This is a genomic window from Streptococcus mitis (assembly GCF_946190065.1).
GTDB classification, from domain to species: Bacteria; Bacillota; Bacilli; order Lactobacillales; family Streptococcaceae; genus Streptococcus; species Streptococcus mitis_DE.
Genome location: NZ_CAMHZD010000016.1, coordinates 1 through 54067, shown reverse-complemented (window position 1 = coordinate 54067; position 54067 = coordinate 1). Strand labels below are relative to the sequence as shown.

Sequence of the window (54067 nt, the reverse complement as noted above, 5' to 3'; positions counted from 1 at the left end):
GAACTCGCTCAAATTAACGAGAGATTCCTCGGTTTTCATTTCATTAAAAGTAAGAGACCTATTTTTTCAGTGGCCTCCTCCACCTCTGGTATTTCTTTTTGTCCAGTTACATTAGAACTAAACTCAGGTTATATTTTTTTGTCGCGCTTATCTAACCACTTTCTGACTATCCACTCAGAAATGACATCACCGATAATAGTAATCAGTAACGGTGCTAGAATAGTTGTAACGAAGATTATCAAAACCTCAATACTCGTCGAAAATCTCATGATACGTTGTCATCTTCGGCTTACCTAACTTTAGTTATGCTTTCACCTCGATTCCTAGTCTCATGAGATTTTCATTGAGTATTCTAAAAACATAGTGTTGTAATGGATTTAAATTAGCACACTTCAATTTGTTATGCTAGCGTTATTCTATCATGTATTTTTGCGGTCGGGGGGCTTTTGTAGTATAATAGAGATACGTTTTGAAAGTAGGAGGTATCTATGGACTTAACTAAGCGCTTTAATAAACAGTTAGATAAGATTCAAGTTTCGTTGATTCGTCAGTTTGACCAGGCTATTTCGGAGATTCCTGGGGTCTTGCGTTTGACCTTGGGGGAACCTGATTTTACAACGCCAGACCATGTCAAGGAGGCGGCCAAGCGGGCGATTGACCAGAACCAATCCTACTATACAGGGATGAGTGGTCTGCTGACCTTACGTCAGGCAGCTAGTGATTTTGTTAAGGAAAAGTACCAACTGGACTATGCTCCTGAAAATGAAATCTTGGTTACAATTGGGGCGACAGAGGCTTTATCTGCTACTTTGACAGCTATTTTAGAAGAGGGAGACAAGGTGCTCTTGCCAGCTCCTGCCTATCCAGGTTATGAACCGATTGTTAATCTAGTTGGGGCAGAGATTGTCGAGATTGACACGACTGAAAATGGGTTTGTCTTGACTCCTGAGATGTTGGAGAAGGCTATTTTGGAGCAAGGTGACAAGCTCAAGGCGGTTATTCTCAACTATCCAGCCAACCCGACAGGAATTACCTATAGTCGGGAGCAGTTGGAAGCCTTAGCAGCTGTTTTACGCAAGTATGAGATTTTCGTTGTCTGTGATGAGGTTTACTCAGAATTGACCTATACAGGGGAAGCCCATGTGTCTCTAGGAACTATGTTGAGAGACCAGGCTATCATTATCAATGGTTTGTCTAAATCGCATGCTATGACAGGTTGGCGTTTGGGGCTGATTTTCGCTCCTGCGGCCTTCACAGCCCAGTTAATTAAGAGTCACCAGTACTTGGTGACTGCTGCAAATACTATGGCTCAACATGCTGCGGTGGAGGCCTTGACGGCTGGTAAAAATGATGCGGAGCCTATGAAAAAGGAATACATCCAGCGTCGGGACTATATTATCGAGAAAATGACTGCTCTTGGTTTTGAGATTATTAAACCAGACGGTGCCTTCTATATCTTTGCTAAGATTCCAGCGGGCTACAATCAAGACTCCTTTGCCTTTCTAAAGGATTTTGCTCAGAAGAAGGCCGTTGCCTTTATCCCTGGTGCTGCCTTTGGGCGTTACGGAGAAGGCTATGTGCGTCTGTCTTATGCAGCGAGTATGGAGACTATCAAAGAAGCCATGAAACGACTTGAGGAGTATATGAGAGAAGCATGATTCAGTCTATCACGAGTCAAGGCTTGGTGCTCTACAATCGTAACTTTCGTGAGGATGACAAGCTAGTCAAGATTTTTACAGAACAGGCTGGCAAGCGGATGTTTTTCGTCAAACATGCTGGCCAGTCTAAGCTGGCACCTGTTATTCAGCCCTTAGTGCTGGCACGATTTCTCTTGCGAATTAATGATGATGGGCTTAGTTACATCGAGGACTATCATGAGGTGATGACCTTTCCCAAGATTAATAGTGACCTCTTTGTCATGGCCTATGCGACCTATGTAGCGGCTCTTGCAGATGCTAGTTTGCAGGACAATCAGCAGGATGCTCCCTTGTTTGCTTTTTTGCAAAAGACTTTGGAGTTGATGGAAGCTGACTTGGATTATCAGGTTTTGACCAATATTTTTGAAATTCAAATCTTGACTCGATTTGGGATCAGCCTCAATTTTAATGAGTGTGTCTTTTGCCATCGGGTTGGTCAGGCTTTTGACTTTTCTTTCAAATATGGCGCCTGCCTCTGTCCAGAACATTATCATGAGGATGAGAGACGTTGCCATCTCAATCCCAATATCCCTTATCTGCTCAATCAATTTCAAGCCATTGATTTTGAGACTTTGGAGACCATTTCGCTCAAGCCTGAAATCAAGCAAGAGCTACGCCAATTTATGGATCAACTCTATGAAGAGTACGTTGGGATTCACCTAAAATCAAAGAAATTTATTGATTCCCTAGCAGACTGGGGACAATTACTAAAAGAGGAAAAGAAATGAAAAAAATCGCAGTAGATGCCATGGGAGGCGATTACGCACCTCAGGCCATCGTTGAGGGTGTCAATCAAGCCCTAGCTGACTTTTCAGATATCGAGGTTCAACTCTACGGAGATGAAGCTAAAATCAAGCAATATCTGACAGCGACAGAGCGCGTCAGCATTATCCATACGGATGAGAAGATTGATTCAGACGATGAACCTACGAGAGCTATTCGGAAGAAGAAAAATGCCAGTATGGTCTTGGCGGCCAAGGCTGTCAAAGAGGGAGAAGCAGACGCTGTTCTCTCAGCTGGGAATACAGGTGCTTTACTAGCAGCAGGATTTTTCATCGTGGGTCGTATCAAGAACATCGATCGTCCTGGGCTTATGTCGACTTTGCCGACTGTAGATGGGAAGGGGTTTGACATGCTGGACCTCGGTGCCAATGCGGAAAATACAGCACATCACCTCCATCAATACGCTGTCCTCGGTTCCTTCTATGCCAAAAATGTCCGTGGCATTGCGCAACCACGTGTTGGCTTGCTCAATAATGGAACAGAGAGTAGTAAGGGAGACCCGCTTCGTAAGGAAACTTATGAATTACTGGCGGCTGATGAAAGTTTGAACTTTATCGGAAACGTGGAAGCGCGGGATTTGATGAATGGCGTTGCGGATGTTGTTGTGGCAGATGGTTTCACGGGAAACGCTGTGCTCAAATCTATTGAAGGGACAGCCATGGGAATCATGGGCTTGCTCAAGACAGCTATTACAGGTGGAGGTTTTCGAGCGAAACTAGGTGCTCTTCTTCTCAAGGATAGCCTTAAAGGTTTGAAAAAACAGCTCAACTATTCAGATGTTGGTGGAGCGGTCTTGTTTGGTGTCAAGGCACCGGTTGTCAAGACTCATGGCTCAAGCGATGCCAAGGCTGTCTATAGTACGATTCGCCAGATTCGTACCATGCTAGAAACAGACGTAGTTGCCCAGACTGCGCGTGAATTTTCAGGAGAATAAAAGAGATGACAGAAAAAGAAATTTTTGACCGTATTGTGACCATTATCCAAGAGCGACAGGGAGAGGACTTTGTCGTGACAGAATCCTTGAGTCTGAAAGACGACTTGGATGCTGACTCAGTTGACTTGATGGAGTTTATCTTGACACTGGAAGATGAATTTAGCATCGAAATCAGTGATGAGGAAATTGACCAACTGCAAAGTGTAGGAGATGTTGTAGAAGTCGTCAAAAGTAAAGAATAGTAAGAAGCAAGATAAGAAGAGTTGCATATTGCTAAGAATGTAAATCAACATTCTATTTGACAATTATTTACATTTTAATCTTTTTAAATATATATTTTAGGCATGACATTTGTTCTGCCTATTTTTTATCCCAAAAGTGTAGTTGAGGTGTTTATTTGGAGTTTTACATGTATTTTTTGATAAAACGTGATAGAATGGGTATAGAAATTAGGAAAGTTGAAGAAAAGGAATGAAGAAGGTTTTAAAATATTTTTTAGTATTTGTTTTTCTATTTTTGATGAATATTTTCATCTTTAAGATACTAGCAACTCTGGGATTTCAGCTGACAATGAGTGAAAAGAGTTATATTGTACCACCGCTGTTTTCGATTATCGTTTTGTACATGATTGACAAAAGAATTAGGAAGAAAAAGAAATAAATATATATTTTAGGCATGACGTTTGTTCTGCCTATTTTTTATCCAAAAAGTGCATTTGGGAGGTAGATAGGCGCATTTGGGAAGGAAGTCCAGTTTTTGTTTGGGGATTGGGGTAAGATAGTTGTTATCAGATGAGTTTATACTCTTCGAAAATCAAATTCAAACCACGTCAACGTCGCCTTGCCGTATATATGTGATTGACTTCGTCAGTCTTATATACAACCTCAAAACAGTGTTTTGAGCAGCCTGCGGCTAGTTTTCTAGTTTGCTCTTTGATTTTCATTGAGTATTAGGAAAAAGGAGATGAATATGAAATTTGGGAAACGTCACTATCGTCCGCAAGTGGATCAGATGGACTGCGGTGTAGCTTCATTAGCCATGGTTTTTGGTTACTATGGTAGTTATTATTCTTTGGCACACTTACGAGAATTGGCCAAGACGACCATGGATGGGACGACGGCTTTGGGCTTGGTCAAGGTGGCAGAGGAGATTGGTTTTGAGACGCGAGCAATTAAGGCGGATATGACGCTTTTTGACTTGCCAGATTTGACTTTTCCTTTTGTTGCTCATGTGCTTAAGGAAGGGAAATTGCTCCACTACTATGTGGTGACTGGGCAGGACAAGGATAGCATTCATATTGCCGATCCAGATCCTGGGGTGAAATTGACCAAACTGCCACGTGAGCGTTTTGCGGAAGAATGGACAGGAGTGACTCTTTTTATGGCACCTAGTCCAGACTACAAGCCTCATAAGGATCAAAAGAATGGTCTGCTCTCTTTTATCCCTATATTAGTGAAGCAGCGTGGCTTGATTGCCAATATCGTTTTGGCAACACTCTTGGTAACCTTGATTAATATTGTGGGTTCTTATTATCTGCAGTCTATCATTGATACCTATGTGCCAGATCAGATGCGTTCGACACTGGGGATTATTTCTATTGGGTTGGTTATCGTCTATATCCTCCAGCAGATCTTGTCTTACGCTCAGGAGTATCTCTTACTTGTTTTGGGGCAACGCTTGTCGATTGATGTGATTTTGTCCTATATCAAGCATGTTTTTCACCTGCCTATGTCCTTCTTTGCGACACGCAGGACAGGGGAGATCGTGTCTCGTTTTACAGATGCTAATAGTATCATTGATGCGCTGGCTTCGACCATTCTTTCGATTTTCCTAGATGTGTCAACGGTTGTCATTATTTCCCTTGTTTTATTTTCACAAAATACCAATCTCTTTTTCATAACCTTATTGGCACTTCCTATCTATACAGTGATTATCTTTGCCTTTATGAAGCCGTTTGAAAAGATGAATCGGGATACCATGGAAACCAATGCGGTTCTGTCTTCTTCTATCATTGAGGACATCAACGGTATTGAGACTATCAAGTCTTTGACCAGTGAAAGTCAGCGTTACCAAAAGATTGACAAGGAATTTGTGGATTATCTGAAAAAATCCTTTACCTATAGTCGGGCAGAGAGTCAGCAAAAGGCTCTGAAAAAAGTTGCCCATCTCTTACTCAATGTCGGCATTCTCTGGATGGGAGCTGTTCTGGTCATGGATGGCAAGATGAGTTTGGGGCAGTTGATTACCTATAATACCTTGCTGGTTTACTTTACAAATCCTTTGGAAAATATCATCAATCTGCAAACCAAGCTTCAGACAGCACAGGTTGCCAATAACCGTCTAAATGAAGTATATCTGGTAGCTTCGGAGTTTGAGGAGAAGAAAACGGTTGAGGATTTGAGCTTGATGAAGGGAGATATGACCTTCAAGCAGGTTTCTTACAAGTATGGCTATGGTCGAGACGTCTTGTTGGATATCAATTTGACCATTCCCCAAGGTTCTAAGGTGGCTTTTGTGGGGATTTCAGGGTCAGGTAAGACGACCTTGGCCAAGATGATGGTTAATTTTTACGACCCAAGTCAAGGGGAGATTAGTCTGGGTGGTGTCAATCTCAATCAGATTGATAAAAAGGCCTTGCGCCAGTATATCAACTATCTGCCTCAACAGCCCTATGTCTTTAACGGAACGATTTTGGACAATCTTCTTTTGGGAGCCAAGGAGGGGACGACACAGGAAGATATCTTACGGGCGGTCGAATTGGCAGAGATTCGGGAGGACATTGAGCGCATGCCACTGAATTACCAGACAGAATTGACTTCGGATGGGGCAGGGATCTCAGGTGGTCAACGTCAGAGAATTGCTCTGGCACGTGCTCTCTTGACAGATGCGCCGGTCTTGATCTTGGATGAGGCGACCAGCAGTTTGGATATTCTGACAGAGAAGCGAATTGTCGATAATCTTATGGCTTTAGATAAGACCTTGATTTTCATCGCTCACCGCTTGACCATTGCTGAGCGGACAGAGAAGGTTGTTGTCTTGGATCAGGGCAAGATTGTTGAAGAAGGAAATCATGCTGATTTGCTTGCACAGGGTGGTTTTTACGCCCATTTGGTCAATAGCTAGAAAGAGGAGAGGATGAAACCAGAATTTTTAGAAAGTGCGGAGTTTTATAATCGTCGTTACCATAATTTTTCCAGTCGGGTGATTGTCCCCATGTTCCTTCTGCTCGTGTTTTTACTTGGCTTTGCAACTTTGGCAGAGAAGGAGATGAGTTTGTCTACTAGAGCTACTGTTGAGCCTAGTCGAATCCTTGCAAATATCCAGTCAACTAGCAATAATCGGATTCTTGTCAATCATTTGGAAGAAAATAAGCTGGTTAAAAAGGGAGAACTGTTGGTTCAATATCAAGAAGGGGCAGAGGGTGTCCAAGCGGAGGCCTATGCTAGTCAGTTGGACATGCTTAAGGATCAAAAAAAGCAATTGGAGTATTTGCAAAAGAGTCTGCAAGAAGGGGAGAACCACTTTCCAGAGGAGGATAAATTTGGCTACCAAGCCACCTTTCGTGACTACCTCAGCCAAGCGGCTAGTCTTAGGGCTAGTACATCGCAACAAAATGAGACCATCGCGTCCCAGAATGCAGCAGCTAGCCAAACCCAAGACGAAATCGGCAATCTCATCAGCCAAACAGAGGCTAAAATTCGCGATTACCAGACAGCTAAGTCAGCTATTGAAACAGGTGCTTCCTTGGCCAGTCAGAATCTAGCCTACTCTCTCTACCAGTCCTACAAGTCTCAGGGCGAGGAAAATCCGCAATCTAAGGCACAAGCAGTTGTGCAGCTAGAAGCACAGCTTTCTCAGTTAGAATCTAGTCTTGCTACTTACCGTGTCCAGTATGCAGGTTCAGGTACCCAGCAAGCCTATGCGTCAGGTTTAAGCAGTCAATTGGAGTCTCTCAAATCACAACACTTGGCTAAGGTTGGTCAGGAATTGACCCTTCTAGACCAGAAAATTTTGGAGGCAGAATCGGGTAGGAAGGTACAGGGAAATCTTTTAGACAAGGGGAAAATTACGGCGAGTGAGGATGGGGTGCTTCATCTTAATCCTGAGACCAGTGATTCTACCATGGTAGCAGAAGGCGCCTTACTAGCCCAACTCTATCCGTCCTTGGAAAAAGAAGGGAAAGTCAAACTCACAGCTTATCTAAGTTCAAAAGATGTAGCAAGGATCAAGGTCGGTGATTCTGTTCGCTATACTACGACTCATGATGCTAAGAATCAACTTTTCCTAGATTCTACTATTACAAGTATTGATGCGACAGCTACTAAGACTGAAACTGGGAATTTCTTTAAAATCGAGGCGGAGACTAATCTAACTTCTAAGCAGGCTGCAAAACTTCGATATGGGGTGGAAGGTCGCCTGCAGATGATTACGGGCAGGAAAAGTTACCTACGTTATTATTTGGATCAATTTTTGAACAAAGAGTAATGTTCGTGTTTTTAGAGTTAAATAATTTTTAAACTGTGAGAAAGATTTTTCTTGCAGTTTTTTCTTTATGATTTTTGAAGTTAATACGTTATTTATTCGGTTAAATTCTTGTAATTTTAGGTTTTTTGTGGTAAAATGTGCTCAAGTAATACGAAAGGCGAACTTTAAAATGTCAAAACAATTGATCTATTCGGGAAAAGCTAAAGATATCTATACAACTGAGGATGAAAATCTTATTATTTCAACTTACAAGGACCAGGCGACTGCTTTCAATGGTGTTAAGAAGGAGCAGATTGCGGGCAAAGGAGTGTTGAATAATCAGATTTCATCTTTTATTTTTGAGAAATTAAATGCGGCTGGTGTGGCGACTCACTTTGTGGAGAAACTTTCAGATACAGAACAACTCAATAAAAAGGTTGAGATTATTCCTCTCGAGGTTGTGCTTCGCAACTACACGGCTGGTTCCTTTTCAAAACGTTTTGGTGTAGACGAAGGAATCGCATTTGAGACTCCGATTGTCGAATTTTACTACAAAAATGATGATTTGGATGATCCATTCATCAATGATGAGCATGTGAAATTCCTACAGATTGCGGATGACCAGCAGATTGCCTACTTGAAGGAAGAAACGCGTCGTATCAATGAACTTTTGAAAGGCTGGTTTGCTGAGATTGGGCTTAAGTTGATTGACTTTAAGCTAGAGTTCGGTTTTGACAAGGATGGCAAGATTATCTTGGCAGATGAATTTTCACCAGATAATTGCCGTTTGTGGGATGCAGATGGCAACCACATGGATAAGGATGTTTTCCGTAGGGGACTAGGTGAATTAACCGATGTTTATGAAGTTGTTTGGGAGAAGCTGCAAGGTTTGAAATAATCTGTTTGCAACGGAAAACCTTCGTCTCTCAACTAAAAGGACTCAGGCTGAAAAGGTCCCCCAGACCTTTTCACTCCGTAGGGGATTGGGAGAACTAACAGATGTTTACGAGATTGTCTGGGAAAAGTTGCAGGGTTTGAAATAACAACCTCAAGGTCGTTGGAACATTGTAAAAGCTGAAATAAAGGAATAAGGATTGATGGATAAACGTATTTTTGTTGAAAAAAAGGCTGATTTTCAGGTCAAGTCAGAGAGTTTGGTGAGAGAACTCCAGCACAACTTGGGACTTTCAAGCTTGAAAAGTATTCGCATCGTGCAAGTGTATGATGTATTTGACTTGGCAGAGGACCTGTTTGCACCTGCAGAGAAACACATCTTCTCTGAGCAGGTGACAGACCATGTCTTGGATGAAGCTGCTGTACAGGCGGATCTTGCTAACTATGCTTTCTTTGCCATTGAAAGCCTGCCAGGTCAATTTGACCAGCGTGCAGCATCTTCACAGGAAGCCTTGCTTTTACTAGGAAGTTCGAGTGATGTAACGGTTAATACTGCTCAACTTTATTTGGTCAATAAAGATATTGATGCGACGGAGTTAGAGGCGGTCAAGAACTATCTGCTCAACCCAGTTGATTCTCGTTTCAAGGACATCACGACAGGGATTGCCAAGCAGGAATTTTCTGAGTCAGACAAGACCATTCCTAAATTGACTTTCTTTGAAAGCTATACAGCAGAAGACTTTGCCCTCTACAAGACCGAGCAGGGCATGGCAATGGAAGTGGATGATTTGCTCTTTATCCAAGACTATTTCAAGTCAATCGGGCGCGTGCCAACTGAGACGGAACTCAAGGTTTTGGATACTTACTGGTCTGACCACTGCCGTCATACGACTTTTGAGACAGAGTTGAAACACATTGATTTCTCAGCTTCTAAATTCCAAAAACAATTGCAGGCAACCTATGACAAGTATATTGCCATGCGTGAGGAACTGGGTCGCTCTGAAAAACCACAAACCTTGATGGATATGGCGACTATTTTCGGTCGTTATGAGCGTGCCAATGGACGTTTGGACGACATGGAAGTGTCAGACGAAATCAATGCTTGCTCAGTCGAAATCGAAGTGGATGTTGATGGGGTCAAAGAGCCATGGCTCCTCATGTTCAAAAACGAAACCCACAACCATCCAACAGAAATTGAGCCATTTGGTGGGGCTGCTACCTGTATCGGTGGGGCCATTCGTGATCCGTTGTCAGGTCGTTCATACGTTTACCAAGCCATGCGTATCTCAGGTGCTGGTGATATTACAACACCGATTGCTGAAACTCGTGCTGGTAAATTGCCACAACAAGTCATTTCTAAAACAGCGGCTCATGGTTATTCTTCATATGGTAACCAGATTGGTCTGGCAACAACTTATGTTCGTGAGTATTTTCATCCAGGCTTTGTGGCTAAACGTATGGAGCTAGGTGCAGTTGTAGGTGCTGCTCCCAAGGGCAATGTCGTCCGAGAAAAAACGGAAGCAGGTGATGTCATTATCCTCCTTGGAGGTAAGACTGGACGTGATGGTGTCGGTGGTGCGACAGGTTCTTCTAAGGTTCAAACAGTTGAGTCCGTGGAAACTGCTGGAGCTGAAGTTCAAAAAGGGAATGCTATCGAAGAACGCAAGATTCAACGACTTTTCCGTAATAGTGATGTGACCCGTCTTATCAAAAAATCAAATGACTTTGGTGCTGGTGGAGTCTGTGTGGCTATCGGTGAATTGGCAGACGGTCTTGAAATCGACCTCAACAAGGTTCCTCTTAAATACCAAGGCTTGAATGGTACAGAAATTGCCATCTCTGAATCACAAGAACGTATGGCGGTCGTGGTTTGTCCAGAAGACGTAGATGCCTTCGTTGTAGAATGTAACAAAGAGAATATTGATGCTGTTGTGGTTGCGACAGTGACGGAAAAACCAAATCTAGTCATGCACTGGAATGGTGAAACAATTGTCGACTTGGAACGTCGTTTCCTTGATACCAATGGTGTGCGTGTGGTCGTCGATGCTAAGGTTGTGGACAAGGATGTCAATCTTCCAGAAGAACGTCAAACATCTGCTAACACACTTGAAGCAGATACTCTTACGGTTCTATCTGACCTCAACCATGCGAGTCAAAAAGGTTTGCAGACCATCTTTGACTGCTCGGTCGGTCGTTCTACAGTTAATCACCCACTTGGTGGTCGCTACCAACTTACACCAACTGAGGCTTCTGTGCAGAAATTGCCAGTTCAGCACGGTGTGACTTACACTGCGTCTATCATGGCCCAAGGTTTCAACCCTTATGTAGCAGAATGGTCTCCATACCACGGTGCTGCTTATGCGGTTATCGAAGCAACTGCTCGTTTGGTGGCTGCTGGTGCAAACTGGTCTAAGGCTCGTTTCTCTTACCAAGAGTACTTCGAGCGTATGGACAAACAAGCAGAGCGTTTTGGTCAACCAGTAGCAGCTCTTCTAGGCTCTATCGAAGCACAAATCCAACTTGGCTTGCCATCTATCGGTGGTAAGGACTCCATGTCTGGTACCTTTGAAGAATTGACGGTGCCACCAACCTTGGTTGCCTTTGGTATGACAACAGCAGATAGCCGTAAGGTGCTTTCTCCTGAGTTCAAAACTACTGGGGAAAACATCTACTACATCCCAGGACAGGCCCTCTCAGCAGAGATTGATTTTGACTTGATTAAGAAAAATTTTGCTCGGTTTGAAGCACTTCAAAAGGCTCACAAAGTGACGGCAGCTTCAGCTGTCAAATATGGTGGTGTGCTTGAAAGCTTGGCTCTTGCTACTTTTGGAAATCATATCGGTGCAGAGGTAATCCTGTCTGAACTTGAAAGTTCTTTAACGGCTCAATTGGGCGGATTTGTTTTCACATCACCTGAAGAAATTGCTGGAGTAGAGAAGATTGGACAAACAAGTGCAGACTTTACACTCCTTGTCAACGGTGTGAAGCTAGATGGAAACAAACTTGACAGTGCCTTCCAAGGAAAACTGGAAGAAGTTTACCCAACAGAATTTGCTCAAGCGAAAGAACTGGAAGAAGTTCCAGCTGTCGTTTCCGACGCAATCATCAAAGCTAAAGAAAAGGTTGAAAAACCGGTGGTTTACATCCCAGTCTTCCCAGGAACTAACTCAGAATATGACTCAGCCAAGGCCTTTGAAAAAGAAGGTGCAGAGGTTAACTTGGTACCATTCGTGACCTTGAATGAAGAAGCAATTGTTAAGTCGGTTGAAACCATGGTTGACAATATCGGAAAGGCTAACATCCTCTTCTTTGCAGGTGGCTTCTCAGCTGCGGACGAACCAGATGGTTCAGCCAAGTTTATTGTCAATATCCTGCTCAATGAAAAAGTGCGTGCAGCCATTGATAGCTTTATTGCTCGTGGTGGCTTGATTATCGGTATCTGTAATGGATTCCAAGCCCTCGTCAAATCAGGTCTTCTTCCATACGGAAACTTTGAAGATGCCAGCAGTACTAGCCCAACTCTCTTCTACAATGATGCCAACCAACACGTGGCCAAGATGGTGGAAACTCGCATTGCCAATACTAACTCACCATGGCTTGCTGGAGTGGAAGTTGGTGAGATTCATGCCATTCCTGTTTCACACGGTGAAGGGAAGTTTGTCGTGACAGCTGAGGAATTTGCAGAGCTCCGTGACAATGGACAAATTTTCAGCCAATACGTTGACTTCGAAGGCAAACCTAGCATGGACTCTAAGTACAATCCGAATGGTTCTGTCCATGCCATTGAAGGAATTACCAGCAAGAACGGCCAAATCATCGGTAAGATGGGACACTCAGAACGTTATGAGGAAGGTCTTTTCCAAAACATCCCAGGAAATAAAGATCAACACCTGTTCGCGTCAGCGGTTAAATACTTTACTGGAAAATAAGACTTGCAAAATTTCTAATAGATAGTATCAGTAATGTAAAAGTCATGTAGATTTAGCTCTTGGTGCTACACAAATAAAAATTAGGTATATAAAATGACATACGAAGTAAAATCTCTTAATGAAGAATGTGGTGTTTTCGGTATCTGGGGACATCCAGATGCTGCTAAATTAACCTATTTTGGGCTCCACAGTCTTCAGCACCGTGGTCAGGAGGGGGCAGGAATCCTCTCCAATGATCAGGGACAATTGAAGCGCCATCGTGACATGGGACTTTTATCAGAAGTCTTCAGAAATCCTGCTAACTTAGATAAATTGACAGGAACTGGTGCGATTGGGCATGTGCGTTACGCGACTGCTGGTGAAGCTTCTGTAGATAATATCCAGCCTTTCCTCTTCCGTTTTCACGATATGCAGTTTGGCTTGGCTCATAATGGGAATCTGACCAATGCAGCCTCTCTCAAGAAAGAGTTGGAACAAAGAGGCGCGATTTTCAGCGCGACTTCGGACTCTGAAATCTTGGCTCACCTCATTCGTCGCAGTCACAATCCTAGTCTGATGGGCAAAATCAAGGAGGCGCTCAGCCTTGTCAAAGGTGGCTTTGCCTATATCCTGCTGTTTGAGGACAAGTTGATTGCTGCTCTTGACCCAAATGGTTTCCGTCCGCTTTCTATCGGGAAAATGGCCAACGGAGCGGTGGTGGTTTCCTCTGAAACCTGTGCTTTTGAGGTTATTGGTGCTGAATGGATTCGTGATTTGAAGCCAGGTGAGATTGTGATCATTGATGACAAGGGCATCCAGTATGATAGCTATACAGACGATACTCAGTTAGCAATCTGTTCTATGGAATATATTTACTTCGCTCGTCCAGACTCTAACATTCATGGAGTCAATGTTCATACAGCTCGTAAACGTATGGGTGCCCAATTGGCCCGTGAATTTAAGCATGAGGCGGATATTGTGGTCGGTGTGCCCAATTCCTCGCTTAGCGCAGCCATGGGATTTGCGGAAGAATCTGGTCTGCCAAACGAAATGGGACTTATCAAGAACCAATACACCCAACGTACCTTTATCCAACCGACTCAAGAATTGCGGGAGCAAGGGGTGCGGATGAAACTCTCTGCTGTTTCTGGTGTTGTTAAAGGCAAGCGTGTGGTTATGATTGATGACTCTATTGTACGTGGGACGACCTCTCGTCGTATCGTTCAGCTCTTGAAAGAAGCGGGTGCGACTGAAGTTCACGTTGCTATTGGCAGTCCAGCGCTAGCTTATCCATGCTTCTATGGAATTGATATCCAGACACGTCAAGAACTGATTGCGGCCAATCATACGGTTGAAGAAACTCGTCAAATCATTGGAGCAGACAGTCTGACTTATCTTTCTGTTGAGGGGTTGATTGATTCAATTGGTATTGAAACAGATGCACCAAATGGTGGTCTCTGTGTCGCTTATTTTGATGGTAATTACCCAACGCCTCTCTACGACTATGAAGAAGACTATCGTAGAAGTTTAGAAGAAAAGACCAGTTTTTACAAGTGAGTTACTGAAGATTCTCCATTAAAGAAAAGGAAAAATAAAATGGCAAATAAAAATGCTTATGCCCAGTCTGGCGTGGATGTTGAAGCGGGTTATGAAGTTGTTGAACGGATTAAAAAGCACGTGGCTCGTACGGAGCGTGCAGGTGTCATGGGAGCTCTGGGTGGCTTTGGTGGTATGTTTGACCTTTCAAAGACTGGGGTTAAAGAACCCGTCTTGATTTCAGGAACTGATGGTGTCGGAACCAAGCTCATGCTGGCTATCAAGTACGACAAGCACGATACCATCGGTCAGGACTGTGTGGCCATGTGTGTCAATGATATCATCGCTGCGGGTGCGGAACCCCTCTATTTTCTCGACTACGTAGCGACAGGGAAGAATGAACCAGCTAAGCTAGAACAAGTGGTTGCTGGTGTGGCAGAAGGTTGTGTGCAGGCAGGCGCTGCCCTCATCGGTGGGGAAACAGCTGAAATGCCTGGTATGTACGGCGAAGATGACTATGATTTGGCTGGTTTTGCGGTCGGTGTGGCTGAAAAATCTCAAATCATAGACGGTTCAAAAGTAGCTGAAGGTGATGTCCTTCTCGGGCTTGCTTCAAGTGGGATTCATTCTAATGGTTACTCTCTCGTCCGTCGTGTCTTTACGGATTACACAGGTGATGAAGTCCTGCCAGAATTGGAAGGCAAGAAACTCAAGGAAGTTCTTCTTGAGCCGACTCGTATCTATGTCAAGGCTGTTTTGCCCCTCATTAAGGAAGGGTTGGTCAACGGCATTGCCCACATCACAGGTGGTGGCTTTATCGAAAATGTCCCTCGTATGTTTGCAGCTGACTTGGCTGCTGAGATTGAGGAAGACAAGATTCCAGTTTTACCGATTTTCAAAGCTCTTGAGAAATACGGTGAAATCAAACATAAAGAAATGTTTGAAATTTTCAATATGGGTGTGGGACTTATGTTGGCAGTTAGCCCTGAAAATGTAATTTGTGTCAAGGAATTGTTGGATGAACCAGTCTATGAAATTGGTCGTATCGTCAAGAAAGAAAACGAAAGTGTCATCATCAAATGAAAAAAATAGCGGTTTTTGCCTCTGGTAATGGCTCAAATTTTCAGGTGATAGCGGAACGATTTCCAGTGGAGTTTGTCTTTTCAGACCATCGTGACGCCTATGTGCTCGAGCGGGCAGACAAGCTCGGTGTTTTGTCCTATGCTTTTGAACTCAAGGAGTTTGAGAGCAAGGCAGACTACGAAGCAGCCCTTGTCGAACTCTTGGAAGAACACCAGATTGACTTAGTTTGCCTAGCAGGCTACATGAAAATCGTTGGGCCAACCTTATTGGCGGCTTATGAAGGTCGGATTATCAACATTCACCCAGCTTATTTGCCAGAATTTCCAGGAGCTCATGGGATTGAGGATGCTTGGAATGCAGGTGTTAACCAGTCTGGTGTGACCATTCATTGGGTGGATTCAGGTGTGGATACAGGGAAGATTATCCAACAAGTCCGTGTGCCACGACTAGCTGATGATACCATTGACAGTTTTGAAGCTCGCATTCATGAGGCAGAGTACAAGTTGTATCCGGAAGTAGTGAAGGCTCTATTTACAGATTGACTTTTTGATGATTCATATGATATCTTTGATTTTAAATTGGAGTCAGTGATTGTCGAAGACGGCTTCAAACGGAGGGTATTGTAATGTTAGAATCTAAAAAAACAACTCGATATGTATTTTATGTCTATCTGATGTTATTAACTTGGGGAATCTTATTTAAGTTTGAGACCAATCCTGAATTTATAGCATTTTTCTTAGCTCCAAGGTACATCAATTGGATTCCATTTTCAGAACCACTAATAGTAGATGGAAAAATTGTTTTTGCTGAAATGTTATTTAATCTGATTTCCTTTATTCCATTAGGTGTTTGTTTCCCTCTGATAAAAACTAATTTATCTAGTTTAAGAATAGTCGGGACAGGTTTCTTGATTAGTTTATTGTTTGAGTGCTTACAGTATATTTTAGCAATAGGCATAACAGATATAACGGATTTGACTTTAAATACGCTAGGTGTTTGTGTAGGCTTACTGATTTATCAAATTTTTATAAGAGTGTTCAAATCACAAACTAGAAAATGGGTCAATATCTTAGGTATTCTTAGCCTTGGTTTTGCTTATCTTATTTTACTGTTACTGCATTTAATTGGTGTTTAACTAATGATTAAAAAGGATAATATAATGACTAAACGCGCCTTAATCAGCGTCTCAGACAAAGCGGGCATTGTTGAATTTGCTCAAGAACTTAAAAAACTTGGTTGGGAGATTATCTCGACAGGTGGGACCAAGGTTGCCCTTGATAATGCTGGGGTGAATCAGTCTGGTGTGACCATGCACTGGGTGGACTCAGGTGTGGATACAGGAAAGGTCATCAAACAAGTACGTGTACCACGATTAGCTGATGATACCGTCGAAAGCTTTGAAGCTCGCATTCATGAAGCGGAGTACGAGTTGTATCCGGAGGTGCTGGATAGTTTGGGAGTAGGGAGAAGGTAAGAAGTAAATCAAGTTTTGATTGTGCAATATTGCTAGGAGAAAAAATGATTGAGATGAAATTAGTAGATGAGAGCAGTTTTCAGGCAGTGTTGGATTTGAAAATATCTGAAGCTGATGAACGAGCACGTTTCGTGGCTCCAAATGTACGCTCTTTAGCTGACGCATGGCTCTACCGTAAAAATGAAGATGTGTTTCCGAGGGCAATCTATTGGGATAAGCAAGTGGTTGGCTTTCTCCTGCTGGAAATAGACGAGGATGAAGCGGAATACTTTATCTGGCGGATAATGATTGGTCAGCAGTACCAAGGAAGAGGTTATGGTCGAAAAGCCTTGGAAGTTCTAATCAAAGAGGCTCAGATGGATAGAGCTTGCAGTCATATTGTTGCAGATTATGTGGTTGGAAATGAAAAAATGAAGTACCTACTGACTAGTCTGGGTTTTCAGGAAACAGGATTTATAGAAGAAAATAACGAAGTCGCTATGCGCTTAGACCTAAAGAAAGAGGAATAGAATGACGAAAAAAGCCTTAATCAGCGTCTCAGACAAAGCGGGCATTGTTGAATTTGCCCAAGAACTTAAAAAACTTGGATGGGATATCATCTCGACAGGTGGGACCAAGGTTGCCCTTGACAATGCTGGGGTGAAGACCATTGCCATCGATGATGTGACTGGTTTTCCTGAAATGATGGACGGTCGTGTCAAGACCCTTCATCCAAATATCCACGGTGGCCTTCTCGCTCGTCGTGATTTGGATAGCCACTTGGAAGCAGCTAAGGATAATCAAATTGAGCTCATCGACCTTGCTGTGGTCAACCTTTACCCATTCAAGGAAACCATTCTCAAACCAGCCGTGACTTATGCTGATGCTGTGGAGAATATCGACATCGGTGGTCCTTCTATGCTTCGTTCAGCAGCCAAAAACCATGCCAGTGTAACAGTTGTGGTAGACACAGTAGATTACGCTGTGGTTCTTGATGAATTGTCAGCAAACGGCGAAACAAGTTATGAAACTCGCCAACGGTTGGCAGCCAAGGTTTTCCGTCACACAGCAGCTTATGATGCCTTGATCGCAGAATACTTCACAACTCAAGTGGGCGAAAGTAAACCTGAAAAACTCACTTTAACCTATGACCTAAAGCAAGCCATGCGCTATGGAGAAAATCCTCAGCAGGATGCAGACTTCTACCAAAAAGCCTTGTCGACAGATTACTCCATCGCTTCAGCCAAACAGCTCAACGGGAAGGAATTATCTTTTAACAATATCCGCGATGCGGATGCGGCCATTCGTATCATCCGTGATTTCAAAGATCGTCCAACCGTTGTGGCACTCAAACACATGAACCCATGTGGAATTGGTCAGGCAGATGACATCGAGACTGCTTGGGACTACGCTTATGAGTCTGACCCAGTGTCTATCTTTGGTGGGATCGTCGTTCTCAACCGTGAGGTGGATGCTGCGACAGCTGAGAAGATGCATGGTGTCTTCCTTGAAATCATCATCGCACCAAGCTATACGGATGAGGCGCTAGCCATTTTGACCAATAAAAAGAAAAACTTGCGTATCCTTGCCTTGCCATTTGACGCTCAAGAAGCGAGTGAAGCGGAAGCTGAATATACTGGTGTGGTCGGTGGACTTCTCGTGCAAAATCAAGATGTGGTGAAAGAAAGCCCAGCTGACTGGCAAGTGGTGACCAAACGCCAGCCAACTGAGACAGAAGCTACTGCTCTTGAGTTCGCTTGGAAGGCTATCAAGTACGTCAAATCAAATGGTATCATCGTGACCAATGACCACATGACACTTGGCGTTGGCCCAGGTCAAACCAACCGTGTGGGCTCCGTTCGTATTGCCATCGACCAAGCTAAAGACCGTCTTGACGGCGCTGTGCTTGCTTCGGATGCCTTCTTCCCATTTGCGGATAACGTGGAAGAGATCGCCAAAGCAGGTATCAAGGCCATCATCCAACCAGGTGGGTCCGTCCGTGACGAAGAATCTATCGAAGCTGCGGATAAATACGGCTTGACCATGGTCTTCACAGGCGTGAGACATTTTAGACATTAAGAACACTAAAGGGAAGAAAACAGTTTCTTTCCTTTTTTGCTTAAAAATGCTTAATAAAACAAGATTAAAACGAACGTTTGTGTTATAATGTTAATAAATAATTCGTAAAAGAGGTTGAGAAATGAAACTGCTTGTTGTCGGTTCGGGTGGTCGTGAGCATGCGATTGCTCAGAAGTTGCTTGAGTCAAAAGACGTTGAAAAAGTATTTGTAGCTCCTGGAAATGACGGAATGACTCTGGATGGTTTGGAATTGATAAATATCTCTATTTCCGAACATTCTAAATTGATTGAGTTTGCAAAAGCCAACGATATCGCTTGGTCCTTTATCGGGCCAGATGACGCCCTTGCGGCTGGGATTGTGGATGATTTTAATAAAGCTGGGCTCAAGGCTTTTGGTCCGACAAGATTGGCAGCGGAGTTGGAGTGGTCCAAGGATTTTGCCAAGGAAATCATGGTCAAATATGGCGTTCCGACAGCAGCCTATGGCACATTCTCAGATTTTGAGGAAGCCAAGGCCTATATCGAAAAGCATGGTGCTCCAATCGTAGTCAAGGCGGATGGTTTGGCCCTTGGGAAGGGTGTTGTCGTTGCTGAGACGGTTGAGCAAGCGGTCGAAACGGCTCACGAGATGCTCTTGGACAATAAATTCGGTGACTCAGGTGCGCGCGTGGTCATCGAGGAATTCCTTGAAGGGGAGGAATTTTCACTCTTTGCCTTTGTCAATGGGGACAAGTTCTACATCATGCCAACGGCTCAGGATCACAAACGTGCCTACGACGGGGACAAGGGTCCTAACACTGGTGGAATGGGTGCCTATGCCCCAGTTCCACACTTGCCACAGAGTGTAGTTGATACAGCGGTTGACACTATTGTCAAGCCAGTCCTTGAGGGCATGATTCAAGAAGGTCGTCCTTATCTGGGTATCCTTTACGCAGGGCTTATCTTGACAGCTGATGGATCTAAGGTCATCGAGTTTAATGCTCGCTTCGGAGATCCAGAAACTCAGATTATCTTACCTCGTCTGACCTCTGATTTTGCACAAAATATCACAGATATCCTTGATGGCAAGGAGCCAAACATCACGTGGACGGATAAGGGTGTGACTCTGGGTGTAGTCATCGCTTCGAACGGCTACCCGCTAGACTATGAAAAAGGTGTTAAGCTTTCATTCAAGACCGAAGGCGACATCATCACCTACTATGCAGGAGCTAAGTTTGCGGAAAATAGCAGAGCACTACTATCCAACGGCGGACGTGTCTATATGCTAGTCACCACAGCCGATACCGTTAAAGAAGCCCAAGATACTATCTACAGCGAACTCGACAAACAAAACACAGTCGGCCTCTTTTACCGAACAGATATCGGAAGCAAGGCAATTAAATAAAGATATAAGAATAACGCGACGCAGTCGCCAAATACGATAATGGTCGTTTGATTTGCGAGCATTAGCGAGCTGATATAGAGCAATCACCGCCGTTGTGAAAGAACGATTGGATTATAAGCCAATCGTTCAGGGAAATCGGAAGACCTTGGGCTTCCGATTTAGGCATGAGACACCTTTGGTGGCTGCTGCCGTCCCTCACAACTTAAGGTGATTGACAAAAAGAAAGGAAAGAAAAGGAAAAATTATGACTAAACCAATTATTTCCATCATCATGGGCTCAAAATCCGATTGGGCAACCATGCAAAAAACAGCTGAAGTCCTAGACCGTTTCGGTGTAGCCTACGAAAAGAAAGTTGTCTCTGCCCACCGCACACCAGACCTAATGTTCAAACATGCGGAAGAAGCACGTAGTCGCGGTATCAAGGTCATTATCGCAGGTGCTGGAGGCGCAGCTCATTTGCCAGGAATGGTAGCTACCAAAACAACCCTTCCAGTCGTTGGTGTGCCCGTCAAATCACATGCTCTTAGCGGTGTGGATTCACTTTATTCCATCGTTCAGATGCCGGGTGGAGTACCAGTCGCAACCATGGCTATTGGTGAAGCAGGGGCGACCAACGCAGCCCTCTTTGCCCTCCGTCTCCTCTCTGTAGAAGATAAGTCCATTGCGGATGCACTTGCCAACTTTGCTGAAGAACAAGGAAAAATTGCAGAGGAGTCTAGCAATGAGCTCATCTAAAACAATCGGAATTATTGGTGGCGGTCAGCTTGGTCAGATGATGGCTATTTCTGCTATCTACATGGGGCACAAGGTTATCGCGCTAGATCCTGCGGCGGATTGCCCAGCCTCTCGCGTCGCGGAAATTATCGTGGCGCCTTATAATGATGTGGACGCTCTGCGTCAGTTGGCTGAGCGATGCGATGTCCTCACTTATGAGTTTGAAAATGTTGATGCTGACGGTTTGGATACTGTTATCAAAGAAGGACAGCTTCCACAAGGGACAGACCTGCTACGCATTTCTCAAAACCGTATCTTTGAAAAGGACTTTCTTTCAAACAAGGCTCAAGTCACTGTGGCACCTTACAAGGTTGTGACTTCTAGCCAAGACTTGGCAGATATCGACCTGTCCAAAAACTATGTCCTCAAGACTGCGACAGGTGGCTACGATGGACATGGTCAAAAGGTCATTCGTTCAGCAGAAGACTTGGAAGAAGCCTATGCACTAGCCGATTCAGCCGACTGCGTTTTGGAAGAATTTGTCAACTTCGACTTTGAAATTTCTGTCATCGTTTCTGGAAATAGCAAGGATGTGACGGTTTTTCCAGTTCAGGAAAATATCCACCGCAACAACATTCTTTCAAAAACCATTGTACCAGCTCGCATTTCTGAAAGTCTGGCTGATAAGGCTAAAGTCATGGCGGTGCGAATCGCAGAACAGCTCCATCTTTCTGGTACCCTTTGTGTGGAAATGTTTGCAACGGCTGATGATATTATCGTCAATGAGATTGCCCCACGCCCCCACAACTCTGGGCACTACTCTATTGAAGCCTGCGACTTCTCCCAGTTTGATACCCACATTTTAGGTGTTCTGGGAGCACCATTGCCAGAAATTAAATTACATGAACCTGCCGTCATGCTCAATGTTCTCGGCCAGCATGTCGAGGCTGCTGAGCAATATGTGACAGAAAATCCAAGCGCCCACCTCCACATGTATGGTAAAATAGAAGCGAAGCACAACCGCAAGATGGGACATGTGACTTTGTTTAGTGATGTGCCAGATGAGGTTGAGGAGTTAGGGAAAGGGATTGATTGGTAGATAATCTCATTCTTGAATACTGATAATACAAGGTACAAAATTATATGTTGAAAAATAATAAACGGTACTTTTTACTTTTCATGGTTTTAATTTCAATCCCCATAGTTTTTGATTTATCTAATCAGAACTTAGGTTTAACTAGAGACTATGATTGGTTATCTTTTTATGGTAGTTTAGTTGGTAGTTTTGTTACCATTATAGGGATTAAGTTGACTTTAGATTTTGAATCGGAACAATCTCGAAGGGATAATAAAATAAGTTACAGGCCTATATTAAGATTTTCAAGTAAAAATCTAGAAAATAAAGGTGATTTTTCTAAAAATCAAATTATACTTAGAGATGAGACGAATTTTAAAAGATTTCAAGAAAATAATATTTCATTATTTGAGAAATTTAAAGACTACAATGATGGTAGCCCAAAAGTGGGAATAGATAAATTGTCTAATGAGCTAGACAATTTATCTACACAGGCTTCAAAATATGTTTATTTACAATCTAGATTTTTACTCTGTATTTCAAATGTTAGTTCTAATAATGCAATACTAAGTAATATTAAAGTTGGCAATCTCTTTACGGAGGGTATTTTAAATGCTGAACAATTCTATAAAGCCTGTCTTGTGCAAAAAGAAAGTTGTTTGGAATTGGATATATTACTAGATTTTGTATTGAGTAAAGAGGAGGTGGATTATGTAAATAAAGGCATACCAAAGTTAGTAACGATAAGTATTGAATTCTTTGATTTGCTGAAAAATAAATACTTTTATACTTTTAGTTTACAAATTGAGAAGGTATACCAAGAAGATGTTTTTCACCATTACGCTAATATAAAGATTGATGAAAACTCGGTTCCTGTAGAACCTTTTGAATTATAGTTAGGAGAAACAACAATGATCAACCGTTATTCTCGCCCTGAGATGGCGAACATTTGGAGTGAAGAAAATAAATACCGTGCTTGGCTTGAGGTGGAAATCTTGGCTGACGAGGCATGGGCTGAGTTGGGGGAAATCCCTAAGGAAGATGTGGCTTTGATTCGTGAAAAAGCGGACTTTGACATCGACCGTATTTTGGAGATTGAGCAGGAGACTCGCCACGATGTGGTGGCTTTCACGCGTGCGGTTTCTGAGACTCTTGGTGAAGAGCGCAAGTGGGTCCACTATGGTTTGACTTCTACCGACGTGGTGGATACGGCCTACGGTTATCTTTACAAGCAGGCCAACGACATCATCCGTCGTGACCTTGAAAACTTCACCAACATCATCGCTGATAAGGCTAAGGAGCACAAGTTTACCATCATGATGGGGCGTACCCACGGTGTGCACGCTGAGCCTACAACCTTTGGTCTGAAATTGGCGACTTGGTACAGCGAAATGAAGCGCAACATCGAGCGTTTCGAGCATGCGGCTGCTGGTGTGGAAGCTGGTAAGATTTCTGGTGCGGTTGGGAACTTTGCCAACATCCCACCATTCGTTGAGCAATATGTCTGCGATAAACTGGGTATTCGTGCCCAAGAAATCTCTACACAGGTGCTTCCTCGTGACCTTCACGCTGAGTACTTTGCAGTTCTTGCTAGCATTGCGACTTCTATCGAACGTATGGCGACTGAGATTCGTGGTTTGCAAAAATCAGAACAACGTGAAGTGGAAGAATTCTTTGCTAAAGGGCAAAAAGGTTCATCTGCAATGCCTCACAAACGCAACCCTATCGGTTCTGAGAACATGACAGGTCTAGCGCGTGTTATCCGTGGTCACATGATTACTGCCTATGAGAACGTAGCTCTCTGGCACGAACGTGATATCTCTCACTCATCAGCTGAGCGCATCATTACACCAGATACGACTATTTTGATTGACTACATGCTCAACCGTTTTGGAAATATTGTCAAGAATTTGACAGTCTTCCCAGAAAACATGATCCGCAACATGAACTCGACTTTTGGTTTGATTTTCAGTCAACGTGCTATGTTGACCTTGATTGAAAAAGGAATGACCCGTGAGCAAGCCTATGACTTGGTACAACCAAAAACAGCCTACTCTTGGGACAATCAAGTAGACTTTAAACCACTTCTTGAAGCAGATCCAGAGGTAACTTCTCGCCTCACTCAAGAAGAAATCGATGAAATCTTCAACCCTCTTTATTACACCAAACGAGTGGATGATATCTTTGACCGTCTTGGTTTAGGATAATTAGAATAAAAATCGAAGTTCTATTACTCTATTTATAGGAGTAGAAGAACTTCGATTTTTATTTTGTCTTCAAGTATTTTTGATAAAAATTACCTATATTTTAGTAAAATTTAAACAAATTTAGTCTATCTTAATTTACATATAGAAAATACATTTTTAATGTCATATAATAAGCATAGAAAAAGCCCAAGCAAGGCTTAGGCTTTCTTCTTAGTGATCACGGTCACATGAAATGAATTTGATTTTGTAGTAATCTGCGCGTTTATATGTTTCGCTGTATGCGAGAACTTGACCAGTAGACTCTAGTTTAGTAGTCTTGGTTTGTAAAACGGTTGGGAATTGTTCATCGACCCCGAGGACCGAAGCCGCATGTTCTGGAGTTGGAAATGCTATTTCATTGATTTCTTCAAAATGTTCATCATTCATGTGAATGTGGTAATCCAATTTGAAACGGTTATAGATAGAGCTATAATATTCAAGATTTGGATAATTTGCGTTGATGTATTGTTCTGGAATGTAAGATGTATGGTAGATGTACACAACACCACCTGTTTCGCGTACGCGTTCAATCTTGTAGTAGAACTGATCTCCGCGTAGTCCAAGTTTTTCTAAGTAGCTTAGTTTATTTCCACGCTCAATAGAAAGGACGGTAACTTTATCATCTTTAGTTTCAAAAACTTCTACATCTGAAAACTCTACGAGTTTGTGTTTGCGTGCGCGTGAAACGAATGTACCCTTTCCTTGTTGACGGACAATATAGCCATCCTTGGCAAGGTCGTTTAAGGCGCGGACAACTGTGATAGAACTCACGTCATACATTGCAATCAATTCAGCTTCAGTGTAGAATTTATCTCCACTGGCAAATTGACCAGAAATGATTTTGTTCTTTAACTCATCTTTAATATATTGATACTTTGGAATTGCCATATTTTCACCTCGATTTTCCTTCTCCGTTAAAGATTTTACCATAAAACTGGAAAGAATAGTAGCCTTTTGAATAAAAAAATTAGAATAATAGGCTATAAGGTTAATTTACATAGGAATAAATAGAAAAACCTACATTTTTATACATGGTACTAAAATGTTGTTATGACTATAAATTACAAGATTTTTATAAGTTTTTTGTGTAAAATTTAGTGAAAAATGAAAAAAATTGTGAAAACCTATTGACAAATGTAAGATATTGAGATATATTTACTATATCAACAAATGAAAGCGTAAACTTTATTGTCAGAAGGTAAGAATATGACACGATTTGAGATACGGGATGATTTTTATCTCGATGGAAAATCATTTAAGATTTTATCTGGTGCCATTCATTATTTTAGAATTCCAGCAGAGGATTGGTATCATTCGCTCTACAACTTAAAAGCGCTTGGCTTTAATACAGTCGAGACTTATGTTGCATGGAATTTACACGAACCTGTTGAAGGGGAGTTTAATTTTGAAGGTGATCTGGATTTAGAGAAATTTCTCCAAATAGCGCAGGATTTGGGTCTCTACGCAATTGTGCGTCCGTCTCCCTTTATCTGTGCGGAATGGGAATTCGGTGGTTTACCAGCTTGGCTCTTGACCAAGAACATGCGAATTCGCTCATCCGACCCAGCGTATATCGAGGCAGTTGGTCGCTACTATGATCAATTATTGCCAAGACTGGTGCCGCGTTTGTTGGACAATGGCGGAAATATTCTCATGATGCAAGTCGAGAACGAATACGGTTCTTATGGAGAGGACAAATCTTACCTAAGAGCGATTCGAAAATTGATGGAAGAACGAGGGATTGATTGCCCGCTCTTTACTTCAGATGGCCCATGGCGAGCTACTTTGAAAGCTGGAACCTTAATCGAAGATGACCTCTTTGTAACAGGAAACTTTGGTTCTAAGGCGCCTTACAACTTTTCACAGATGCAGGAATTCTTTGATGAGTATGGTAAGAAATGGCCACTTATGTGTATGGAGTTCTGGGATGGCTGGTTCAATCGTTGGAAAGAACCGATTATCACACGGGATCCGAAAGAATTGGCAGAAGCTGTTCGAGAGGTATTGGAGAAAGGCTCTATCAACCTTTACATGTTCCACGGTGGTACAAACTTTGGCTTCATGAATGGTTGCTCGGCTCGAGGGACTTTGGACCTGCCACAAGTTACATCTTATGATTACGATGCCCTTCTGGATGAAGAAGGGAATCCAACTGCCAAATATTTGGCAGTCAAGAAGATGATGGCAACACATTTCCCAGAGTATCCGCAGTTGGAACCACTCTATAAGGAAAGCATGAAAGTGGACGCTATTCCACTTGCTGAAAAAGTTTCCTTATTTGAAACCTTAGATAGTCTTTCTAGTCCAATAGAAAGTCTCTATCCAAAAGCGATGGAGGAATTAGGTCAATGTTATGGCTATCTTCTTTATCGTACTGAGGCAAGTTGGGATGCAGAAGAAGAACGCCTTCGCATCATCGATGGACGTGACCGTGCTCAACTCTTTGTAGATGGTCAACGAATTGCCACTCAATACCAGACAGAGATTGGAGAAGATATCTACTGTCAAGGTAATCGAAAAGGTGCTTCACAACTTGACATCTTGATTGAAAATATGGGCCGTGTTAACTATGGACATAAGTTCTTAGCTGATACACAACGTAAAGGAATCCGAACAGGTGTCTGCAAGGATTTACACTTCTTACTTAATTGGAAACAATATCCACTACCACTGGATAATCCTGAGAAAATTGATTTTTCAAAAGGATGGACAGAAGGACAACCAGCCTTTTACGCTTATGACTTTACAGTCCAAGAGCCAAAAGATACTTACCTAGACTTGTCTGAGTTTGGTAAGGGAGTTGCCTTTGTCAATGGGCGTCACCTAGGACGTTTTTGGAACGTCGGCCCAACACTCTCGCTTTATATTCCTCATTGTTATCTCAAGGAAGGTGCTAATCGTATCATTATCTTTGAAACAGAGGGTGAATATAAAGAAGAGATTCATTTAACTCGTAAACCTACACTAAAACATATAAAGGGGGAAAATTTATGACAATTGTAGGATGCCGTATCGATGGACGTTTGATCCACGGACAAGTAGCCAATCTTTGGGCTGGAAAACTAAATGTTTCACGTATTATGGTTGTGGATGACGAAGTTGTCAACAACGACGTTGAAAAGAGTGGTTTGAAACTAGCAACACCACCAGGTGTGAAATTGAGTATTTTGCCAATTGAGAAAGCGGCAGCCAATATTCTTGCTGGTAAATACGATAGCCAACGTCTCTTTATCGTTGCTCGTAAACCAGACCGTTTCCTTGGTTTGGTAGAAGCAGGTGTACCACTTGAAACCCTTAATGTTGGGAATATGTCTCAAACACCAGAAACTCGCGCCATCACACGTTCTATCAACGTAGTGGACAAGGATGTGGAAGACTTCCACAAACTGGCAGAAAAAGGTGTTAAACTTACTGCTCAAATGGTTCCAAATGATCCAGTTTCAGACTTTTTGAGCTTATTAAAATAGGAAAAAATTTTTAGGAGGTCATTGTTATGATACAATGGTGGCAAATTTTACTTCTCACTTTGTACTCAGCTTATCAAATCTGTGATGAGTTGACGATCGTTTCATCTGCGGGTTCCCCTGTATTTGCTGGTTTCATTACTGGTTTAATCATGGGAGATGTGACAACTGGTTTGTTTATCGGTGGTAGCTTGCAGTTGTTCGTTCTTGGGGTTGGTACCTTCGGTGGTGCTTCTCGTATCGACGCAACTTCTGGTGCGGTTCTTGCAACAGCATTCTCAGTTTCACAAGGAATCGCTACAGACCTTGCGATTACAACAATCGCTGTACCAGTAGCAGCACTTTTGACATACTTCGACGTTCTTGGACGTATGACAACTACTTTCTTCGCACACCGTATTGATGCTGCAATCGAACGCTTTGACTATAAAGCAATCGAACGCAACTACCTTCTTGGTGCTCTTCCTTGGGCTCTTTCTCGTGCCCTTCCAGTCTTCTTTGCCCTTGCCTTTGGTGGTGCATTTGTACAAACAGTAGTAGACTTGGTTAAACAATACCAATGGGTTGCAGATGGTTTGACACTTGCAGGACGTATGCTTCCAGGTCTTGGATTTGCAATCTTGCTTCGTTACCTTCCAGTTAAACGTAACCTTCACTACCTTGCTATGGGATTCGGTTTAACAGCTATGTTGACTGTTCTTTACTCATATGTAACAGGTCTTGGTGGCGCTGTTGCTGGTATCGTAGGAACTCTACCTAAAGATGTGGCTGAAAAAATTGCTTTTGTCAACAACTTTAAAGGTTTGTCTATGATTGGTATCTCTATCGTGGGTATCTTCCTTGCAGTGCTTCACTTCAAAAATAGCCAAAAAGTAGCTGTAGCAGCACCTTCTACACCATCAGAAAGTGGGGAAATCGAAGATGACGAATTCTAATTACAAACTTACAAAAGAAGATTTTAATCAAATCAACAAACGTAGCTTGTTTACTTTCCAATTAGGTTGGAACTACGAACGTATGCAAGCTTCTGGTTACCTTTACATGATCTTGCCTCAATTGCGTAAAATGTATGGGGATGGAACTCCTGAATTGAAAGAAATGATGAAAGTTCATACTCAATTCTTCAATACTTCACCATTCTTCCACACAATCATCGCTGGTTTTGACCTTGCCATGGAAGAAAAAGATGGTGTGGGTTCAAAAGATGCCGTTAACGGTATCAAGACAGGTTTGATGGGACCATTCGCTCCTCTTGGAGATACTATCTTTGGTTCACTTGTACCTGCTATCATGGGATCTATCGCAGCAACTATGGCTATCGCTGGCCAACCATGGGGTATCTTCCTCTGGATTGCAGTTGCAGTAGTGTATGACATTTTCCGTTGGAAACAATTAGAATTTGCCTACAAAGAAGGGGTTAACCTTATCAACAACATGCAAAGTACTTTGACAGCTTTGATTGACGCTGCATCTGTACTTGGTGTCTTCATGATGGGTGCTCTTGTAGCAACAATGATCAACTTTGAAGTTTCTTATAAATTGCCAATCGGTGAAAAAATGATTGACTTCCAAGACATCTTGAACTCAATCTTCCCACGCTTACTTCCAGCAATCTTTACTGCCTTTATCTTCTGGTTGCTTGGTAAGAAAGGTATGAACTCTACAAAAGCAATTGGTATCATCATTGCTCTTGCAGTAGGTCTTTCATTCATCGGTAAATTCTTGCTTGGAATGGGTGCATAATTTATGACGAAATCATTAATTTTGGTGAGTCATGGTCGATTCTGTGAAGAACTTAAAGGTAGCACTGAGATGATCATGGGTCCACAAGACAATATTCATGCAGTGGCTCTTCTTCCAGAAGATGGTCCAGAAGAATTTACTGCAAAATTTGAAGCTGCTATTGAAGGATTGGATGATTTCTTAGTCTTTGCGGATCTTCTCGGTGGAACACCATGTAACGTGGTAAGCCGTTTGATTATGGAAGGTCGTGATATTGACCTTTACGCAGGGATGAATCTTCCAATGGTGATTGAATTTATCAATGCGAGCCTTACAGGCGCAGATGCGGACTATAAGAGCCGTGCTGCAGAAAGCATTGTGAAAGTTAATGACCTGTTAGCGGGCTTCGATGATGACGAAGATGAATAAGATGTGATTTAGAGCATCTTATATAGAATATTCATGGGAATGGGGCTTACTCCCATTCCCATATTTAATAGAAAAAGAGGAACTCAATGCTACATTATACAAAAGAAGATTTGCTCGAATTGGGTGCAGAAATCACTACACGTGAAATCTACCAACAGCCTGATGTATGGAAAGAAGCTTTTGAATCTTATCAAGCAAAAGGTGAAGAAATTGCAGCTTTCCTACAAGGAATTGCTGATAAACATAACTATATCAAGGTTATCTTGACAGGTGCGGGGACTTCTGCTTATGTAGGAGATACCTTGGTACCTTACTTTAAGGAAGTCTATGACGAACGCAAATGGAATTTCAATGCTATTGCGACAACAGATATCGTTGCCAATCCAGAAACTTATTTGAAAAAAGATGTGGCAACTGTCCTTGTATCCTTTGCTCGTAGTGGGAACTCGCCTGAAAGTGTGGCGACTGTTGATTTGGCCAAGGCCTTGGTAGATGAGCTTTACCAAGTGACGATTACTTGTGCAGCAGATGGTAAATTGGCTCTTCAAGCTCATGGAGATGACCGCAATCTCTTGCTCTTGCAACCAGCTGCCTCTAATGATGCTGGATTTGCCATGACTTCTAGCTTTACGTCTATGATGTTGACAGCTCTCTTGGTCTTTGATCCTACAGAATTTGCTGTTAAAGCTGAACGTTTTGAAGTTGTATCTAGTCTTGCCCGTAAAATTCTAGACAATGCAGAAGATGTCAAAGAGTTGGTTGACCTAGACTTTAACCGTGTCATCTATCTAGGCGCTGGTCCTTTCTTTGGGCTTGCTCATGAAGCTCAGCTCAAGATTTTGGAATTGACAGCTGGCCAAGTGGCGACCATGTATGAAAGTCCAGTCGGCTTCCGTCACGGTCCAAAATCTCTTATCAACGAAAATACAGTTGTTTTGGTCTTTGGTACAACAACAGACTACACTCGCAAGTACGACTTGGACTTGGTTCGTGAAGTTGCTGGTGACCAGATTGCTCGTCGTGTTGTGCTTTTGAGTGATCAAGCTTTTGGTCTTGAAAATGTCAAAGAAGTGGCCTTTGGTTGTGGCGGTGTCTTGAATGATATTTACCGTGTCTTCCCTTACATCGTTTATGCCCAACTCTTTGCCCTATTGACTTCACTCAAGGTAGAAAACAAACCAGATACACCGTCTCCTACAGGTACAGTAAATCGTGTGGTACAGGGTGTTATCATCCACGAATATCAAAAGTAATACTCTTCGAAAATCTCTTTAAACCATGCTAGTGTCGCCTTGCCGTAGGTATATGTTACTGACTCTGTCAGTTCTATCCACAACCTCAAAACAGTGTTTTGAGCTGACTTCGTCAGTTCTATCTACAACCTCAAAGCAGTGCTTTGAGCAGCCTGTGGCTAGCTTCCTAGTTTGCTCTTTGATTTTCATTGAGTATAAGACAGTGTTTATGAATTCTTGACAATAGGATTTGTAAATTATCAGATAAACCATAGATTGTCAGTAGGCTTTCTATGGTTTGTTTGCTTGAGAGAAATAGTAAAAGGAGAACAGAATGAAAGCATACACAGAGCGTGTATTTGGAAATCATGAGGGACAAGATGTCTTAGCCTATCGTTTTGAGACGGACGGTGGTTACCAACTTGAGGTCATGACTTATGGTGCGACCATTTTGCGCTATGTCACGCCTGATAAGGCTGGAAATTTTGCCAATGTTATCTTGGGATTTGAGGACTTCGATAGCTATGTAGGCAATAGTCCCAAGCATGGAGCTAGCGTAGGTCCAGTTGCAGGCCGTATCGCAGGTGCGACATTTGAACTCAATGGCCAGACCTATCATCTTGAAGTCAACAATGCTAGCAACTGTAACCACAGTGGCTCAACAGGTTGGGATTCAAGCTTGTTTGAACTAGTTGAAGTGAGCGATCATGGTTTGACCCTCTACACAGAGCGTACAGATGGCACAGGAGGGTTCCCTGGGAATCTCAAGATCTGGATCAGCTACCACTTGGAAGAAACTGGTGCCTACGAAATCAGCTATAAGGTAACGACAGATCAGGATACGCTGGTCAATCCAACCAACCACAGCTATTTCAACTTGTCTGGTGATTTCACGCAGACAATTGACCGCCACGTTTTCCAACTAAATACAGAGGGGATTTACCCAATAGCTCCCGATGGTGTTCCTGCAAAAACTCCAGATGCCAATCGTGATGTGGTTAAACACATCTACAATGGAGCCTTGTTAAAGGATATCTTTGCAGAGGAAGATGAGCAAATCCAACTGGTATCTGGCTTGGACCACCCATTTGCCCTCCCTACGGGTCATGACAATGCTGGTTTCCTTTATGACCAAAATTCAGGTCGCTTCTTGCTTTTCAAGACAGAGGCTCCATGTTTTGTGGTCTACACAGCAAACTTTGTCGATGAGAGTGTCATCATAGGAGGTCAGCCAATGGTACAGCACAATGGGATTGCACTTGAAGCGCAGGCTTTACCAGATGCCATTCATAGCGACCTCAAAGACCAAGTCATTCTTAAAGCCGGTCAAACCTTTACAAGCCAGACACGTTATGAGCTTGTTGTGAAATAAAAGGATAGGAATTTCTACTTTTTGGGGTGCAGTTCAAATCCGTTGCTTTTTTTGCAAGCTAAGGGACTTTTGTCCCAGACTTTTTCTTTTTTGATATTCAGAGCGATAAAAATCCGTTTTTTGAAGTTTTCAAAGTTCCGAAAACCAAAGGCATTGCGCTTGATAAGTTTGATGAGATTATTTGTCGCTTCCAGTTTTGCGTTAGAATAGGGTAACTGAAGAGCGTTGACTATTTTCTCTTTGTCCTTTAGAAAGGTTTTAAAGACAGTCTGAAAAAGAGGATGAACCTGCTTTAGATTGTCCTCAATGAGTCCGAAAAATTTGTCAGGCTCTTTATTCTGAAAGTGAAAAAGCAAGAGCTGATAGAGATTATAGTGGTGTTTCAAGTATTCTGAATAGCTTAATAGTTTATCAAGAATCTCTTTATTGGTTAAGTGCATACGAAAAGTAGGGCGATAAAAACGCTTATTGCTGAGTTTACGACTATCCTGTTGAATGAGTTTCCAGTAACGCTTGATAGTCTTGTATTCATGAGATTTTCGCTCAAACTGATTCATAATTTGAACACGCACACGACTCATAGCACGGCTTAGATGTTGGAGTAAAACATTCCAGTGAACTGTTTTAGCCTGAGCCTAGAAATTAGAAAGAGAAGCTGTTTAGCCAAGTCAAATAGATTGCAAGATGTTCACTTAATCAGAAGAACAACTTTCTTGCACTTGACTTGATAATTGGGGTATAATTAAATTTATAGGATTTTGATAGACAAAATTTCAGTCTTCAAAAATAGTATCCTTTGATTGTTAGAAATTGGTTTAATATGAAAGAAAAAATAATAAAATCATCAAATCAGCGACAACTATTCTCTTTTCGTAAGTATAAAGTTGGGCTTTGTTCTGTTTTATTAGGTACAGCGTTGGTTTTTGGAGCTTCAGTGTCTAGTCCTGTTAGTGCAGCTGAACTTGAGAAAGAACCTGCTGTTATAGAAGGAACTGATGTTATAGGAAGCAGTACGGTGTCCAGTTCTAGTGATGATACTTCCAACAAAATATCTAATCATACAAATACAGTAGAAGATGCTCCAGTAGTCAAGGTAACAGCTAGTGCTGAGGAGATGAAAAAAGAAGACGATTACTATGCTCGTGAGATATTCAAGAATTCAGAAGTGGTATCGGTAGATGACGTGGAGACAAATAATAATGCAGATAAGAGTACTGACCTTAGTTCAGATCTACCAAAAGTCAAGAATTTGACCAATGCTACTGTTCATGTTGAGTTTAAAGCAACAGAAACGGTACCGAATTTATATAGTGTATTTTCTACCTCTAGTACTTCAAGTCGAAATGAGTATTTCCTTTTAGGAGTAAGTGGAAACAAGCCTGTTGTAGAGGCTAGAACAGGAAAAGAGGGGAGCTATCAGTACGATCGTTTTGAAGATGGAAAGGAAAGTATTCGTCCTAATGAGTGGAATTCGTTAACCTTTACTATTTCTCGACCTAATGTTAATGTAGATGCCGGTGAGGCGAAACTTTATGTTAATGGTAGGTTATCAAAATCTTCTGCTAAATCTGGTCTTTTTTTGACAGCTATGCAAAATTTGACCAATATGCAGTTAGGAGCTATGCAACGTGGAAATGGTAAAGTTTGGGGGACTAATCTAGATATCCGTAATCTAACGATTTATGATTATGCCTTCAGTGACACAGAGGTAGGACAACGAAGTACTATTTTTCTTCGAGATCCTGAGGGGAACAAGGCTCTTGGTCCAGCTGAATTAACAGATAATAAGGCTGTTTTTCAGTCTGGATTGAATGGTCAGAAAAATAGTGATGGGATTTATTCTTATCGTATACCATCTTTGCTGAAAACGAATGATGGTACAATAATTGCAGGGGCAGATGAACGTCGTTTGCATTATTCTGACTGGGGTGATATTGGAATGGTTGTTCGTCGAAGTGAGGATGGAGGCAAAACTTGGGGTGAACGAATTAATATTTTAAATATTCGTGATAATCCAAGAGCTAGAAATGCTAATATTGGTTCTCCTACTTCTATTGATATGGTTTTAGTACAAGATTCCAAGACAAAGAAAATTTATTCTATCTACGATGTCTTTCCAGAAGGACAAGGAATTTTGGGTATGAGTGTTACTCGTGAAGAGTCTTATACAGTTGTCAATGGTCGAACATATCAGATAGTATATAAGGGTAATGAGAAATATACTATTCGGGAAGATGATTATATTTATGATAGTAATAATCAAAAGACATCTTATCATGTAATCACTAAATCGACTCAGTCTGAAAATAAGTACAGTGATACAGGTGATTTGTATAATGGTAGTAAGTTAGTGGGAAATATATATTTTACCCCAACAACTGACTCGCCTTTTCGTGTAGCCAAGGATAATTTTATATGGATTTCAGAGAGCAATGATGACGGAAAAACTTGGTCAGCACCAAGGGACATTACACCCCAGATAAAGAAAGATTGGATGAAATTTTTGGGTACGGGTCCAGGTTCAGGTATTGCATTGAAGCATGGTCAATATGCAGGGCGTTTAGTAGTACCTATGTATTCAACTAATTATGTATCTCATCTCAATGGTTCTCAGTCTTCTCGTGTAATTTATTCTGATGATCATGGTTTGACTTGGCATATGGGAGCTTCTCCTAATGATGGTCGTATCTTCAGAGGGGAAGCTTTGAATTCTAATACTATGAGAAACACAGCAGCAGAATTGACTGAGGCTACTGTTGTCGAGTTAAACGATGGAACACTCAAGATGTTTATGCGTAATCGAAGTGGTCATGTTCAATTTTCTACTAGTAAAGATGGTGGTGCTACTTGGGGTGCTGTTGAAACAATTAGTGATATTCCAGATGTTTATGTACAACTTTCAGCAGTTCACACTGTGCAAAATGGTCGGGAGTACATTGTATTAGTAAATGCTAATGGACGTGGTCGTGAAAATGGTTATGCTCGACTTGCAGAAGTTCAATCAGATGGTAGTTTGAAATGGATCAGACATAATTTGGTCCAAGCTGGTAAGTTTGCTTATAATTCTGTTCAAAATCTAGGTAATGGTGAGTTTGGTCTTCTCTATGAGCACAGTGAAGATGGTGAAAATGACTATACTCTTTCCTTTAGAAAGTTTAACTGGGATTTCTTAAATCCAACGGTTCGGGCAGTTTCTGCTCAAGTGACGACAGATGATAAATTAGTTTCTATACGTTATGATGGTGAGGTACTTGCTCGAAAAGGCCTGGTTTTAACATTATCTAATGGTAGAAAACTGCCTTTTGTTACTCAATATGATAATCGTACCCTTCTTTTCCAATGGCAACCAGAGGATGAGGGGGCGACTGTAACAGGTATTCAAACAGGGACTTTGGATAGCGTGACAGATATTCCACTGGATACTACCAATGTTCGTCTGCCAATCCGTACTCGCACTGTTGAACCAACGGATCCAAAAGTGGCAGATTCTCTCCTTTATCCTGATATCAACAATGACTTAAGGTGGCCAGCTGGTTTGAGCTACGATGATTTGAATAGAACTGTAACCCGAACTATACATTATGTTGCTGATGACGGAAAAGTTTTCCCAGATACAGTACAGACAGTCGCTTATAGTCGTAATGCTATTGTTGATCTGGTTAAAGGTACGGTTACTTATGGTTCTTGGGTCTTGGCTAAGTCAGAGTTTGGCAGTCTTGTTGTTCCTATACAGGCTGGATATTTGGCTGATAGATCTTTGATTACTAACCAAAATATCGAAAAAGATGTTCATACTTTGGTACCAATTTCGGTGACAACTAGTGTCCGTTATAAGAAATTAGGTTCTTGGATTGTTCAAACTCCAAATTCTGAAATGAATAGGATATCTTATCCCAATAGCTATTTAGATGCGAGTGTTATCGGCAATCATAGTACGGTTACCATTCCTTATATAGCGGGTTACCGTGCGATTGGGAAAGATGGGAATTATTTGACCTTGAAAAATACGGATCGTCCAGCAGAAGGATATCTAGCACCACGTCCTGATGATGCCACCCAAGATAGCATCATTCGTTATGATAAAGATAATCAAAGTGCTCAGATTCGTTTTGTGAATCAATCTAATAAAGCGGTCTTATCAACTGTTTCTTTAACTGGAAAAACAGGTGAAGTGATTGATAGTAAGTCTGTAGACAGGGAAATTTTATCTTTCTTGAACAAAGGTTATCGGATTGTTACAGATGAATTTCATCAGATACTAACTCCTGTTTATGGTGACAACAGTCGTGTGGTTACTCAATTTACTATTGTGCTTACACCAAGGGTGGAGAAGATTGATGCTAGTCAGTATAAAGAAAAAGATTCATTGGTAGATAGCCAGTTGAAGCTTACTTGGCCAGCTGGTTTGACAGAAAAAGACTTACAGAAGTCGGTTAGTCGTACGACTCGTTTCTTGAATACACAAGGTGAGGAAATTGCGCCTGCTCACGAAGCTGTTCTTAATTATAGAAGAACAGCAACTGTTAATCTTGTAACCAAAGCTGTTCTTTATACGGGTTGGATTGCTGAACAAAATAAATTTCCAGCAGTTTCAGCTCCAGTTGTGAGTGGTTACCTAGCAAATGAATTGGGGAAACCAGAATTATCAAGTACTCCAGATATCCCAGCAAGAGTGGATGCTATTCATTATCGTAAACTTGGACAATGGGTACTAAAATTACCGTCAGAGACAATAAAAATAACTTATCCTAACGACCGTAGTAATGCAGGACGTGTTGGAACAGATCAGTCAACGGCTCCAGTTGTGACAGGTTATCAAGCTAAATATCAAGGTAAAAACCTAGTTTTAGCACAGGATGGAAGAAGTTATATTCTTTCCCTTCCAGAAGATGTTACACGTGATATGATAATTGACTACACTCGTATTCCAGCTGTAGAAGGGAAAGAAGAAGTTCGTGAAACGGTATCAATTCCGTACGAACGCTTGACTGAGGTTAGCTCTGATCTCTATACAGATCAAACTCAGCTGAAACAGTCAGGTCGTGCAGGTTCTAAGACTGTTGTGAAGCTATACCAAACACTGGATGGCGTGAAAACAGACAAGGTTCTCTCTGTCCGTGAGGAAAATATAGTTGCCTCTCAACCCGAGATTATCCTAGTTGGTACTAAGCCTATTAAGAGTCGAGAAAGCGTTGTTAGCATAGAAGAAATCGCACCAGTGCTTGTGTACCGTGAGGACACTTCGCTTCTGAAAGGTCAAAGTCAGACCGTTCAAGGTCGTGCAGGTCAGCGTAAGATTATCACGATCTATGAAACAGACCATGGAATACGTACTGGAATGATCCTCTCTCAAACAAGTGAGATTGTGCAAGAAGCAACCCCAACAATCATCTATCAGGGTGTGAAGGTTATCGGTCGTACTCTGCCAGAAGATGGTCCTCTATCTCCAATAGTTGAAACACCAAGTGTGGAAACCCGTATAGAGGAGACTGACTTTACTACTGAATATAGGAATAGTGCTAGCTTACCAAAAGGTCAAACTAAGGTCTTGATTGTAGGAGAGAAAGGTCAGCGTACCATTATTACAGAAATTAGTAGTGACAATGGTGTAGAAACACGTCGTGAGCTATCTAACACTATTACCAAGGAACCGATTAATCAAGTTGTCTTAATAGGGATCAAAGCTATTGAAGGGAAAGAAGAAGTTCGTGAAACGGTATCAATTCCGTACGAACGCTTGACTGAGGTTAGCTCTGATCTTTATACAGATCAAACTCAGCTGAAACAGTCAGGTCGTGCAGGTTCTAAGACTGTTGTGAAGCTATACCAAACATTAGATGGTGTGAAAACAGACAAGGTCCTCTCTGTCCGTGAGGAAAATGTAGTGGATTCTCAACCTGAAATTACCCTAGTTGGTACTAAGCCTATTAAGAGTCGAGAAAACGTTGTTAGCACAGAAGAAATCGCACCAGTGCTTGTGTACCGTGAGGACACTTCGCTTCTGAAAGGTCAAAGTCAGACCGTTCAAGGTCGTGCAGGTCAGCGTAAGATTGTAACGATCTATGAAACAGACCATGGAATACGTACTGGAATGATCCTCTCTCAAACAAGTGAGATTGAGCAAGAAGCAACCCCAACAATCATCTATCAGGGGTCGAAGGTTATCGGTCGTACTCTGCCAGAAGATGGTCCTCTATCTCCAATAGTTGAAACACCAAGTGTGGAAATCCGCATAGAGGAAACTGACTTTACTACTGAATATAGGGATAGTGCTAACTTACCAAAAGGTCAAACCAAGGTCTTGATTGCAGGAGAGAAAGGTCAGCGTACCATCATTACAGAAATTAGTAGTGACAATGGTGTAGAAACACGTCGTGTGCTATCTAACAATATTACCAAGGAACCGATCTATCAAGTTGTCTTAATAGGGACCAAAGCTGTAGAAGGAGAAGAAGACAAGAAAACACTTCTAATTCCTTCGAATGAGAATGCGATTCTTAGTTCTGATAGAAAATTAGCGAATTCTGCTAAGGAGTTACCAAGGACGTCGAATACTGATGATAAAAACTTATTTGTGCTTGGGTCAATCGGACTTCTCTTGGGTTTGGGATTGAGTGTTAGAAAAAGAAAAAATTGAGCATGAAATTTCCAATTTGATAGTAACGAGAGATTTTCATAGAGATGATAGAGGATAATTTTAGCATTAAGAAAAGTTGTTTTAATTATTGCTATGGGAGCACCATATATATTTATAGCAATAAATTTGATAGCTTTTTTGAAAGTCATGTTTCTTCATTTGGATTCCGAAATCAGGACAAAATGGAGCATTGTACTCCAGTTTAGCGATGATTTCCTTATGTATATCCCGATTTATGATATCTATAGGGCATTTACCCATTACAAATATTATATCCTCTCCTTTTTCTGTAGATATATAAATAAATCTGATCTTATTACAGTTTACAAAAACTTTTTAAGGATTTTAATTGCATTTTTTTCCAGTCCTTCTTATATAATGAATAAAAAAGGAGAAAAAGGGGAAAAATAGTGTTATGAAAAAGAAATGGATGTTAGGGTTGGCTATGGCTCTGTCAGTAACCTGCTTGACTGCTTGTAGTTCAATTGCTTTACCAGAGCCTTTGAAAAACTTTTTTGGTGGCTCTAAGGAGCAGGATGAGACAAAGGCAGAAGACCTTTATAAGAGTGTTTTTGAGGATTATGAGGTTATCTTGTCTTCTGGTAAGAAACAGGCTCCAGATATCGAAGCCAAGCTTCACAAATCTGACCATATGATAAACTCATGGGTCATCGAAGCAGCTGCAGCAGATCCTTCAAAACAACGTTATACTTTCCTAGATTTAGATGGAGATGGCCAGTCTGAAATGTTGGTAGGTAGCCAAACCGCAGGGAAGAATTACTTCTTTACAGGTTTGTATTATCTCAAAGAAGGTCAACCAACCCTGCTAGCAGAGGATTATGTAGCAGGGCATGGTGGTGCTCGTAGCTCGATGAAATTCTTTAAGACAGGTGAGGTCTTGGCTTTGACTTGGTCTTCTGGATCAGGTGAAGGGGAAGGAACTCTTTACAAACTAGAAGGTGCCAAGGGACCTACAAAAGTGGATAGCAAGTCTATCAAGATTACGGATAAGAAATTGCTTGAGAACTTTGGTAAATCAGAAGCTGACGAAGTTACGGCAGACAAGTTTACATGGGAAGAGTTTAAATTTACCCCAGCTAAGGAAGAAACGAGTGCTAGCTCTTCCTCTTCTTCTAAATCGGAAGCAAGTAGTAGCAGTACTAGCAGTTCATCGAGTGAAAGCAAGAAAGAAGTCAAGGAAACGACTCCTTCCAAAACAGAAGAAACCGGTCCTTGGACAGCTGATAAATCCGCTGCTTTAGCAAGCTTTATGAAGAGTTGGGGTGATGAAATGGGTCAACCTAACTATCAAAAAGGAATCGCAGTTGGTAACATTAGAGCTGACATGCTTTACTGGAAAGATGGTAGCAAACTAGATGCGGAATATTCAAAAACAGGTAGTGGTACTGCCAAATATCGCATTGTAGAGACCTACAGTAATTGGGATAACTATCCAACCGTTCACAATTACTTCTTTGCTATTACAGACACTGGCGAAGGAATCGTTTTCCACTCACCAACGACCAATGGTGATAAGATGTATCTCAATCCCACAGAAAACGTTGATTTGAGAAATAACTTTGCTAGTCTAGTAAAATAAATACAAAACAATCCTAGAAGATTTTTTCTGGGATTGTTTTTTGCTGAGGGAGATACTTCGAGTTGTCTGGCTTGACTTTCTTGATGGGAATTATACAATAGTTGTAACAAAAAGCATTACAACTAAAAAAGAGAACCATTTATGACCTATGAATACAAGAGTCACATTTATTTGGCAGAGGAAGTTTTAAATGTAAAGAACTTGTCGAGTCAAACAGCCTTTTATCAGCAAGTTATTGGTTTAGAAATCTTATCTCAAACTGAGACAGAGGCCGTTCTGGGACTTGGAGGAAAAGCCTTGGTACACTTGATTCAAGCACAAGAGAGCGGTGAAGTAAGGGAACATTATGGTCTTTACCATCTGGCTATTCTTTTGCCGACACGCAAGGCTTTGGCTGATGTCTTGAAACACCTGACAGATTTACAGATTTCTCTTGTCGGCGGTGCAGACCACGGTTACAGTGAGGCCCTTTATTTGGAGGATTTGGAGGGAAATGGCATTGAACTCTATCGAGATAAGCCGGTTTCCACATAGGATATTCGAGAAGACGGTCGTATTATAGGGGTCACTGAGGCCCTTGCAGCACAGGATATCTATGAGTTGGGGGAAAGAGTAGAGCCCTTTACTTTAGCAGAGGGTACGAGAATGGGGCATATCCATCTTTCCGTCAAGGATAGTCGAAAGTCCAGCCAGTTTTATCAAAAGGTGTTAGGGATAGTGGATAAATTCAGTGTGCCTAGCGCTAGTTGGATTGCAGCTGGAGACTACCATCATCATTTAGCAGTCAATGAATGGGGAGGAAAAAGGCTGGCTTCACGTAAGCAAGGCTTGCCAGGCTTAGCCTACTATGTCATTGAGGTCGCTAGTAAAGAAGAACTGTTAACGATTGCGCAGAAAGCACAAGAAGTTGATGCACCAATCAAATGGCTGACATCGAGCCAGTTGGAAATCACAGACCCAGACGGAATCGTGACCCGTGTTCGTTTAGCGAGATAGACCGAATGTGATGAAAACCAGAGCATAAACTGTAGAAAGTACTCCTTATCCTAGTCAGATATGTAGAAAATTTGATATGATAGTAGGGAACAAGGAGAAGAATACAATGACCAGTGAATACCAGAAAATGATAGTGGGAGAGGTTTACCGTTCATCGGATCCAGAATTGCGAGCCTTGGCTCAGGCTTCTCGCCAAAAACAGTCTGCCTTTAACAAGGAAGAAGATCCCTTGAAGGGAGTCGAAATCATCAAGACTTGGTTCGGCTCAACTGGACAAAATATCTTTGTCAATCCACGCCTGGTGGTCGATTATGGGGTCAATATCCATCTAGGGGAAAATTTTTATTCTAATTGGAACTTGACCATGCTGGATGTTTGTCCGATTCGCATCGGGGACAATGCTATGATTGGTCCCAATTGTCAGTTTTTAACCCCACTCCATCCACTAGATCCGCAGGAGCGAAATTCAGGTATCGAGTACGGAAAGCCTATCACAATCGGAGATAATTTCTGGGCTGGTGGTGGCGTCATTGTCCTTCCTGGAGTGACACTGGGAAATAACGTTGTTGCAGGAGCAGGAGCTGTAATCACCAAGTCCTTCGGAGACAATGTTGTCCTAGCTGGCAATCCTGCGCGCGTGATTAAGGAGATACCTGTTAAATAGAAGTAGAAGAGGTTGGGAAAAACTCAATTTCAGGAAAAATGAAGTAAATCTTTCAACAATAAAACGCATAATATCAAGGCTGTTCAATTCAACATCTGATATTATGCGTTTTTTGATTTTAAAGACGTTTTACTCAGCCTCTTTTTGTAGGTTTGATACTTGAAGTCACTCTTCTTTATCATTATGGAATTGCTCCATACAGTTGAGTAGTTTAGATGGTGGTGTTTGTCTAACCTAAAAAATTCATAATGGATAGCGAAATAGATATGACGACACTTTGAGATATTGTCATAAATCTTTTTTATGGTCACAATAGAAAATATATATTAGTCAAGCTAGAAGATTCGTAGTAGAATAATTAGCAAATAAAAGCAAAGGGGTTATTTTATGAAATTAGTTAATTTATGGTCAAAACTTTCACTCGGTTTGCAATTATTGCTAGCTTTGATTTTAGGTGTTATTTTTGCAGTAATCTGGCCACAATTTGCAGATTTTTATCAATTTCTAGGACAAGCGTTTATTAAATTGGTGAACATGGTCATTATTCCACTGATATTTCCAATTATAGTAGTTGCAGTGGCTAGTGTTATTGGAAAAAAATCGTTTGGTAAAATTTTAACGAAGACCTTACTCTACTTTTTTGCTGTTACAACTGTGATTACTTTATTATTTGTATTTTCTAGTTATTATTTGGGATTTGGACAAGGTGTGAATATTGGCCAAACTGGTGGTAATATCGATGGGATAGCTAATAATGTCCAATTGAGTGAGTTTTTACTTGGTTTTATTCCTTCAAATATTGTGAAGTCAATTTCAGAAGGATCTCTTCTTCCAATTATTGTTTTTGCTATTTTTCTTGGTTATGGAATTGGTAGCTTGAAGAGTGATAAAACCAAAAAAATTCTTGAAGGTTTCCAGATCTGGATTGAAGCTATTTATAAAATTGTAACTGTTATTGTAAAATTATCTCCTATCGGAATCTTTGGCTTTATTGCAAAAGATGTCGCTAGTACAGGAATTGATAAGTTGGTTGGACTTGGTCAATTTGTTATCGGAACTTATTTGGCTTATGGAGTTCTCATTTTAGTTATTTTCCCTCTGATTGCCTCTATCTTTAAAGTTCCATATTTGACTGCTTTTCGTGAAAATTGGAGCCTCTTGACTCTAGCATTTATTTCAGGTAGTTCGAGTGTTGTGTTGCCGTCCCTATTGAAGGATTTAAAGAAACAGGGACATGATGAGAATACGATTGATTTGGTTATCCCTTTAGGATATACCTTTAATCTAGAAGGAGCAGCTGTCTATTTTTCAGTAGCTACTATTTTTATCGCACATGCCTACGGTATCCAATTTTCATTATCAAGCCTCTTATTTACAGTTTTACTTTTGACCTTGATTGGGAAAACTGCAGCTACTGTTCCATCAGGAGCTATCGTAGTTTTGTTGGCAGCAGCACCCCAGCTTGGATTGCCAGTAGAAGGAGTGGCCTTGATTTTTGCAGTTGATTTCTTTGTAAATGCTGGCCGTACAATGATTAATGTTTTGGGTCAAATCTTAACAGTCAGTGTCATTGAAAAAACAGAAGGTTATAGTTTAGAAGAAGACAAGCAACATCAATTGTCAGTTAATTTTTCTTAAAGGAGATATGAGTTATGAGTAACGCAAAAGTTTATGTGATTCATGAAAATATTGAATGGACACAGCATTTAGTAAAATGGTTAGAAAAAATACAAGTACCTTATGAATTATGGGATCTATCGAGTGGGATATTAGATCTTCAAAGCCCACCTCCACAAGGAATTTTTTATAATAGGATGTCCGCATCTTCTCATACAAGAGGGCATCGCTATGCACCAGAGTTTACGGAGCAGGTGCTTACTTGGCTAGAGGCTCATGGACGTAAAGTAGTTAATGGAACGGGAGCCATCAATTTAGAAATCAGTAAGGTAAAACAATATTTGAAATTAAATGAATCTGGTATTGAGACTCCAGCAACAGTTGCTGTTTTGGGACCGGAAAATATTATTGAAGCAGCAAGAAAATTGAATATCTATCCTTTGATTACCAAGCATAATAGAGCGGGAAAGGGATTAGGAGTGCAACTTTTCCAAAATGAAGAAGAACTAGAAGCTTATGTTAACAGTTCTGCTTTTGAACCTTCAGTAGATGGTATTACCTTGTTGCAGGCTTATATTAAACCAAGTGATGGTCGTATCCGTCGTTCAGAGTTTATCAATCAGAAGTTCCTTTATACTGTTTCAATTGATTCTTCAGATGGTTTCCAACTTTGTCCAGCAGATGGTTGTCAAATCGGTAAGAGACCAGAACAACTGGAAACTTCTGAAAAATTCCAAATTACAGAACCTCTACCAGAATCTCAAAAAGAAGCTTATGAAGCCTTCCTTAAAAATGCTCATATTGATGTGGCAGCTATAGAATGGGTTCAATCAGAAAGCGGAGATATTTATGTGTATGATGTAAATACCAATACAAACTATAATCCTACAGCGGAACAGAATGCTGACATCTTTGCTCATCAACATCTAGCTGAATATTTAAAGAGGGAGTTAGAAGCTCTTTATAGTGAATGATCATCTTGGAAGTTAATCTTTTAAAAATTTGATAACAACTTCCAGATAGAGTGCGACATAAATACTTTTCTTTCAAGGTAACAGTTATCAGCAACAACTACTAATATATAACGTCCCCTCTGAAGATTAATTACAGAGGGGCTACGTTTGTAATGTTTACTCTAATTCCTTATGATTTATAAAATTACTTAGTATCGAGAATTCCAAGAATACTGAGATTTTTTCTCCTCAGTTCATCACCCCCCTCCTTGACACTCGGTCAGCTTTTGATACAATAGTACAAAATTAGAGGAGGTGGGTTATGATTCAGAAACATGCGATTCCTATTTTAGAGTTTGATGACAATCCTCAGGCGGTTATCATGCCCAATCACGAGGGGCTGGACTTGCACTTGCCCAAGAAGTGTGTCTATGCTTTTTTAGGTGAGGAGATTGACCGTTATGCGAGGGAAGTAGGGGCGGACTGTGTTGGTGAGTTCGTTTCTGCCACCAAGACCTATCCAGTCTATGTCATGAGCTACAAGGGCAAGGAGGTTTGTCTGGCTCAGGCACCTGTCGGCTCCGCTCCAGCAGCCCAGTTTATGGATTGGTTGATTGGTTACGGTGTGGAGCAAATTATTTCCACCGGAACCTGTGGTGTGCTGGCTGATATAGAGGAAAATGTCTTTCTAGTCCCCGTTCGCGCTCTACGAGATGAAGGAGCTAGTTATCACTATGTGGCACCTTCTCGTTATATGGAAATGCAGCCAGAGGCTATTGCTGCTATTGAGCGAGTTTTGGAAGCCAGCGGGATTCCCTATGAAGAAGTCATGACCTGGACGACCGACGGTTTTTACCGAGAAACGGCTGAAAAGGTGGCTTATCGCAAGGGAGAAGGCTGTGCTGTTGTGGAGATGGAGTGTTCTGCGCTTGCGGCAGTAGCCCAACTGCGTGGGGTTCTCTGGGGAGAATTGTTGTTCACAGCTGATTCCTTAGCAGACTTGGACCAGTACGATAGTCGTGACTGGGGTTCAGAAGCTTTTGAGAAGGCCTTGGAACTCTGCCTTGAGATAACTTCTCAGATCTAGCTACTCTCCTTCTTTTTATGGTACAATGGATGTATGTTATTCAAATTATTTGTGAAAAAAATTGAAAGAGCCTTGGGTGGACTTTCGCCAGCTCGTCGGATTTTTCTGAGTTTCGCTGGAGTTATTTTTATAGGCTCTCTTCTTTTGAGTTTGCCTTTTGTTCAGGCAAGTGGTTCTCAGGCCACTTATTTTGACCATCTTTTTACGACGGTGTCCATGGTCTGTGTGACTGGTCTTTTTACGCAACCGGTAGCTACTACCTATAATGTCTGGGGGCAGTTGATTTGTATGCTCTTGATACAGATTGGTGGTCTGGGGCTCATGACCTTTATCGGGATTTTTTATATCCAAGGCAAGCAAAAGCTTAGTCTGCGTAGTCGTGAAACCATTCAGGAGAGTTTTAGTTATGGGGAAAGTAAGTCTTTGAAGTCTTTTATGCGTTCCATTTTTTTGACGACTTTTCTGGTAGAGGGTTTGGGAGCTTTTCTTCTTAGTTTCCGTTTTATTCCTGAGTTCGGCTGGGGACGAGGCATTTTCACCTCTATCTTTTTAGCCATTTCAGCCTTTTGTAATGCTGGTTTTGATAATTTCGGAAGTAGCAGTTTAGTGGCTTTTCAGACGGATCCCTTGATCAATCTGGTCATTGCTGGCTTGATTATCACGGGGGGGCTCGGCTTTATGGTTTGGTTTGACTTGGCAACCCAGTTTGACAAGAAGAAAAAACGCCGTTTGCGGTTCCACACCAAGCTGGTTCTCTTCTTGACTGCAGGGATCTTGCTGTTTGGGACAGTATCCACACTCTTTACGGAGTGGCACAATCCAGGAACCATTGGCAATCTCAGTGTCTCAGAGAAAGTGCTGGTTAGCTTTTTCCAAACCGTCAGCATGAGAACGGCCGGTTTTGCTTCTATTGACTACACTCAAGCTCGGCCTGTGACCTTGTTTATCTATATCTTACAGATGTTTCTCGGAGGGGCGCCTGGAGGGACGGCTGGGGGGCTCAAGATTACGACTTTCTTTGTCTTATTGGTCTTTGCGCGTAGTGAATTGCTGGGCTTACCTCATGCCAATGTTGCGCAGAGAACCATTGAGGCTCGCACAGTCCAAAAATCTTTTAGTGTCTTCATTATCTTTTTGATGACCTTCCTGTTGGGCTTGGTGTTGCTGGGAATTACAGCAGAAGGAACACCGCGCTTTATCTACCTTATGTTTGAGACCATTTCAGCCCTTGCGACAGTTGGGGTAACGGCAAATCTGACACCAGAATTGGGCAAGCTAGCTCTCAGCATTGTCATGGTGCTCATGTTTATTGGCCGTATCGGTCCTTTGACCTTGCTGGTTAGTCTAGCGGATTATCAGCCTGATAAGAAAGATTTGATTCAGTATATGAAAGCAGATATTAGTATTGGATAAGAAAGGAAGAACGATGTCAGATCGTACGATTGGAATTTTAGGTTTGGGGATTTTCGGGAGTAGTGTCCTGACAGCCCTAGCCAAGCAAGATATGAATATCATTGCCATTGACGACCACGCCGAGCGCATCAATCAATTTGAGCCCGTTTTGGCGCGTGGAGTTGTGGGCGATATTACAGATGAGGAACTTCTCAGAACCGCAGGGATTGATACTTGTGATACAGTTGTCGTTGCAACAGGGGAAAATCTGGAGTCGAGTGTGCTTGCAGTGATGCATTGTAAGAGTTTGGGCGTACCAAAGGTTATTGCCAAGGTCAAAAGCCAGACAGCCAAGAAGGTGCTAGAAAAAATCGGTGCTGACTCGGTGATTTCACCTGAGTATGAAATGGGGCAGTCTCTAGCGCAGACCATTCTCTTTCATAACAATGTTGATGTCTTTCAGCTGGATAAAAATGTGTCTATCGTAGAGATGAAAATTCCGAGTGTCTGGGCAGGTCAAAGCCTGAGCCAGCTAGATTTACGTGGAAAATATAACCTCAATATCCTAGGATTTCGTGAACAAGAAAATTCACCCTTGGATGTCCAGTTTGGCCCTAATGACCTCTTGAGGGCAGATGCCTATATCTTGGCGGTCATTAACAACCAGTATCTAGATGACTTGGCAGAATTAAATTCCTAAGGAGGGGAATCCCCTCTTTTTTGATGTCCTAGATAGCAAATAGATACCAGAAACCCTTGTATTCTAGTAAAAGTCCTTCAGAAGCTGGACTTTATGGTAAAATAGAAAGAAGTGACAAGAGAGAGTAATACTCTTCGAAAATCAAATTCAAACCACGTCAACGTCGCCTTGCCGTATATATGTGACTGACTTCGTCAGTCTTATCTACAACCTCAAAACAGTATTTTGAGCAACCTGCTGCTAGTTTCCTAGTTTGCTCTTTGATTTTCATTGAGTATAAGAAAAAATCAGTCCCCTAAAGGAGTAGATTATGAAGTTATTGTCTATCGCCATTCCTAGCTATAATGCCGCAGCCTATCTTCATTACTGCGTGGAGTCGCTAGTGATTGGTGGTGAGCAAGTTGAGATTTTGATTATTAATGACGGGTCTCAGGACCAGACTCAGGAAATCGCTGAGCGTTTAGCCAGCAAGTATCCTAACATCGTTAGAGCCATTTATCAGGAAAATAAGGGCCATGGTGGAGCTGTCAATCGTGGCTTGGCAGAGGCTTCTGGGCGCTATTTTAAAGTAGTTGATAGTGATGACTGGGTGGATCCTCGCGCTTACCTGAAAATTTTGGAGACCTTGCAGGAACTAGAAAGTGAAGGTCAAGAGGTGGATGCCTTTGTGACCAATTTTGTCTATGAAAAGGAAGGCCAGTCTCGTAAGAAGAGTATGAGTTACGAGTCAGTCTTACCTGTCCAGCAGATTTTTGGCTGGGACCAGGTCGGAAATTTCTCAAAAGGCCAGTATATCATGATGCACTCGCTGATTTACCGGACAGATTTGTTACGAGCAAGTCAGTTCCAACTACCTGAGCATACTTTTTATGTCGATAATCTCTTTGTCTTTACTCCCCTTCAGCAGGTCAAGACCATGTACTATCTACCTGTCGATTTCTATCGTTATTTGATTGGGCGTGAGGATCAGTCTGTCAATGAGCAAGTGATGATTAAACGCATTGACCAGCAACTCAAGGTCAATCGACTCTTGGTAGACCAGCTTGATTTGTCCCAAGTAAGCCACCCCAAAATGAGAGAATACCTGCTGAATCATATTGAGATTACGACGGTTATTTCCAGTGCCTTGCTTAACCGAGCAGGAACAGCGGAGCATCTGGCTAAAAAACGGGAGCTGTGGACCTATATTCAACAGGAAAATCCAGAGGTCTTTCAGGCCATTCGCAAGACCATGCTCAGCCGTTTGACCAAACATTCAGTCTTACCAGCTCGCAAACTTTCTAATGTCGTCTATCAAATCACCAAATCTGTTTATGGATTTAATTAATATAAGTATTTTATAAGAGGGATTTAAGAAAAATTTTAACTTTTTCTTAATCCTTTTTAATTTTAGGAGATTATACTAGAGTCATCAAATAAAGAAAAACTCTAAGGAGAATCCTATGAAATTCAATCCAAATCAAAGATATACACGTTGGTCTATTCGCCGTCTTAGTGTCGGTGTTGCCTCAGTTGTTGTAGCCAGTGGCTTTTTTGTCCTAGTTGGTCAGCCAAGTTCTGTACGTGCCGATGTGGTCAATCCAACTCCTGCCCAAGTCGTGCCAGACGCTGCTTCGGTGAGTGAAAAGAGCGACTTGCCAGGAGAACTTCTCAAAGAAGCAGTCGATACAGCTCTTCCTTCAGAACAGGCAGACGCAACACCTAAAGCAAGCTTGGATGCTACAAGCTCTCCAGAAAAAGTGAATGTAGCTGATAAAGACCAAGTGGTAGCGCCAAAAGAAGAAGTGCAAGCAAAATCAGAATCTAAGAAAGAAACAGAGGATGCGGTTAAACCTGCGACAAATCCTGCGCCTACAGTTGCTGGACAAGACCGTGAAGCAAATGAAGCTCAACCAGCAACCACTCCAGCTGAAGTGCAAAAAGGCGTGGCTGACAATACCAAAGACACAGTGGATGTGCCAGCCACTTACTTAGACAAGGCCAATTTCCCTGGTCCATTCACAGCCGGTGTTAACCAAGTCATTCCTTACGAATTCTTCGCTGGTGACGGTATGTTGACTCGCCTTATCTTGAAAGCATCCGACAAGGCTCCATGGTCAGACAATGGTTCAGCTAAAAATCCCGCCCTTCCACCAGTAGAAAACTTAGGCAAAGGTCTCTACTTCTACGAAGTAGACTTGGCAGGAACTCAAGGCAAATCAGATAAAGATCTTCTTGACCTCTTGAAACAAAATGGTACACAAAGTTATAAAGCTACTATCAAAGTGTACGGTGCGAAAGACGGCAAGGCGGATTTGACAAATCTCGTAGCGACAAAAGATTTGGATGTCAATTTGAATGGCTTAACCACCCCAGCTGAAGTGCAAAAAGGTGTGGCTGACAATACTAAAGACACAGTAGATGTTCCAGCTACATACTTGGACAAAGCCAACTTCCCAGGTCCATTCACAGCCGGTGTCAACCAAGTCATTCCATACGAATTTTTCGCCGGTGACGGTATGTTGACTCGTCTGATTTTGAAGTCCTCAGACAAGGCTCCATGGTCAGACAATGGTTCAGCAAAAAATCCAGCTCTTCCACCAGTAGAAAAATTGGGCAAAGGCCTTTACTTCTATGAAGTAGATTTGGCTGGTACCCAAGGCAAATCTGACAAAGAGCTTCTAGACCTTTTGAAACAAAACGGCACTCAAAGTTATAAAGCTACTATTAAAGTGTACGGTGCCAAAGACGGCAAGGCTGATTTAACTAATCTTGTAGCGACTAAGGATTTGGATGTCAACTTGAACGGCTTGACTACTCCAGCTGAAGTGCAAAAGGGCGTGGCTGACAATACCAAAGATACAGTAGATGTCCCAGCTACTTACTTGGACAAAGCCAACTTCCCAGGCCCATTCACAGCCGGTGTCAATCAAGTTATTCCATACGAATTCTTCGCTGGTGACGGTATGTTGACTCGCCTTATCTTGAAGGCCTCAGACAAGGCTCCATGGTCAGACAACGGTTCAGCTAAAAATCCAGCTCTCCCACCAGTAGAAAAATTGGGCAAAGGCCTCTACTTCTACGAAGTGGATTTGGCTGGTACCCAAGGCAAATCTGATAAAGAGCTTCTAGACCTCTTGAAACAAAATGGTACACAAAGCTACAAGGCAACCATCAAAGTGTACGGTGCGAAGGATGGCAAGGCTGATTTGACAAATCTCGTCGCGACTAAAAATTTGGATGTCAACTTGAATGGTTTAACTACTCCAGCTGAAGTCCAAAAAGGCGTAGCTGATAATACTAAAGACACAGTGGACGTTCCAGCAACTTACTTGGATAAAGCCAACTTCCCTGGTCCATTCACAGCTGGTGTCAACCAAGTCATTCCATACGAATTCTTCGCTGGTGACGGTATGTTAACTCGCCTTATCTTGAAAGCATCCGACAAGGCTCCATGGTCAGACAATGGTTCAGCTAAAAACCCCGCTCTTCCACCAGTAGAAAAATTGGGCAAAGGCCTCTACTTCTATGAAGTAGACTTGGCAGGCACTCAAGGAAAATCTGATAAAGAACTTCTTGACCTCTTGAAACAAAACGGTACTCAAAGCTATAAAGCTACCATCAAAGTGTATGGTGCGAAAGACGGCAAGGCTGATTTGAGCAATCTTGTAGCGACTAAAGAATTGACAGTGAACTTGAATGGGTATAAGTCCCTCAATGATATGAAATCTAAAATGCCAGCTGTTAGCCAAGATAAGATGATGCCTAACAAAGAGCAGGACAAAACCATGAATGCTAGCCAGCCTATGGTAACCTCAAGTAAAATGCCTGATGAAGGCAAGATGGCATCTACTAACAAGGTGTCAAGTCCAATGATGGCTGCTCAAATGAAAGACCAAAAAGACATGCTTCCATATACTGGTGAAGCCCAAACATCAATGGCTACTCTTGGATTCTTTGGATTAGCCTTGGCCGGCCTGCTAGGTGGACTCGGCTTGAAAGCTAAAAAAGAGGAAAATGACTAGTCTAGCTACAGACTTTCTATCTAGGATATGAAAAATCCAGATATCGTTTAGAATGTTCGTAAAGAGATTAAAATAGTGTTATACTATTGTGGTATAGCACTGTTTTTTTCAAAGGAGAGACAGATGGGAAAGACAATTTTACTCGTTGACGACGAGGTAGAAATCACAGATATTCATCAACGCTATCTGGTTCAGGCAGGGTATCAGGTTTTGGTGGCCCATGATGGGGTAGAGGCCTTAGAAATCTTCAAGCGAAAACCAATTGATTTGATTATTACAGATATCATGATGCCTCGGATGGATGGTTATGATTTGATTAGCGAGGTCCAGTATCAATCTCCAGATCAGCCTTTTCTCTTTATCACGGCTAAGACCAGTGAGCAGGACAAGATTTATGGTCTGAGCTTAGGAGCAGATGACTTTATTGCCAAGCCCTTTAGCCCTCGTGAACTGGTTTTGCGTGTCCACAATATCTTGCGTCGCCTTCATCGTGGAGGTGAGTCAGAAGTCGTCAGTCTCGGGGATTTACGGATGAATCACGGTAGTCATGAGGTCCAAGTCGGAGATGTGGCGCTTGATTTGACAGTAAAATCCTTCGAACTTCTATGGCTTTTAGCTAGCAATCCAGAGCGCGTTTTCTCTAAAACAGACCTCTATGAAAAGGTCTGGCAAGAAGACTATGTGGATGATACCAATACCTTGAATGTTCATATTCATGCTCTTCGACAGGAGTTGGCTAAACATGCCAGTGCAGAAACACCCACCATCAAAACCGTCTGGGGCTTGGGCTACAAAATTGAGAAAGCACGAGGTAGTCAATGAAATTAAAAAGTTATATTTTAGTGGGGTATATCATTTCAACACTCCTAACGATTATCGTGGTTTTTTGGGCTGTTCAAAAAATGCTGATTGAGAAAAGCGAGATTTACTTTCTGCTTGGAATGACCATCGTTGCCAGCCTTGTCGGTGCTGGGATTAGTCTCTTTCTCCTGTCGCCGGTCTTTACTTCATTGGGCAAGCTCAAGGAACATGCCAAGCGGGTAGCGGACAAGGATTTTCCTTCAAATCTGGAGGTTCAAGGACCTGTAGAATTTCAGCAATTAGGGCAAGCTTTTAATGAAATGTCCCATGATTTGCAGGCCACCTTTGATTCCTTGGAAGAAAGCGAGCGAGAAAAGGGCTTGATGATTGCCCAGTTGTCGCATGATATCAAGACCCCCATCACTTCAATCCAAGCGACGGTAGAAGGGATTTTGGATGGGGTTATCAAGGAAGGAGAACAGGACCATTATCTAGCAACCATTGGGCGCCAGACGGAAAGACTCAATAAATTGGTTGAGGAGTTGAATTTCTTGACTCTAAATACGGTTAAAAATCAGGTGGAAACGACCAGCAAAGACAGCATTTTTCTGGACCAGCTCTTGATTGAGTGTATGAGTGAATTTCAGTTCTTGATTGAGCAGGAGGAGCGAGATGTCCATTTGCAGGTAATCCCAGAGTCTGCCCGGATTGAAGGAGATTATGCCAAACTTTCTCGTATCTTGGTGAATCTGGTCAATAACGCTTTTAAATACTCAGCACCAGGAACCAAACTGGAAGTGGTGGCTAAGGTGGAGAATAATCAGCTTTCAATCAGTGTGACCGATGAGGGACAGGGCATTGCTCCAGAGGATTTGGAGAATATTTTCAAACGCCTTTATCGTGTCGAAACTTCGCGTAATATGAAAACAGGTGGTCATGGCTTAGGACTTGCGATTGCGCGTGAATTGGCCCATCAATTGGGTGGAGAAATCACAGTTACCAGCCAGTACGGCATCGGAAGCACCTTTACCCTCCTTCTCAATCTCTTTGGCGATGAAAATAAAGCTTAGTAAGTGTCTAGTGTTTTGAGGTAAATAGAAAATATTGAACTAACGGAAAATTCCGTTAGTTCTTTTTTGTATTTTG

Annotated in this window: 43 protein-coding genes and 2 pseudogenes; 43 read left to right on the top strand and 2 right to left on the bottom strand. The window is 42.0% G+C overall.

Features of this window, described 5'->3' with window-relative positions:
* The first annotated feature begins 488 nt into the window (after positions 1-488).
* The 23 genes from OCF96_RS07800 to purB all read left to right on the top strand — a co-directional run bounded on the left by OCF96_RS07800 (position 489) and on the right by purB (position 24212).
* Positions 489-1658 carry a pyridoxal phosphate-dependent aminotransferase gene (locus OCF96_RS07800; protein ID WP_000366342.1) on the top strand — a complete coding sequence of 390 codons (1170 nt, stop codon included), beginning with the start codon at positions 489-491 and terminating at the stop codon, positions 1656-1658.
* Entirely contained in the window at positions 1655-2425 is a 771-nt protein-coding gene (gene recO / locus OCF96_RS07795) for a DNA repair protein RecO (RefSeq protein WP_261016108.1), read from the top strand. The genes OCF96_RS07800 and recO overlap by 4 nt, the downstream gene beginning before the upstream one ends.
* A complete protein-coding gene (plsX, locus tag OCF96_RS07790; RefSeq protein ID WP_261446861.1) occupies positions 2422-3414 on the top strand; it encodes a phosphate acyltransferase PlsX in 993 nt (330 codons plus the stop codon). Before recO ends, plsX begins: the two co-directional genes overlap by 4 nt.
* A gap of 5 nt (positions 3415-3419) precedes the next feature.
* Positions 3420-3656 carry an acyl carrier protein gene (locus OCF96_RS07785; RefSeq protein ID WP_020902253.1) on the top strand — a complete coding sequence of 79 codons (237 nt, stop codon included), beginning with the start codon at positions 3420-3422 and terminating at the stop codon, positions 3654-3656.
* Between the two features lie 229 nt (positions 3657-3885).
* Positions 3886-4074 (top strand): hypothetical protein, encoded by a 189-nt coding sequence (locus tag OCF96_RS07780; RefSeq protein WP_084927060.1) that lies wholly within the window; start codon positions 3886-3888, stop codon positions 4072-4074.
* Positions 4075-4383: 309 nt separating this feature from the next.
* Entirely contained in the window at positions 4384-6537 is a 2154-nt protein-coding gene (gene comA, locus OCF96_RS07775) for a peptide cleavage/export ABC transporter ComA (RefSeq protein ID WP_261446860.1), read from the top strand.
* 12 nt (positions 6538-6549) lie between these two features.
* Positions 6550-7899 carry a competence pheromone export protein ComB gene (gene comB, locus OCF96_RS07770; protein WP_261446859.1) on the top strand — a complete coding sequence of 450 codons (1350 nt, stop codon included), beginning with the start codon at positions 6550-6552 and terminating at the stop codon, positions 7897-7899.
* Between the two features lie 169 nt (positions 7900-8068).
* Positions 8069-8776 (top strand): phosphoribosylaminoimidazolesuccinocarboxamide synthase, encoded by a 708-nt coding sequence (purC, locus tag OCF96_RS07765; RefSeq protein WP_000043282.1) that lies wholly within the window; start codon positions 8069-8071, stop codon positions 8774-8776.
* A gap of 1 nt (position 8777) precedes the next feature.
* Positions 8778-8921 (top strand): phosphoribosylaminoimidazolesuccinocarboxamide synthase, encoded by a 144-nt coding sequence (locus tag OCF96_RS10215; RefSeq protein ID WP_078228447.1) that lies wholly within the window; start codon positions 8778-8780, stop codon positions 8919-8921.
* A gap of 54 nt (positions 8922-8975) precedes the next feature.
* A complete protein-coding gene (locus OCF96_RS07760) occupies positions 8976-12701 on the top strand; it encodes a phosphoribosylformylglycinamidine synthase (protein WP_261446858.1) in 3726 nt (1241 codons plus the stop codon).
* 93 nt (positions 12702-12794) lie between these two features.
* On the top strand, positions 12795-14237 hold the full coding sequence (gene purF / locus OCF96_RS07755) for an amidophosphoribosyltransferase (protein ID WP_000220652.1): 1443 nt from the start codon (positions 12795-12797) through the stop codon (positions 14235-14237).
* Between the two features lie 39 nt (positions 14238-14276).
* Entirely contained in the window at positions 14277-15299 is a 1023-nt protein-coding gene (gene purM, locus OCF96_RS07750) for a phosphoribosylformylglycinamidine cyclo-ligase (protein ID WP_261446857.1), read from the top strand.
* Positions 15296-15841 carry a phosphoribosylglycinamide formyltransferase gene (purN, locus tag OCF96_RS07745; RefSeq protein ID WP_261446856.1) on the top strand — a complete coding sequence of 182 codons (546 nt, stop codon included), beginning with the start codon at positions 15296-15298 and terminating at the stop codon, positions 15839-15841. Before purM ends, purN begins: the two co-directional genes overlap by 4 nt.
* 83 nt (positions 15842-15924) lie before the next feature.
* On the top strand, positions 15925-16434 hold the full coding sequence (locus tag OCF96_RS07740) for a VanZ family protein (RefSeq protein ID WP_261054451.1): 510 nt from the start codon (positions 15925-15927) through the stop codon (positions 16432-16434).
* Positions 16435-16437: 3 nt separating this feature from the next.
* Positions 16438-16773, top strand: a complete 336-nt coding sequence (locus tag OCF96_RS07735; protein WP_419991740.1) for a formyltransferase family protein — start codon at positions 16438-16440, stop codon at positions 16771-16773.
* Between the two features lie 44 nt (positions 16774-16817).
* On the top strand, positions 16818-17282 hold the full coding sequence (locus tag OCF96_RS07730) for a GNAT family N-acetyltransferase (protein WP_261446855.1): 465 nt from the start codon (positions 16818-16820) through the stop codon (positions 17280-17282).
* 1 nt (position 17283) lies between these two features.
* The gene (gene purH / locus OCF96_RS07725) at positions 17284-18831 is read left to right on the top strand and encodes a bifunctional phosphoribosylaminoimidazolecarboxamide formyltransferase/IMP cyclohydrolase (RefSeq protein WP_261446854.1); all 1548 of its coding nucleotides are present in this window, start codon (positions 17284-17286) and stop codon (positions 18829-18831) included.
* A 121-nt stretch (positions 18832-18952) separates the two neighbouring features.
* Positions 18953-20215 carry a phosphoribosylamine--glycine ligase gene (gene purD, locus OCF96_RS07720; protein WP_261446853.1) on the top strand — a complete coding sequence of 421 codons (1263 nt, stop codon included), beginning with the start codon at positions 18953-18955 and terminating at the stop codon, positions 20213-20215.
* 94 nt (positions 20216-20309) lie between these two features.
* A complete protein-coding gene (locus OCF96_RS07715) occupies positions 20310-20426 on the top strand; it encodes a phosphoribosylaminoimidazole carboxylase (protein WP_080980075.1) in 117 nt (38 codons plus the stop codon).
* A 33-nt stretch (positions 20427-20459) separates the two neighbouring features.
* Entirely contained in the window at positions 20460-20951 is a 492-nt protein-coding gene (gene purE, locus OCF96_RS07710; protein ID WP_261446852.1) for a 5-(carboxyamino)imidazole ribonucleotide mutase, read from the top strand.
* On the top strand, positions 20938-22029 hold the full coding sequence (gene purK / locus OCF96_RS07705) for a 5-(carboxyamino)imidazole ribonucleotide synthase (RefSeq protein ID WP_261446851.1): 1092 nt from the start codon (positions 20938-20940) through the stop codon (positions 22027-22029). Before purE ends, purK begins: the two co-directional genes overlap by 14 nt.
* A 44-nt stretch (positions 22030-22073) precedes the next feature.
* Positions 22074-22901 (top strand): hypothetical protein, encoded by an 828-nt coding sequence (locus tag OCF96_RS07700; RefSeq protein ID WP_261446850.1) that lies wholly within the window; start codon positions 22074-22076, stop codon positions 22899-22901.
* Positions 22902-22916: 15 nt separating this feature from the next.
* Positions 22917-24212 (top strand): adenylosuccinate lyase, encoded by a 1296-nt coding sequence (gene purB / locus OCF96_RS07695; protein ID WP_101782715.1) that lies wholly within the window; start codon positions 22917-22919, stop codon positions 24210-24212.
* A gap of 210 nt (positions 24213-24422) precedes the next feature.
* Here the strand turns inward: purB and OCF96_RS07690 are convergent, their stop codons facing one another.
* Positions 24423-25139, bottom strand: coding sequence for a GntR family transcriptional regulator (locus OCF96_RS07690; RefSeq protein WP_031237756.1), 717 nt, complete (start codon positions 25137-25139; stop codon positions 24423-24425).
* Between the two features lie 318 nt (positions 25140-25457).
* Between OCF96_RS07690 and OCF96_RS07685 the strand changes: the two genes are divergently transcribed.
* The 7 genes from OCF96_RS07685 to OCF96_RS07655 all read left to right on the top strand — a co-directional run bounded on the left by OCF96_RS07685 (position 25458) and on the right by OCF96_RS07655 (position 32470).
* Positions 25458-27245 carry a glycoside hydrolase family 35 protein gene (locus tag OCF96_RS07685; RefSeq protein ID WP_261446849.1) on the top strand — a complete coding sequence of 596 codons (1788 nt, stop codon included), beginning with the start codon at positions 25458-25460 and terminating at the stop codon, positions 27243-27245.
* Positions 27242-27718 (top strand): PTS sugar transporter subunit IIB, encoded by a 477-nt coding sequence (locus tag OCF96_RS07680; RefSeq protein WP_000156971.1) that lies wholly within the window; start codon positions 27242-27244, stop codon positions 27716-27718. Before OCF96_RS07685 ends, OCF96_RS07680 begins: the two co-directional genes overlap by 4 nt.
* Positions 27719-27744: 26 nt before the next feature.
* A complete protein-coding gene (locus OCF96_RS07675) occupies positions 27745-28650 on the top strand; it encodes a PTS mannose/fructose/sorbose/N-acetylgalactosamine transporter subunit IIC (RefSeq protein WP_049491985.1) in 906 nt (301 codons plus the stop codon).
* The gene (locus tag OCF96_RS07670; RefSeq protein ID WP_049502319.1) at positions 28637-29458 is read left to right on the top strand and encodes a PTS system mannose/fructose/sorbose family transporter subunit IID; all 822 of its coding nucleotides are present in this window, start codon (positions 28637-28639) and stop codon (positions 29456-29458) included. The genes OCF96_RS07675 and OCF96_RS07670 overlap by 14 nt, the downstream gene beginning before the upstream one ends.
* Before the next feature lie 3 nt (positions 29459-29461).
* On the top strand, positions 29462-29866 hold the full coding sequence (locus tag OCF96_RS07665) for a PTS sugar transporter subunit IIA (protein WP_000167444.1): 405 nt from the start codon (positions 29462-29464) through the stop codon (positions 29864-29866).
* An 86-nt stretch (positions 29867-29952) separates the two neighbouring features.
* Entirely contained in the window at positions 29953-31119 is a 1167-nt protein-coding gene (locus OCF96_RS07660) for an SIS domain-containing protein (protein WP_084950526.1), read from the top strand.
* 313 nt (positions 31120-31432) lie between these two features.
* On the top strand, positions 31433-32470 hold the full coding sequence (locus tag OCF96_RS07655; protein ID WP_261446848.1) for an aldose epimerase family protein: 1038 nt from the start codon (positions 31433-31435) through the stop codon (positions 32468-32470).
* 14 nt (positions 32471-32484) lie between these two features.
* Here the strand turns inward: OCF96_RS07655 and OCF96_RS07650 are convergent.
* Positions 32485-33075: pseudogene (locus OCF96_RS07650) on the bottom strand (transposase); the annotation flags it as partial.
* 215 nt (positions 33076-33290) lie between these two features.
* On the opposite strand from OCF96_RS07650, the gene OCF96_RS07645 reads away from it, so the two are divergent.
* The 13 genes and pseudogenes from OCF96_RS07645 to OCF96_RS07585 all read left to right on the top strand — a co-directional run bounded on the left by OCF96_RS07645 (position 33291) and on the right by OCF96_RS07585 (position 53991).
* The gene (locus OCF96_RS07645) at positions 33291-39107 is read left to right on the top strand and encodes a G5 domain-containing protein (protein WP_261446847.1); all 5817 of its coding nucleotides are present in this window, start codon (positions 33291-33293) and stop codon (positions 39105-39107) included.
* Positions 39108-39522: 415 nt separating this feature from the next.
* A complete protein-coding gene (locus tag OCF96_RS07640; protein WP_261038700.1) occupies positions 39523-40707 on the top strand; it encodes a DUF4767 domain-containing protein in 1185 nt (394 codons plus the stop codon).
* A gap of 141 nt (positions 40708-40848) precedes the next feature.
* Positions 40849-41703: pseudogene (locus OCF96_RS07635) on the top strand (VOC family protein).
* 106 nt (positions 41704-41809) lie between these two features.
* The gene (locus OCF96_RS07630; protein WP_261446846.1) at positions 41810-42367 is read left to right on the top strand and encodes a sugar O-acetyltransferase; all 558 of its coding nucleotides are present in this window, start codon (positions 41810-41812) and stop codon (positions 42365-42367) included.
* A gap of 387 nt (positions 42368-42754) precedes the next feature.
* Positions 42755-44005, top strand: a complete 1251-nt coding sequence (locus OCF96_RS07625; RefSeq protein WP_261446845.1) for a dicarboxylate/amino acid:cation symporter — start codon at positions 42755-42757, stop codon at positions 44003-44005.
* 14 nt (positions 44006-44019) lie between these two features.
* The gene (locus OCF96_RS07620; protein ID WP_070842785.1) at positions 44020-44958 is read left to right on the top strand and encodes an ATP-grasp domain-containing protein; all 939 of its coding nucleotides are present in this window, start codon (positions 44020-44022) and stop codon (positions 44956-44958) included.
* 301 nt (positions 44959-45259) lie between these two features.
* Positions 45260-46024 (top strand): nucleoside phosphorylase, encoded by a 765-nt coding sequence (locus OCF96_RS07615; protein ID WP_261446844.1) that lies wholly within the window; start codon positions 45260-45262, stop codon positions 46022-46024.
* A gap of 33 nt (positions 46025-46057) precedes the next feature.
* The gene (locus tag OCF96_RS07610; RefSeq protein WP_261446843.1) at positions 46058-47437 is read left to right on the top strand and encodes a TrkH family potassium uptake protein; all 1380 of its coding nucleotides are present in this window, start codon (positions 46058-46060) and stop codon (positions 47435-47437) included.
* 13 nt (positions 47438-47450) lie between these two features.
* Positions 47451-48116, top strand: a complete 666-nt coding sequence (locus OCF96_RS07605; RefSeq protein ID WP_261446842.1) for a potassium channel family protein — start codon at positions 47451-47453, stop codon at positions 48114-48116.
* Between the two features lie 310 nt (positions 48117-48426).
* Positions 48427-49443 (top strand): glycosyltransferase family 2 protein, encoded by a 1017-nt coding sequence (locus OCF96_RS07600; protein WP_000771883.1) that lies wholly within the window; start codon positions 48427-48429, stop codon positions 49441-49443.
* 115 nt (positions 49444-49558) lie between these two features.
* Complete coding sequence (locus OCF96_RS07595) at positions 49559-52120, top strand: SSURE domain-containing protein (protein ID WP_261446841.1); 2562 nt, start codon at positions 49559-49561, stop codon at positions 52118-52120.
* Positions 52121-52243: 123 nt separating this feature from the next.
* Complete coding sequence (locus tag OCF96_RS07590; protein WP_084862147.1) at positions 52244-52942, top strand: response regulator transcription factor; 699 nt, start codon at positions 52244-52246, stop codon at positions 52940-52942.
* Entirely contained in the window at positions 52939-53991 is a 1053-nt protein-coding gene (locus OCF96_RS07585; protein WP_084862149.1) for a HAMP domain-containing sensor histidine kinase, read from the top strand. The genes OCF96_RS07590 and OCF96_RS07585 overlap by 4 nt, the downstream gene beginning before the upstream one ends.
* The last annotated feature ends 76 nt before the right edge of the window (positions 53992-54067 follow it).

What these genes read in the sequence shown, in the direction of transcription:
- OCF96_RS07800 (WP_000366342.1), top strand. Translation starts at nt 489, where the DNA reads ATGGACTTAACTAAGCGCTTTAATAAACAGTTAGATAAGATTCAAGTT.
- recO (WP_261016108.1), top strand. Translation starts at nt 1,655, where the DNA reads ATGATTCAGTCTATCACGAGTCAAGGCTTGGTGCTCTACAATCGTAAC.
- plsX (WP_261446861.1), top strand. Translation starts at nt 2,422, where the DNA reads ATGAAAAAAATCGCAGTAGATGCCATGGGAGGCGATTACGCACCTCAG.
- OCF96_RS07785 (WP_020902253.1), top strand. Translation starts at nt 3,420, where the DNA reads ATGACAGAAAAAGAAATTTTTGACCGTATTGTGACCATTATCCAAGAG.
- OCF96_RS07780 (WP_084927060.1), top strand. Translation starts at nt 3,886, where the DNA reads ATGAAGAAGGTTTTAAAATATTTTTTAGTATTTGTTTTTCTATTTTTG.
- comA (WP_261446860.1), top strand. Translation starts at nt 4,384, where the DNA reads ATGAAATTTGGGAAACGTCACTATCGTCCGCAAGTGGATCAGATGGAC.
- comB (WP_261446859.1), top strand. Translation starts at nt 6,550, where the DNA reads ATGAAACCAGAATTTTTAGAAAGTGCGGAGTTTTATAATCGTCGTTAC.
- purC (WP_000043282.1), top strand. Translation starts at nt 8,069, where the DNA reads ATGTCAAAACAATTGATCTATTCGGGAAAAGCTAAAGATATCTATACA.
- OCF96_RS07760 (WP_261446858.1), top strand. Translation starts at nt 8,976, where the DNA reads ATGGATAAACGTATTTTTGTTGAAAAAAAGGCTGATTTTCAGGTCAAG.
- purF (WP_000220652.1), top strand. Translation starts at nt 12,795, where the DNA reads ATGACATACGAAGTAAAATCTCTTAATGAAGAATGTGGTGTTTTCGGT.
- purM (WP_261446857.1), top strand. Translation starts at nt 14,277, where the DNA reads ATGGCAAATAAAAATGCTTATGCCCAGTCTGGCGTGGATGTTGAAGCG.
- purN (WP_261446856.1), top strand. Translation starts at nt 15,296, where the DNA reads ATGAAAAAAATAGCGGTTTTTGCCTCTGGTAATGGCTCAAATTTTCAG.
- OCF96_RS07740 (WP_261054451.1), top strand. Translation starts at nt 15,925, where the DNA reads ATGTTAGAATCTAAAAAAACAACTCGATATGTATTTTATGTCTATCTG.
- OCF96_RS07735 (WP_419991740.1), top strand. Translation starts at nt 16,438, where the DNA reads ATGATTAAAAAGGATAATATAATGACTAAACGCGCCTTAATCAGCGTC.
- OCF96_RS07730 (WP_261446855.1), top strand. Translation starts at nt 16,818, where the DNA reads ATGATTGAGATGAAATTAGTAGATGAGAGCAGTTTTCAGGCAGTGTTG.
- purH (WP_261446854.1), top strand. Translation starts at nt 17,284, where the DNA reads ATGACGAAAAAAGCCTTAATCAGCGTCTCAGACAAAGCGGGCATTGTT.
- purD (WP_261446853.1), top strand. Translation starts at nt 18,953, where the DNA reads ATGAAACTGCTTGTTGTCGGTTCGGGTGGTCGTGAGCATGCGATTGCT.
- purE (WP_261446852.1), top strand. Translation starts at nt 20,460, where the DNA reads ATGACTAAACCAATTATTTCCATCATCATGGGCTCAAAATCCGATTGG.
- purK (WP_261446851.1), top strand. Translation starts at nt 20,938, where the DNA reads ATGAGCTCATCTAAAACAATCGGAATTATTGGTGGCGGTCAGCTTGGT.
- OCF96_RS07700 (WP_261446850.1), top strand. Translation starts at nt 22,074, where the DNA reads ATGTTGAAAAATAATAAACGGTACTTTTTACTTTTCATGGTTTTAATT.
- purB (WP_101782715.1), top strand. Translation starts at nt 22,917, where the DNA reads ATGATCAACCGTTATTCTCGCCCTGAGATGGCGAACATTTGGAGTGAA.
- OCF96_RS07690 (WP_031237756.1), bottom strand. Translation starts at nt 25,139, where the DNA reads ATGGCAATTCCAAAGTATCAATATATTAAAGATGAGTTAAAGAACAAA.
- OCF96_RS07685 (WP_261446849.1), top strand. Translation starts at nt 25,458, where the DNA reads ATGACACGATTTGAGATACGGGATGATTTTTATCTCGATGGAAAATCA.
- OCF96_RS07680 (WP_000156971.1), top strand. Translation starts at nt 27,242, where the DNA reads ATGACAATTGTAGGATGCCGTATCGATGGACGTTTGATCCACGGACAA.
- OCF96_RS07675 (WP_049491985.1), top strand. Translation starts at nt 27,745, where the DNA reads ATGATACAATGGTGGCAAATTTTACTTCTCACTTTGTACTCAGCTTAT.
- OCF96_RS07670 (WP_049502319.1), top strand. Translation starts at nt 28,637, where the DNA reads ATGACGAATTCTAATTACAAACTTACAAAAGAAGATTTTAATCAAATC.
- OCF96_RS07665 (WP_000167444.1), top strand. Translation starts at nt 29,462, where the DNA reads ATGACGAAATCATTAATTTTGGTGAGTCATGGTCGATTCTGTGAAGAA.
- OCF96_RS07660 (WP_084950526.1), top strand. Translation starts at nt 29,953, where the DNA reads ATGCTACATTATACAAAAGAAGATTTGCTCGAATTGGGTGCAGAAATC.
- OCF96_RS07655 (WP_261446848.1), top strand. Translation starts at nt 31,433, where the DNA reads ATGAAAGCATACACAGAGCGTGTATTTGGAAATCATGAGGGACAAGAT.
- OCF96_RS07645 (WP_261446847.1), top strand. Translation starts at nt 33,291, where the DNA reads ATGAAAGAAAAAATAATAAAATCATCAAATCAGCGACAACTATTCTCT.
- OCF96_RS07640 (WP_261038700.1), top strand. Translation starts at nt 39,523, where the DNA reads ATGAAAAAGAAATGGATGTTAGGGTTGGCTATGGCTCTGTCAGTAACC.
- OCF96_RS07630 (WP_261446846.1), top strand. Translation starts at nt 41,810, where the DNA reads ATGACCAGTGAATACCAGAAAATGATAGTGGGAGAGGTTTACCGTTCA.
- OCF96_RS07625 (WP_261446845.1), top strand. Translation starts at nt 42,755, where the DNA reads ATGAAATTAGTTAATTTATGGTCAAAACTTTCACTCGGTTTGCAATTA.
- OCF96_RS07620 (WP_070842785.1), top strand. Translation starts at nt 44,020, where the DNA reads ATGAGTAACGCAAAAGTTTATGTGATTCATGAAAATATTGAATGGACA.
- OCF96_RS07615 (WP_261446844.1), top strand. Translation starts at nt 45,260, where the DNA reads ATGATTCAGAAACATGCGATTCCTATTTTAGAGTTTGATGACAATCCT.
- OCF96_RS07610 (WP_261446843.1), top strand. Translation starts at nt 46,058, where the DNA reads ATGTTATTCAAATTATTTGTGAAAAAAATTGAAAGAGCCTTGGGTGGA.
- OCF96_RS07605 (WP_261446842.1), top strand. Translation starts at nt 47,451, where the DNA reads ATGTCAGATCGTACGATTGGAATTTTAGGTTTGGGGATTTTCGGGAGT.
- OCF96_RS07600 (WP_000771883.1), top strand. Translation starts at nt 48,427, where the DNA reads ATGAAGTTATTGTCTATCGCCATTCCTAGCTATAATGCCGCAGCCTAT.
- OCF96_RS07595 (WP_261446841.1), top strand. Translation starts at nt 49,559, where the DNA reads ATGAAATTCAATCCAAATCAAAGATATACACGTTGGTCTATTCGCCGT.
- OCF96_RS07590 (WP_084862147.1), top strand. Translation starts at nt 52,244, where the DNA reads ATGGGAAAGACAATTTTACTCGTTGACGACGAGGTAGAAATCACAGAT.
- OCF96_RS07585 (WP_084862149.1), top strand. Translation starts at nt 52,939, where the DNA reads ATGAAATTAAAAAGTTATATTTTAGTGGGGTATATCATTTCAACACTC.